This window comes from Thiohalorhabdus sp. (genome assembly GCF_036628635.1).
GTDB lineage: Bacteria > Pseudomonadota > Gammaproteobacteria > Thiohalorhabdales > Thiohalorhabdaceae > Thiohalorhabdus.
In genome coordinates this window covers 1-52068 of sequence record NZ_JAZKRM010000018.1, presented here as the reverse complement: position 1 = coordinate 52068, position 52068 = coordinate 1, and the positions used below count along the sequence as shown (strand labels likewise).

At 65.3% G+C, this 52068-nt stretch carries 45 protein-coding genes, 1 other RNA gene and 1 pseudogene; 18 read left to right on the top strand and 29 right to left on the bottom strand.

What is annotated here, in order from left to right:
* Positions 1 to 124: 124 nt before the first annotated feature.
* The 5 genes from glmM to V5A19_RS07805 all read right to left on the bottom strand — a co-directional run bounded on the left by glmM (position 125) and on the right by V5A19_RS07805 (position 5524).
* On the bottom strand, positions 125 to 1486 hold the full coding sequence (glmM, locus tag V5A19_RS07825) for a phosphoglucosamine mutase (RefSeq protein WP_332317409.1): 1362 nt from the start codon (positions 1484 to 1486) through the stop codon (positions 125 to 127).
* 89 nt (positions 1487 to 1575) lie between these two features.
* Positions 1576 to 2421 carry a dihydropteroate synthase gene (gene folP / locus V5A19_RS07820; protein ID WP_332317408.1) on the bottom strand — a complete coding sequence of 282 codons (846 nt, stop codon included), beginning with the start codon at positions 2419 to 2421 and terminating at the stop codon, positions 1576 to 1578.
* A 139-nt stretch (positions 2422 to 2560) separates the two neighbouring features.
* Complete coding sequence (gene ftsH, locus V5A19_RS07815; RefSeq protein ID WP_332317407.1) at positions 2561 to 4474, bottom strand: ATP-dependent zinc metalloprotease FtsH; 1914 nt, start codon at positions 4472 to 4474, stop codon at positions 2561 to 2563.
* A gap of 172 nt (positions 4475 to 4646) precedes the next feature.
* Positions 4647 to 5276 (bottom strand): RlmE family RNA methyltransferase, encoded by a 630-nt coding sequence (locus V5A19_RS07810; RefSeq protein WP_332317406.1) that lies wholly within the window; start codon positions 5274 to 5276, stop codon positions 4647 to 4649.
* A gap of 29 nt (positions 5277 to 5305) precedes the next feature.
* Complete coding sequence (locus V5A19_RS07805) at positions 5306 to 5524, bottom strand: hypothetical protein (protein WP_332317405.1); 219 nt, start codon at positions 5522 to 5524, stop codon at positions 5306 to 5308.
* A 16-nt stretch (positions 5525 to 5540) separates the two neighbouring features.
* On the opposite strand from V5A19_RS07805, the gene yhbY reads away from it, so the two are divergent.
* Positions 5541 to 5843: a ribosome assembly RNA-binding protein YhbY gene (yhbY, locus tag V5A19_RS07800; protein WP_332317404.1), complete on the top strand. Its 303-nt coding sequence runs from the start codon at positions 5541 to 5543 to the stop codon at positions 5841 to 5843.
* A 95-nt stretch (positions 5844 to 5938) separates the two neighbouring features.
* Here the strand turns inward: yhbY and greA are convergent, their stop codons facing one another.
* From greA to hrcA, 8 genes are all read right to left on the bottom strand, one after another.
* A complete protein-coding gene (gene greA, locus V5A19_RS07795) occupies positions 5939 to 6415 on the bottom strand; it encodes a transcription elongation factor GreA (protein WP_332317403.1) in 477 nt (158 codons plus the stop codon).
* Positions 6412 to 9654, bottom strand: a complete 3243-nt coding sequence (carB, locus tag V5A19_RS07790; RefSeq protein ID WP_332317402.1) for a carbamoyl-phosphate synthase large subunit — start codon at positions 9652 to 9654, stop codon at positions 6412 to 6414. Before carB ends, greA begins: the two co-directional genes overlap by 4 nt.
* A 389-nt stretch (positions 9655 to 10043) precedes the next feature.
* Positions 10044 to 11201, bottom strand: coding sequence for a glutamine-hydrolyzing carbamoyl-phosphate synthase small subunit (carA, locus tag V5A19_RS07785; RefSeq protein ID WP_332317401.1), 1158 nt, complete (start codon positions 11199 to 11201; stop codon positions 10044 to 10046).
* A gap of 242 nt (positions 11202 to 11443) precedes the next feature.
* A complete protein-coding gene (gene dapB / locus V5A19_RS07780; protein ID WP_332317400.1) occupies positions 11444 to 12247 on the bottom strand; it encodes a 4-hydroxy-tetrahydrodipicolinate reductase in 804 nt (267 codons plus the stop codon).
* Between the two features lie 155 nt (positions 12248 to 12402).
* Positions 12403 to 13548: a molecular chaperone DnaJ gene (gene dnaJ, locus V5A19_RS07775; RefSeq protein WP_332317399.1), complete on the bottom strand. Its 1146-nt coding sequence runs from the start codon at positions 13546 to 13548 to the stop codon at positions 12403 to 12405.
* A gap of 417 nt (positions 13549 to 13965) precedes the next feature.
* Positions 13966 to 15909 carry a molecular chaperone DnaK gene (gene dnaK, locus V5A19_RS07770; RefSeq protein WP_332317398.1) on the bottom strand — a complete coding sequence of 648 codons (1944 nt, stop codon included), beginning with the start codon at positions 15907 to 15909 and terminating at the stop codon, positions 13966 to 13968.
* Between the two features lie 59 nt (positions 15910 to 15968).
* On the bottom strand, positions 15969 to 16643 hold the full coding sequence (gene grpE / locus V5A19_RS07765) for a nucleotide exchange factor GrpE (RefSeq protein WP_332317397.1): 675 nt from the start codon (positions 16641 to 16643) through the stop codon (positions 15969 to 15971).
* Positions 16644 to 16830: 187 nt separating this feature from the next.
* Positions 16831 to 17883, bottom strand: coding sequence for a heat-inducible transcriptional repressor HrcA (hrcA, locus tag V5A19_RS07760; protein ID WP_332317396.1), 1053 nt, complete (start codon positions 17881 to 17883; stop codon positions 16831 to 16833).
* A gap of 222 nt (positions 17884 to 18105) precedes the next feature.
* Between hrcA and V5A19_RS07755 the strand changes: the two genes are divergently transcribed.
* The gene (locus tag V5A19_RS07755) at positions 18106 to 18987 is read left to right on the top strand and encodes an NAD(+) kinase (protein WP_332317395.1); all 882 of its coding nucleotides are present in this window, start codon (positions 18106 to 18108) and stop codon (positions 18985 to 18987) included.
* A gap of 27 nt (positions 18988 to 19014) precedes the next feature.
* Positions 19015 to 20691: a DNA repair protein RecN gene (gene recN, locus V5A19_RS07750; RefSeq protein ID WP_332317394.1), complete on the top strand. Its 1677-nt coding sequence runs from the start codon at positions 19015 to 19017 to the stop codon at positions 20689 to 20691.
* Here recN and fur read toward each other — a convergent pair.
* Positions 20688 to 21122, bottom strand: a complete 435-nt coding sequence (gene fur, locus V5A19_RS07745; RefSeq protein WP_332317393.1) for a ferric iron uptake transcriptional regulator — start codon at positions 21120 to 21122, stop codon at positions 20688 to 20690. The two genes, recN and fur, sit on opposite strands and share 4 nt — an antisense overlap.
* 120 nt (positions 21123 to 21242) lie before the next feature.
* On the opposite strand from fur, the gene V5A19_RS07740 reads away from it, so the two are divergent.
* Entirely contained in the window at positions 21243 to 21590 is a 348-nt protein-coding gene (locus V5A19_RS07740) for an outer membrane protein assembly factor BamE (protein ID WP_332317392.1), read from the top strand.
* On the opposite strand, the gene V5A19_RS07735 is transcribed toward V5A19_RS07740, so the two are convergent.
* The 3 genes from V5A19_RS07735 to V5A19_RS07725 form a co-directional block, all read right to left on the bottom strand.
* Positions 21569 to 21910: an RnfH family protein gene (locus V5A19_RS07735; RefSeq protein ID WP_332317391.1), complete on the bottom strand. Its 342-nt coding sequence runs from the start codon at positions 21908 to 21910 to the stop codon at positions 21569 to 21571. The two genes, V5A19_RS07740 and V5A19_RS07735, sit on opposite strands and share 22 nt — an antisense overlap.
* Before the next feature lie 23 nt (positions 21911 to 21933).
* Positions 21934 to 22371, bottom strand: coding sequence for a type II toxin-antitoxin system RatA family toxin (locus tag V5A19_RS07730; RefSeq protein ID WP_332317390.1), 438 nt, complete (start codon positions 22369 to 22371; stop codon positions 21934 to 21936).
* A gap of 169 nt (positions 22372 to 22540) precedes the next feature.
* Positions 22541 to 24211 (bottom strand): sodium-dependent transporter, encoded by a 1671-nt coding sequence (locus V5A19_RS07725; protein ID WP_332317389.1) that lies wholly within the window; start codon positions 24209 to 24211, stop codon positions 22541 to 22543.
* A gap of 265 nt (positions 24212 to 24476) precedes the next feature.
* Here V5A19_RS07725 and smpB point away from each other — a divergent pair, with 265 nt between their 5' ends.
* The gene (gene smpB / locus V5A19_RS07720) at positions 24477 to 24944 is read left to right on the top strand and encodes an SsrA-binding protein SmpB (RefSeq protein ID WP_332317388.1); all 468 of its coding nucleotides are present in this window, start codon (positions 24477 to 24479) and stop codon (positions 24942 to 24944) included.
* A gap of 215 nt (positions 24945 to 25159) precedes the next feature.
* Positions 25160 to 25516: a transfer-messenger RNA gene (gene ssrA / locus V5A19_RS07715) on the top strand.
* Between the two features lie 97 nt (positions 25517 to 25613).
* Here the strand turns inward: ssrA and V5A19_RS07710 are convergent.
* On the bottom strand, positions 25614 to 26657 hold the full coding sequence (locus tag V5A19_RS07710) for an AI-2E family transporter (RefSeq protein ID WP_332317387.1): 1044 nt from the start codon (positions 26655 to 26657) through the stop codon (positions 25614 to 25616).
* 298 nt (positions 26658 to 26955) lie between these two features.
* On the opposite strand from V5A19_RS07710, the gene V5A19_RS07705 reads away from it, so the two are divergent.
* The 11 genes and pseudogenes from V5A19_RS07705 to V5A19_RS07660 all read left to right on the top strand — a co-directional run bounded on the left by V5A19_RS07705 (position 26956) and on the right by V5A19_RS07660 (position 35928).
* Positions 26956 to 28143 (top strand): NAD(P)H-dependent flavin oxidoreductase, encoded by a 1188-nt coding sequence (locus V5A19_RS07705; protein ID WP_332317386.1) that lies wholly within the window; start codon positions 26956 to 26958, stop codon positions 28141 to 28143.
* Positions 28144 to 28304: 161 nt separating this feature from the next.
* A complete protein-coding gene (locus V5A19_RS07700; RefSeq protein WP_332317385.1) occupies positions 28305 to 28772 on the top strand; it encodes an SUF system Fe-S cluster assembly regulator in 468 nt (155 codons plus the stop codon).
* A gap of 69 nt (positions 28773 to 28841) precedes the next feature.
* Positions 28842 to 30290 carry a Fe-S cluster assembly protein SufB gene (gene sufB / locus V5A19_RS07695; RefSeq protein WP_332317384.1) on the top strand — a complete coding sequence of 483 codons (1449 nt, stop codon included), beginning with the start codon at positions 28842 to 28844 and terminating at the stop codon, positions 30288 to 30290.
* A 42-nt stretch (positions 30291 to 30332) separates the two neighbouring features.
* Positions 30333 to 31109 carry a Fe-S cluster assembly ATPase SufC gene (gene sufC, locus V5A19_RS07690; protein WP_332317383.1) on the top strand — a complete coding sequence of 259 codons (777 nt, stop codon included), beginning with the start codon at positions 30333 to 30335 and terminating at the stop codon, positions 31107 to 31109.
* A gap of 3 nt (positions 31110 to 31112) precedes the next feature.
* Complete coding sequence (gene sufD / locus V5A19_RS07685; RefSeq protein WP_332317382.1) at positions 31113 to 32450, top strand: Fe-S cluster assembly protein SufD; 1338 nt, start codon at positions 31113 to 31115, stop codon at positions 32448 to 32450.
* A 2-nt stretch (positions 32451 to 32452) separates the two neighbouring features.
* Positions 32453 to 33706: a cysteine desulfurase gene (locus V5A19_RS07680; RefSeq protein ID WP_332317381.1), complete on the top strand. Its 1254-nt coding sequence runs from the start codon at positions 32453 to 32455 to the stop codon at positions 33704 to 33706.
* Between the two features lie 39 nt (positions 33707 to 33745).
* Positions 33746 to 34204 (top strand): Fe-S cluster assembly sulfur transfer protein SufU, encoded by a 459-nt coding sequence (sufU, locus tag V5A19_RS07675; RefSeq protein ID WP_332317380.1) that lies wholly within the window; start codon positions 33746 to 33748, stop codon positions 34202 to 34204.
* Between the two features lie 106 nt (positions 34205 to 34310).
* Positions 34311 to 34550, top strand: a pseudogene (locus V5A19_RS14360) (gamma-butyrobetaine hydroxylase-like domain-containing protein); the annotation flags it as partial.
* 51 nt (positions 34551 to 34601) lie between these two features.
* Entirely contained in the window at positions 34602 to 34925 is a 324-nt protein-coding gene (locus V5A19_RS14355) for an SUF system Fe-S cluster assembly protein (RefSeq protein WP_443081391.1), read from the top strand.
* A 122-nt stretch (positions 34926 to 35047) separates the two neighbouring features.
* Positions 35048 to 35368 (top strand): Rieske (2Fe-2S) protein, encoded by a 321-nt coding sequence (locus V5A19_RS07665; RefSeq protein WP_332317378.1) that lies wholly within the window; start codon positions 35048 to 35050, stop codon positions 35366 to 35368.
* Positions 35369 to 35604: 236 nt separating this feature from the next.
* Positions 35605 to 35928: a Rieske (2Fe-2S) protein gene (locus V5A19_RS07660; RefSeq protein ID WP_332317377.1), complete on the top strand. Its 324-nt coding sequence runs from the start codon at positions 35605 to 35607 to the stop codon at positions 35926 to 35928.
* An 838-nt stretch (positions 35929 to 36766) separates the two neighbouring features.
* Here V5A19_RS07660 and V5A19_RS07655 read toward each other — a convergent pair.
* Both V5A19_RS07655 and V5A19_RS07650 read right to left on the bottom strand, forming a co-directional pair.
* Positions 36767 to 37774 (bottom strand): NAD-dependent epimerase, encoded by a 1008-nt coding sequence (locus V5A19_RS07655; protein ID WP_332317376.1) that lies wholly within the window; start codon positions 37772 to 37774, stop codon positions 36767 to 36769.
* 1 nt (position 37775) lies between these two features.
* A complete protein-coding gene (locus V5A19_RS07650) occupies positions 37776 to 39119 on the bottom strand; it encodes a UDP-glucose dehydrogenase family protein (protein ID WP_332317375.1) in 1344 nt (447 codons plus the stop codon).
* Between the two features lie 162 nt (positions 39120 to 39281).
* Here V5A19_RS07650 and V5A19_RS07645 point away from each other — a divergent pair, with 162 nt between their 5' ends.
* Complete coding sequence (locus V5A19_RS07645) at positions 39282 to 39809, top strand: hypothetical protein (RefSeq protein WP_332317374.1); 528 nt, start codon at positions 39282 to 39284, stop codon at positions 39807 to 39809.
* Positions 39810 to 39854: 45 nt separating this feature from the next.
* Here V5A19_RS07645 and V5A19_RS07640 read toward each other — a convergent pair whose 3' ends face one another.
* The 9 genes from V5A19_RS07640 to V5A19_RS07600 form a co-directional block, all read right to left on the bottom strand.
* Positions 39855 to 40430 (bottom strand): nucleotidyltransferase family protein, encoded by a 576-nt coding sequence (locus V5A19_RS07640; protein ID WP_332317373.1) that lies wholly within the window; start codon positions 40428 to 40430, stop codon positions 39855 to 39857.
* Positions 40427 to 41440 (bottom strand): XdhC family protein, encoded by a 1014-nt coding sequence (locus V5A19_RS07635; RefSeq protein ID WP_332317372.1) that lies wholly within the window; start codon positions 41438 to 41440, stop codon positions 40427 to 40429. The genes V5A19_RS07640 and V5A19_RS07635 overlap by 4 nt, the downstream gene beginning before the upstream one ends.
* A gap of 12 nt (positions 41441 to 41452) precedes the next feature.
* A complete protein-coding gene (locus V5A19_RS07630; protein ID WP_332317371.1) occupies positions 41453 to 43636 on the bottom strand; it encodes a xanthine dehydrogenase family protein molybdopterin-binding subunit in 2184 nt (727 codons plus the stop codon).
* On the bottom strand, positions 43636 to 44109 hold the full coding sequence (locus V5A19_RS07625; RefSeq protein WP_332317370.1) for a (2Fe-2S)-binding protein: 474 nt from the start codon (positions 44107 to 44109) through the stop codon (positions 43636 to 43638). Before V5A19_RS07625 ends, V5A19_RS07630 begins: the two co-directional genes overlap by 1 nt.
* 124 nt (positions 44110 to 44233) lie before the next feature.
* Complete coding sequence (locus V5A19_RS07620) at positions 44234 to 45649, bottom strand: SpoVR family protein (protein WP_332317369.1); 1416 nt, start codon at positions 45647 to 45649, stop codon at positions 44234 to 44236.
* Between the two features lie 17 nt (positions 45650 to 45666).
* Positions 45667 to 46869 (bottom strand): DUF444 family protein, encoded by a 1203-nt coding sequence (locus V5A19_RS07615; RefSeq protein WP_332317368.1) that lies wholly within the window; start codon positions 46867 to 46869, stop codon positions 45667 to 45669.
* A 180-nt stretch (positions 46870 to 47049) separates the two neighbouring features.
* A complete protein-coding gene (locus tag V5A19_RS07610) occupies positions 47050 to 49005 on the bottom strand; it encodes a PrkA family serine protein kinase (RefSeq protein WP_332317367.1) in 1956 nt (651 codons plus the stop codon).
* A 462-nt stretch (positions 49006 to 49467) separates the two neighbouring features.
* Positions 49468 to 51180 (bottom strand): bifunctional sulfate adenylyltransferase/adenylylsulfate kinase, encoded by a 1713-nt coding sequence (locus tag V5A19_RS07605; RefSeq protein ID WP_332317366.1) that lies wholly within the window; start codon positions 51178 to 51180, stop codon positions 49468 to 49470.
* Between the two features lie 30 nt (positions 51181 to 51210).
* A partial coding sequence (locus V5A19_RS07600; protein WP_332327750.1) for a UTP--glucose-1-phosphate uridylyltransferase occupies positions 51211 to 52068 on the bottom strand: 858 nt, incomplete at its 5' end.

Below are 52068 nucleotides of genomic sequence, written 5' to 3'. Positions count from 1 at the left end.
ACAGCGTTACTGGGATGAAACCCGTGGACAACCTATTTAAACCCCACAGCTAGCCGACGACGATTCCACCAGGTCCCGGCGACTAAACACCCCCACTGAACACTGAACACTTGCCTGCCGAAGCCTAAGCTTCAGCGGCGCCCATCTCGGCACGCACCACCTCGGCGATGCCCTCGGCCAGCTCCCGGGTGCGGGCCTCGTCGCGACCCTCCACCATGATGCGGACCTTGGGCTCGGTGCCGGAATTGCGCACCACCACCCGGCCGGCGCCGCCGAGCTCGGCCTCCACTTCCCGGATCGCGGCGGCCACTTCCGGCACCCCGCTGACATCGCGGCGCTCGCTGAGGCGGATGCCTACCTGGGTCTGGGGATAATAGGTCAGCCCGGCCACCGCTTCGGTCAGGGCCTGACCGGTGCGGGCCAGCTCGGCGAGCACCATGAGGGCGGTCACGATACCGTCACCGGTCGTGTTGCGGGTCAGACACATGACGTGGCCGGAAGGCTCGCCCCCGAGGATCCAGTTGTTGTCGGTGAGCATCTGGAATACGTGCCGGTCGCCCACCGCGGCACGGTGGAACGGGATGCCCGACTCCGCCAGGGCCTGCTCCAGGCCCAGGTTGGACATGACGGTCCCTACCACCCCGCCGTCAAGCTCGCCGCGCTTCTGCATCTCCAGGGCCGCCAGGTAGAGGGCACCATCGCCGTCGACGATATCCCCGTTGGCATCGGCGAATACGACCCGGTCGCCGTCGCCGTCGAAGGCCATACCCAAGTGGGCGCCACGCTCAACCACTTCGGCGGCCATGCCCTCCGGGTGGAGGGAGCCCACCTCGTCGTTGATGTTGAACCCGTCCGGGCGGGCCGCCATCTCGACCACCTCGGCGCCCAGCTCACGCAGCACCTGGGGCGCCACGCGGTAGGTGGCACCATGGGCGCAATCCACCACGACGGTCAGGCCTTCTAAGGTGAGATCCTTGGGGAAGGTGTGCTTGCAGAATTCGATGTAGCGCCCGCCGGCGTCGTCAATGCGGGTGGCCTTGCCCAGTCTGGCGGGCTCGGCCGTGGCTAGGGGCTCGCCCATCTGGACCTCGATGGCCGCCTCCACCTCGTCGGGGAGCTTGCGGCCGCCCGGACCGAACAGCTTGATGCCGTTGTCCTCGAAGGCGTTGTGCGACGCCGAAATCACCACCCCAGCGTCGGCCCGCAGGGCATGGGTAAGGTAGGCGATGCCGGGGGTAGGCATGGGCCCGAGCAGCAGAACATCCACGCCTGCGCCGGAGAGGCCTGCCTCCAGAGCCGACTCCAGCAGATAGCCGGAAACCCGGGTGTCCTTGCCGATCACCACTCGCGGGTGATCGCCATTGTCGGCGGTGAGGATGCGCCCGGCCGCCCAACCGAGCTGGAGGACCTGGTCCGGGGTAATGGGCCAGTCACCCACCCGCCCGCGCACCCCGTCAGTGCCGAAAAAACTGCGCGCTCCGCTCACGTCGCACCCCCTCCATTTGCTTAAAGGATCAAACCTTTTGCGCTACACCTGTCCACACGGCTCGGCAGGGGAAAGGGTTCCATCAAGATTCACTGCGGAATCCGCGCGGTGGCAAGGGCCTGCGTCATGCGGACCACATCCCGGGCCGCCGCGACGTCATGGACCCGGACTACGTCGGCACCGTGGCTCACCAACCAGCCGATCACGGCGGCATCGCCGAAGACTCGCTGCTCCACTTCGCGGTTCAAGAGCTTGCCCGCCAAGGACTTGCGGCTGGTGCCCACCACAAGGGGATAATTCAGATCGGCGAGATTTTCCAGATGATGCAGCAAAGCCAGGTTATGCGCCACCGTCTTGCCGAAGCCGATGCCCGGATCCAGAAGGAGATTGGCCGGGTCGATGCCGGCCGCCGCGCATTGCCGGGCCCTTTCGGCGAGATAGGTCCTGACCTCCGCCACCACGTCGCGGTAACGGGGATTGTCCTGCATGGTTTCCGGCGTGCCCTGCATGTGCATCAGGCACACGGGCATGCCCAGTTCGGCAACAGTCGCTTCCGCCTCGGGATCGTGCTCAAGGGCGGAGACATCGTTGATCATCGCCGCCCCTGCCGCTGCCGCGGCGCGCATGACGGCCGCCTTGCGCGTATCCACGGATATGGGCACCCCCAGCTCGGATACCGCCTCGATCACGGGAATCACCCGGTCAAGTTCCTCCTGAAGGGGGACCTCCACGGCCCCCGGTCGGGTGGATTCGCCGCCCACATCCAGGATATCGGCTCCAGCGGCCACCAGCTCCTGGGCATGAGCGGCGGCCGCCTCTCGATCGAAGAAGCGACCGCCGTCGCTGAACGAGTCCGGGGTGACGTTAAGAATGCCCATGATCCGGGGTTGGTCCAGCTCCAGGGTGCGTTCACCGAAGCTCAGAACCGCGCTCATCCTGACGCTCCTGTTCGCGTTGCTATCGCCTGCTGCGGGGCGGGACCGCAGGACCCGGGCCCGTCCGTCTTCCCAAGTAAAAGGCGCGGGCCGAATGCCATCGGCCCGCGCCGGGATACGCCCTGGAAACGGCGGGGTTCTAGGGCTGCTCCACCGGCCTCCCCCCGGTGGGCTCCACCTGGCCCCCGGGGTTGTCGTCGGAAGGCTCTGGTTGGGGACTGGGACCGCCGCCGTCGGAGTCCTTGGGCGGCCGCGGATCCCGACCTTCCATGATGTCATTGATCTGCTGGGCATCCAGGGTTTCCCACTCCAGCAGGCCTTGGGCCATCATCTCGAGGGTGTCGCGGCTACCCTCGATCAGCTGGCGGGCTCGCTTGTACTGCTCCTCGATAAGGGAGCGCACCTCGCTGTCGATCTCCTGGATGGTGGTTTCGGAGATATTCTTATGCTGAGTCACCTCGCGACCGAGGAAGACCTCCTCGTCCTTCTCACCGTAAGTGAGCGGGCCCAGCTTCTCGGACATGCCCCACTCAGTCACCATCTTCCGGGCCATCTCGGTAGCCCGCTCGATGTCGTTGCCGGCGCCGGTGGTCATCTGATCCAGAAAGACCTGCTCGGCGATGCGGCCGCCCATGAGAATGGCGATGTTATTGAGGATTTCCTGGCGCTCGTAATTGTACTTGTCCTCGTCGGGCAGCTGCATGGTGAGCCCCATGGCCTGGCCGCGGGGGATGATGGTGACCTTGTGCACCGGATCGGTGCCCGGGATCAGCTTGGCCACCAGGGCGTGACCCGACTCGTGATAGGCCGTAGTGGTCCGCTGCTCCTCGGTGAGGACCACCGACTTGCGTTCCAGGCCCATCAGGACCTTGTCCTTGGCCTGCTCGAAATCCTGCATCTCCACCAAGCGGGCACCGCGACGGGCGGCCATAAGCGCTGCTTCGTTAACCAGGTTCTCCAGATCTGCCCCGGAAAAGCCTGGGGTACCGCGGGCGATGGTGTGGGGATCGACGTCGTCCGCGAAGGGCACCTTTTTCATGTGCACATTGAGGATGAACTCCCGACCGCGCACGTCGGGCCGCGGCACCACCACCTGACGGTCGAATCGGCCCGGCCGCAGAAGGGCGGGGTCAAGCACGTCCGGGCGGTTGGTGGCGGCGACGACAATGACGCCCTCGTTACCCTCGAAGCCGTCCATCTCGGTGAGCAGCTGGTTAAGGGTCTGCTCACGCTCGTCGTGGCCGCCGCCCAGCCCGGCGCCGCGCTGACGGCCCACGGCGTCGATCTCGTCGATGAAGATGATGCAAGGGGCATGCTTCTTGGCCTGCTCGAACATATCCCGAACACGGGAGGCGCCCACTCCCACGAACATCTCCACGAAGTCGGAGCCGGAGATAGAGAAGAAGGGCACGCCGGCCTCACCGGCCACGGCCCGACCCAGCAGGGTCTTACCCGATCCGGGCGGACCGGTGAACAGGACCCCCTTAGGGATATGGCCGCCGAGCTTCTGGAACTTCTCGGGCTCCTTGAGGAAGTCCACCAGCTCCTCGACCTCCTCCTTAGCCTCGTCGATGCCGGCGACGTCCTCGAAGCGGACCTTGTTGCTGTCGTCGGTGAGCATCTTGGCCTTGCTCTTGCCGAACGACATGGCGCCCTTGCCGCCGGCGCCGCCTCCCTGCATCTGCCGCATGAAGAAGATCCAGACAGCGATCAGAAGCAGCATCGGGAACCAGGAGATAAGGATGGACGTCAGCATGGACGTCCCCTCCTCCGGCTTGGCGGTGATAGCCACGTCATTGGCCCGCAGCTCCTTGACCACACCCGAATCCTTGGGCGCGTAGGTCTTGAAGCGCTCGCCGCTGAGGTAGTTGCCGCGGATCTCCTCGCCCTTGATGGTCACCTCGGTGACGTTGCCCTGTTCCACCTGGTTCATGAACTCGGAAAAGCTCACGGAGGTGTCGGGCTGCTGCGGCTGGCTGAAGCTCTGAAAGACCATGACCAGCACTAGGCCGATCACGAGCCACAGGGCGATATTTTTCGTAAGGTTGTTCACAGTCGCTCCTCGTCCGATCGCCATAGACGGACTGGGTCCGCCCGAACCATCAGGCGCAAGACATGGTTTTACTCTAGAATCGAGACCGTCTCGTTGCAACGGTCACCGCCAGCTTTGACGGCAACCCGCACCCACCGACGGCCCTTGTTGCGTAGGACCGACGCAAAGGCACTCAGTTTCCCTCGCGACCGGAGCCCTTGTAACCCCGGGCCACCAGATACTGTTCGGCGCTCGCCCCGCGCGAGGCCTCCGGCTTGCGGGGCGCGACCGAGCGGTATTCGCCGCGCAGGCTCCGCAACAGCTCGTCGAACCCCTCCCCCTGAAAGGCCTTCATGACCAGCGTGCCGCCGGGTCGAAGGACCTCCCGGGCGAGCTCAACCGCCAGGTCGCAAAGCTCCATGGCCCGGGCCTGGTCGGCCACCTTGATGCCGGAAAGCTCCGGGGCCATGTCGGACAGGACCACATCCACCCGGCTGCCGTCCAGTACCCGGCGCAACTCGGCGAGGCCGGCATCCTCGGCGAAATCCGCCTGAATGATCGCCACCCCGGGCAGGGGGTCCATGGGCAGGCGATCGAGCCCAATTACCCGGCCGGATTCGCCCACACGCTGGGCCGCGACTTGGGACCAGCCGCCGGGCGCCGCGCCTAGATCGACCACCACCGACCCCGGCTTGAGGAAGTTGTCCCGATCGTCCAGCTGGATCAGCTTAAAGGGCGAACGGCTGCGGTAGCCCAGACGGCGGGCCTCCGCCACGTAGGGATCCTTGGCCTGGCGTTGCTGCCAGTTGCTGCGCTTGCCCACGAGGCCTCCCGCGTCATCGGCCTTCGATGCTATCCTTGCCGCCCGTTCTTCAAAACCCGCCGGCCGCGCCCGATCACCCAGAGGGCGGCGCCTACGCTATATAGGGCAAGTGCCAGCAGCCGCGCAGGCCCCGCAAGCATAACCATGACCACGAGCCCATAGAAAGGCGTGCCCAATACCAGGGCGGCCGCCTCCATCTTCACCGCCCCGGTGAGACGCCGGGCCTCGGCTTCCGAGATTCGTTCCATCAGGGGATCCCCGTCCATGTCCAGCGCCCTAACCAGCAAGCAACACCGGTTCCTCCGGAGCCGGGCCCATCACCTCCAACCAGTTGTACAGGTGGGCGATGCCGGGGTCAGCGAGGCCGTCATTGCCGCCGCCGACGAGGCCCTTGCCCACCACGAGCTGATCAAGGTCCGCTTTCAGCAGGGCGACAAGGCCGAGCGCCGCGTCATGACGGAATCCCTGTGCGCCGGCACCGCGGCCCACCTGGTACAGGAGGTGGGCCGTATCGCCATCCTCTACCGGCCCGCCGAAGACCCGGTCATTCAGCTCTCCGAGGCGTGACGCCGCCGGACTTGCGCCATTGGACCGCCAGCCCCGGGAGCCAACCGGGCCACCCACCGCGCGGGCCCGCATTGGGGGAGCCCTAAACGGACCGCCTATTTGTACTGGATCGCGACGATCTCGTAGCTGCGGTTACCGCCCGGGGCCTGGACCTCCGCCAACTCGCCCTCGCCGCGGCCGATGAGGGCGCGGGCAATGGGGGCGTTGATGCTGATCTTGTTCTGCTTGATATCGGCCTCGTCGTCGCCGACGATCTGGTAGGTAACCTCGTTGCCCGATTCCTCGTCCACCAGGGTCACGGTGGCACCGAAGGCGACCGTGTCCATGTCGATTTCGGCGGGATCGATCACCTGGGCGCGCGCGATCTTGTCCTCCAGCTCGCGGATGCGCGATTCGATGAAGGCCTGCTCCTCCTTGGCCGCATCGTATTCGGCGTTTTCGGACAAGTCGCCGTGCTCCCTGGCGGTGGCAATGGCATCCACCACACGCGGACGCTCCTCGTGCTTGAGCCGGTAGAGCTCGTCCTTGAGCTGTTGCGCGCCCTGTTTGGTCATGGGCACTTGATCGGTCATGCCGGTTTTTCCTCTCGCAGCTGAGCCAGTTCCTGAAGCTTACGTACCTGCATGGGGCCTTCCCGGAGGCGGGCAATGGCCGCTGCAGAAGCTTCGGCGCCGGCCAGCGTGGTGAAATAGGTTACGCCGTGCTGAAGGGCGGTGCGGCGGATGGAATAGGAATCCGCCACAGCGCTCTTGCCGGCCGCCGTGTTGAAGATCATGGCGATGTCGCCGTTTTTGATGCGGTCCACGATGTGGGGCCGGCCTTCCTTGACCTTGTTGACCACCGTGACCGCCATCCCCGCCTCCTGCAATACGGCAGCGGTGCCCCGGGTGGCTATGAACTCGAAGCCGAGCTCGGTCATGCGGCGCACGATGGGGACCACCCCTTCCTTGTCGGCGTCGCGAACCGAAACAAACACCCGGCCCTTCTCGGGCAGGCGCACCCCGGCGCCGCCCTGGGCCTTGGCGTAGGCGGCGCCGAAGGTCTTGCCCACCCCCATGACCTCGCCCGTAGACTTCATCTCCGGACCGAGCAGGGTATCCACACCCGGGAACTTGATGAAGGGGAATACCGATTCCTTGACCGAGTAAAACGGGGGCACCACCTCCCCCACCACGCCCTGCTCGGCCAGCGACCGACCGGCCATGGCACGCGCCGCGATCTTGGCCAAAGGCCGGGCGGTGGCCTTGGACACGAACGGCACGGTGCGAGCGGCGCGGGGGTTCACCTCCAGAACGTAAACCGCACCCTCTTGCACGGCAAACTGCACGTTGATCAGCCCCACCACGTGCAGGGCCTGGGCCAGGATCTTGGTCTGGCGCCGGACCTCTTCAAGGATCTCCGGGGCCATGTCGTACGGGGGCAGCGAGCACGCGGAGTCGCCGGAATGGACCCCGGCTTCCTCGATGTGCTCCATAACCCCGCCGATGACCACCTTGTCGCCATCGGCCACAGCGTCCACGTCGAGCTCGGCGGCCTCCATCAGGAAGCGGTCGAGAAGCACCGGGTGGTCCTCGGAGACCCGCACCGCCTCGGTCATGTAGCGGTCGAGGTCGGCCTCGGAGTAGACGATCTCCATGGCCCGGCCGCCGAGCACGTAGGAGGGCCGCACCAGCAGCGGGTAGCCCACTTCGCGCGCCGCCTCGCGGGCCTGGACCGGGGTTGTGGCGATGCGGTTGGGCGGCTGCTTGAGTCCCAGCCGGCCGATCAGATTTTGGAAGCGCTCACGGTCCTCGGCGAGATCGATGGCGTCGGGGGAAGTGCCGATGATGGGCACGCCGGCGGCCTCCAGGTCGTTCGCAAGCTTGAGCGGGGTCTGGCCGCCGAATTGCACGATCACGCCGTCGGGCTGCTCCAACTGGACGATAGCCAGCACGTCCTCCAGGGTCAGCGGCTCGAAGTAGAGGCGGTCTGAGGTATCGTAGTCGGTGGACACCGTCTCCGGGTTGCAATTGACCATGATGGTCTCGAACCCGTCCTCGGACAGCGACAGGCTGGCGTGGACGCAGCAGTAGTCGAACTCGATGCCCTGCCCGATGCGATTGGGCCCCGACCCCAGCACCATGATCTTAGGCCGGTCGGTGGGGTTGGCCTCGCAGGTGGCCTCGAAGGTGGAGTACAGATAGGGGGTGTACGAGGCGAGCTCGCCGGCGCAGGTGTCCACTCGCTTGAAAACCGGATGCACCCCGAGCTTGGTCCGCCGGGCGCGCACCGAGGCCTCGGGAGTACCGAGCAGGTCGGCCAGCCGGCGGTCGGCGAAGCCCAGGCGCTTGTAGCGGCGCAGGGCGGCGGCGTCCAGGTCCTCCAGGGTCAGCCCCGCCAGGGCCTTCTCGGCGGTGACGATGGCCTCCAACTGCGCGAGGAACCAGCGGTCGATCCAGGTGCGCTCGAACACTTCGTCCAGGGACAGGCCGTGGCGGAAGGCGTCGGCGATGTACCACAGCCGGGGGGCGCCGGGATTGCGCAGATAGTGGTCGAGGCGCTCGGGGATCTCGGTGTCATCGGTCACCTCCGAGGCGATGCGCTCCTCGAGGCCGTGGCTCCCCTGCTCCAGGCCGCGCAGGGCCTTCTGCAGAGACTCGGGGAAGGTCCGGCCGATGGCCATGACCTCCCCCACCGATTTCATCTGGGTGGTCAGGGTGCGGTCGGCCTGGGGGAACTTCTCGAAGGTGAACCGCGGGATCTTGGTGACCACGTAGTCGATGGTGGGCTCGAAGGAGGCCGGGGTTACCTTGGTAATGTCGTTTTGCAGCTCGTCGAGGGTGTAGCCTACCGCCAGCTTGGCGGCGATCTTGGCAATGGGGAAGCCGGTGGCCTTGGAGGCCAGCGCCGACGAGCGCGACACCCGCGGATTCATCTCGATGATGACCAGCCGGCCGTCGTCGGGGTTCACTGCGAACTGGACGTTGGAGCCGCCGGTCTCGACGCCGATTTCGCGCAGCACCGCGAGACTGGCGTCGCGCATGACCTGGTATTCCTTGTCGGTGAGCGTCTGCGACGGCGCCACGGTCACCGAGTCACCGGTGTGCACCCCCATGGGGTCTAGGTTCTCGATGGAGCAGATGATGATGCAGTTGTCCGCCTTGTCGCGGACCACCTCCATCTCGTATTCCTTCCAACCGATGATGGACTCTTCCAGGAGGATCTCGTTGGTGGGGCTGGCCTCCAGGCCAATCCCCACCATCTCCTCGAATTCCTCCCGATTGTAGGCGATGCCGCCGCCGGATCCGCCCAGGGTGAAGCAGGGCCGAATGATGGTGGGGAAGCCCACGTACTCCATCACCTCCTGGGCTTCCTCTACGGAGTGGGCGAAGGCGGAGCGCGGCAGGCCCAGGCCGATCTTCTCCATGGCCTGTTTAAAGGAATCCCGGTCCTCGGCCTTGTCGATGGCCTCCTTGGAGGCGCCGATGAGATCCACGCCATACTCGGCGAGAACCCCGTAGCGATCCAGATCCAGAGCGCAGTTGAGCCCGGTCTGGCCCCCCATGGTGGGCAGGACGGCGTCGGGGCGCTCGCGCTCGATGATCTTGGCCACCGATTCCCAGTCCAGTGGCTCGACGTAGGTGGCGTCGGCCATATCCGGGTCGGTCATGATGGTGGCCGGATTGGAGTTCACCAGGATGACCCGGTAGCCCTCCTCGCGCAGGGCCTTGCAAGCCTGGGCGCCGGAGTAGTCGAACTCGCAGGCCTGGCCGATGATGATCGGGCCGGAGCCGATGATCAGAACGGACTGGATATCGCTGCGCTTGGGCATTCTAGCTTGGCTCAACGTGGCGGTATGGCACGGCCCGCTTTGGGCCGCCATCACCGCTGGGTGTTTCGGTTCGCTAAGGCGGGCCGGGTGTCCCGGCAGGCCGGGCGCGCCTGGTCAAGGCTTCAGACCTGGTGACGACCGGCCAGTCCGGGCTCCCCCCGCGGTGTGCGCTTCGCGCCCCCGCGTAACCAGTTAGCTCGGCGAAACCGGGCTGCGGTGTGCGCTTCGCGCCCCCGCGTAACCAGTTACTAAAAGGAACAGAAGTAAAGTCCCGCCAAGCGCCCGGGGCTGGCGGCAATAAGCGACTGGGGGTGCCCGAAGGGCGGGGTCCCCCGGAGCGGTTTGCCGCCAGCCCCGGGCGAAGCACCCTGACAAAACTTCTATTCTCCTTAGTAGCTCGGCGAAACTGAGCCGCGGCGGTCGCGAATCCGCGCGAGAAACGCATCGAACAGGTATTGGGAATCGTGGGGACCGGGGCTCGCCTCCGGGTGGTACTGCACCGAGAAGGCAGGCTTGGTGGTATGCCGAACCCCTTCCAGGGTGCCATCGAACAGGGATATGTGGGTGACCTCCAGGGTCGCGGGCAGGGTGTCGGCATCCACGGCGAATCCGTGATTCTGGGCGGTGATCTCCACCACGCCGGTGGCATAATTCTTAACCGGGTGGTTGGCCCCGCGATGGCCGAACTTAAGCTTGCTCGAGCGTGCCCCTTCGGCCAGGCACAGCAGCTGGTGACCAAGGCAGATGCCGAAGATGGGAACATCCGAATCCAGCAGTGCACGCAGGGTATCGATGGCGTAGGTCACGGGCTCCGGGTCGCCCGGGCCATTGGACAGGAAGATGCCGTCGGGCTCGGCGGCCAGCACCTCATCGGCAGTGGCGGTGGCGGGCATGACCGTGACCCGACAGCCCCGGTCCACCAGCAGTCGCAGGATATTGCGCTTGCAGCCGTAATCCAGGGCGACCACATGGTATGTCAGCTGCTCGGCCGCCCTCGCCCCGGGAAGGCCGCCCTCCAGGGACCAGGTACCCCCGGTGAAGGGATAGCTCGACGGCGTTGTAACCTCACCTGCCAGGTCCATCCCGGTCAGACCGGGGAAGCCCCGGGCCTCGGCCACTAGGGCATCGGCATCCAGCGCCTCCCCGGCGGCGATGACGCCGCGCTGGGCACCGTGGTCCCGCAGGTGGGTAACCAGGTCGCGGGTATCGATCCCGGCCAGCGCCACCACCTCGCTGCGCTGTAAGTAGTCGGTCAGGCCTTCCTCGGCCCGCCAGCTACTAGCCTGCGGTGGCAGATCGCGGATCACCAGCCCGGAGGCGAACACCTGGCGGCTCTCATCGTCGGCGGCGTTGGTCCCGACGCTGCCGATGTGCGGATAGGTCAGGGTGACGATCTGTCGGGCATAGGAAGGATCGGTCAGGATCTCCTGGTACCCGGTCATGGCAGTGTTGAAGCACACCTCGCCGAGGCTTCGGCCGGGCACGCCAATGGAGTACCCCTCGAAGATGGTGCCGTCTTCCAGGGCCAGGATCGCCGATCCGCTCACAGCGGTCCCCCAAGCTTTGGGACGTCGGATGGGCCGCCGGTCCGGCGGCGCGGCATGCGTTCAGACACACAAAAGCGGGAGACAGTGCTCCCGCGTTACCTGCCGAGAACCGGCTGGGCCGGTCCGGGCCGCCCGCGGCTCGCGGGCGCTCACAGTGTCTGGTAAGACGGAGAGGCTAGCCCGCTGGCCGGCACCTGTCAACGAAACCAACCCGTCAAAGCGCCCCGGATCCGAGCGGGCTGTCAGCGCAGCCCCAGCACATCCTGCATGTCGTACCAGCCCGGGCTCTGACCGGTCACCCAGCGCGCCGCGCGCACCGCTCCGGAGGCGAAGGTCATGCGGCTCGAGGCCTTGTGGCCGATCTCCACCCGTTCGCCGGCCCCGGCGAACATGACGGTGTGCTCGCCGACGATGTCGCCGGCCCGGATGGTCTCGAAGCCAATGGTCTCGCGGTCGCGCACCCCGGTGCGGCCCTCGCGGCCGTAGACGGCGTTGGCGTCCAGGCTCCGGCCCAGAGCCCCGGCCACCACCTCGCCCATGCGCAGGGCGGTGCCCGAGGGGGCGTCCACCTTGTTGCGGTGGTGGGCCTCGATGATTTCCACGTCGTAGTCGTCGCCCAGGGCCCGAGCAACCGTATCCAGCACCTTGAAGGTCAGGTTGACGCCGATGCTCATGTTGGGCGCCACGACTAGGGGCACTTGCCCCGCAGCCCCTTCCAGGGCCTTGCGCTGCGCGGCATCGAACCCGGTGGTGCCCACCACCAGACCCACGCCGGCCTCGGCGCACTGCTGGGCGTAACGGGCGGTGGCCTCGGGGAGGGTGAAGTCGATCACGACGTCGGCCCCATCCAGGGCATCCGCCAGATCCTCGCCCACCGTCACACCCAGTGGGCCCGTACCGGCAAGCTCCCCGGCATCCCGGCCAACGGTCTCGGCTCCCGGGCGGTCGATGGCTCCGGTCAGCTCGGTGGCCTCGCCCTCGCTCACGGCTCGCAGCAGATTGGAACCCATGCGCCCGGAGGCACCGGTGATTACGATCCGGGTCACTGCTTCCCTCCTAAAAAGGCCGGTTATCCGCAAATGGCCGCAGATGTGAATAAGGAGGAAGGTGCTAGGCGTGAGGGGTAGCGGCGACGGCAACCGTTGTGGACGGCGAAGCCAACCTCACCACCTCGCCTCACTTCTCACCCATCACGTCTCAGTCAAGAGGCGAGCCGGTCCAGGAACTCGCGCACCTTCTCCCACCAGGACTTGCTGTGGGGATGGGACCCATCGCCCTGATCGGCCTCTTGCTCCAGCTCGCGCAGCAGCTCCTTCTGCCGCTCGCTGAGGTTGACCGGGGTCTCCACACGCACCGTGCACAGCAGATCGCCCGGCTTGGCCGAGCGCACCCCCTTGATACCCTTGCCGCGCAGCCGGAAGGTCTTGCCGGACTGGGTGCCCCCGGGGACCTTCATATTGGCCTCCCCTTCCAGGGTGGGCACCGTTATCGAGTCCCCCAGGGCGGCCTGGGTGATGCTGATGGGCACCTCGCAGCGCAGGTCATCGCCATCGCGCTCGAAGATGGGGTGCGGCTTGATACGAACCTCAACGAATAGGTCCCCGCGCGGGCCGCCGTGGTCCCCGGGCTCGCCCTCGCCGGAAAGACGGATGCGGTCGCCGGTATCGACACCGGACGGGACATTGACCTCCAGATTCTTCTCCTGGCGCTGGAAACCGGTGCCCCGGCAGTCCGGGCAGGGCTCCTCGATCTTCTCACCATCGCCGCCGCAGTCGGGGCAAGGCTGAGTGACCGAGAAGAAGCCTTGCTGCATGCGCACCTGGCCCATGCCGCCGCAAGTGGTGCACCGGGTCTTGGAGGTGCCGGGTTTGGCGCCGGAACCACTGCAGCTGTCGCATTCGGTGCGCGACGGCACGCGAATGGTCACCGTGGTGCCATTGGCGGCATCCTCCAAGGCCAGGTCCAGGGCGTAACGCAGATCCGCGCCCCGGTGGGCACGCTGGCCGCCCCGACCGCCGCCGAACATATCGCCGAAGATGTCGCCGAAGATGTCGCTGAAGCCACCGAAGCCGCCGAAGCCTTCGGCCCCAGCCCCGGCACCGGCGCCACCACCACCGGCCCCGGAAACCCCGGCGTGGCCGAATCGGTCATAGGCGGCGCGCTTCTCCGGGTCCGACAGGACCTCGTAGGCCTCCTTGGCCTCCTTGAAATTCTCCTCGGCGTCCGCCTCATCCGGATTGCGGTCCGGGTGGTACTGCATGGCCAGGCGCCGGTAGGCTTTCTTGAGGTCCTCGTCGGAGGCGTCCTTGGCGACTCCGAGGATCTCGTAATAGTCGCGCTGCGCCATGGGATCCCTTCCGTCCTTTTATCGCTTGTCCAGGGTGGCTACAGCCCATGCTGAAGGTATGGTCATGTCTCAGAGCCCCACAGCGTTTCGCCTGCAAGGCAGGCGAGCGCCGGCGTGGTCGCCGCTTACGCGCCGCCCCGTTGTCTATTCGATCGGCGAACCGGAGCCGGGGTGGGCCCACGTCAAGCGAGCCTAACGCCGCAGGCGGAGCGCTGGGGGCTCCCGCCGGGCTTGCCTGTCTGCGCCCGTGGCCGGCGTTGCGCTTCGCTCATGTAGCGTCACTACGCACCGCTCAGCCCGCCTTGCCACTAGCGCCGACAAACAAGCTGAGCCAGGACAATACCTTCAGCATGGGCTGTAATGGCAATCAGGCGCGGGGGCCCCGCGCCTGATCCACACCCTTAGGCGGCGACGACCTTACTGATTCTTGCTTTGGTCGTCATCACCCTCGGTGAATTCCGCGTCGATGACATCCTCGTCCTCGGATGAGGACTGCTCGCCACCGGCCTCGGCGCCCGTCTGCTCGGCGCCGGCCTGCTGGTAGGCCTGCTCGGCGAGCTTGTGGGAGGCCTGGGCCAGCTTCTCCATGGCCTGGTCGATGGCTTCCTTATCGTCACCGTCCATGACCTGCTCCAGCTCGCTGATGGCCGATTCGATGTTCTGCTTGTCTTCCTCGGTCACCTTGTCGCCGTAATCCTCAAGCGACTTGCGGGTGGAGTGGATGAGGGTATCGGCCTGATTCCGGGACTCCACCAGCTCGCGCTGGCGCTTGTCCTCTTCCTCGTGCTCCTCGGCGTCCCGGACCATCTGCTCCACCTCTTCATCGGACAGGCCGGAGCCGGCCCGGATCTGGATGGACTGCTCCTTGCCGGTGCCCTTGTCCTTGGCGGAGACGTTGAGGAGACCGTTGGCGTCGATGTCGAAGGTGACCTCGATCTGCGGTACCCCGCGGGGCGCCGGCGGGATGTCGCTCAGATCGAAGCGGCCCAGGGACTTGTTGCCGCTGGCCATCTCGCGCTCGCCCTGGAGCACGTGGATGGTCACCGCATTCTGGTTGTCCTCGGCCGTGGAGAACACCTGCGACGCGCTGGTCGGGATGGTCGTGTTCTTCTCGATGAGCTTGGTCATCACCCCGCCCAGGGTCTCGATGCCCAGTGAAAGCGGCGTCACGTCCATGAGCAGGACATCCTTGACGTCGCCGGCGAGCACGCCGCCCTGAATAGCGGCACCGATGGCCACCACCTCGTCCGGATTAACGTCCTTGCGCGGCTCCTTGCCGAAGAACGCCTTGACCTGCTCCTGGACCTGGGGCATGCGGGTCTGGCCCCCCACCAGGATGATGTCGTCGATCTCGCTGGCGGAGACGCCGGCATCCTTCATCGCGGTCTTGCAGGGCTCGATGCTGCGCTGCACCAAGTCCTCCACCAGGGACTCGAACTTGGCCCGGGTCACCTTGATCTCGAGGTGCTTGGGCCCATTCTGGTCGGCGGTGATGAACGGCAGGCTCACCGTGGTCTGCTGGCTCGAGGACAGCTCGATCTTGGCCTTCTCGGCGGCGTCCTTGAGTCGCTGCAGGGCCAGCCGGTCATTGCGCAGATCGATGCCCTCCTCGGACTTGAACTCGTCAGCCAGGTGGTCCACCAGGCGCAGATCGAAGTCTTCGCCGCCGAGGAAGGTGTCGCCGCTGGTGGCCATCACCTCGAAGGAAGACTCACCCTCGATGTCGGCGATGTCGATGAGAGAGATATCAAAGGTGCCGCCGCCGAGATCATAGACCGCCACCTTGCGGTCCTTGCCCTGGCCACTTTCCTTCTTATCCAGGCCGTAGGCCAACGACGCCGCGGTGGGCTCGTTGATGATGCGCTTGACCTCGAGACCGGCGATGCGGCCGGCGTCCTTGGTGGCCTGGCGCTGGGAGTCGTTGAAGTACGCCGGCACGGTGACCACCGCTTCGGTGACCTCCTCGCCCAGATAGTCCTCAGCCGTCTGCTTCATCTTCTGCAGCACCATGGCCGAGATCTCCGGCGGGGCGTACTTCTTGTCGTCCACCTGGACCCAGGCATCCCCGTTGTCGGCCTCGACGATCTGGAAGGGCACCTGCTCGATGTCCTTCTTGGTGGTGGGATCGTCGAAGCGACGCCCGATCAGGCGCTTGATGGCGTACAGCGTGCGGTCGGGATTGGTCACCGCCTGGCGCTTGGCGGCCTGGCCCACCAAGCGCTCACCGTCCTCAGTGAACGCCACCATGGACGGCGTGGTGCGGTCACCCTCGCTGTTCTCGATGACTCGCGTGCGATCGCCTTCCATGACAGCGACGCAGGAGTTGGTGGTACCTAGATCGATGCCGATGATCTTGCTCATGGCCCTATCCCCTTGCGGAATTAATACGGATGTTCGGTTACTCGTCGGCGGCGCCCGGCTCAGGCCCCACCCTCGGATTCGTCGCCTGCGGACGCGCCGGTGGCACTCGGGCTCACGGAGACCTCCACCATGGCCGGGCGGACCAAGCGCTCATTGAGGAGATACCCTTTCTGCATGACAGCGGTCACCCGGTTGGGCTCGCCCCCGGTCTCCACAGTGGTCATGGCCTGGTGGAAGTTGGGGTCGAATTTCTCCTCGTACGGGTCGATCTCGGTGACGCCGTACTTCTGCATCAGCTCATTGAGCATATTGAGGGTCATCTCGACACCCTTGTGGAGCTTCTGGGCGCTTTCGGCGCCCTCCTCCACCTCGACCCGAAGGGCCATCTCTAGGCTGTCCTTAACCGGGAGGAATTCCTTAAGAAACCCCTCCAGAGCATACTTGCGGGTGTTCTCGGCGTCCTTTTCGGCCCGGCGGCGCGCGTTTTCGCCCTCGGCCTTGGCGCGCAGCGCCTGTTCCTGGTAGCTGGTGACGGACGCCTCGAGCTCCTCGACCTTGCCGGCCATTTCCAAGGCCTTGCTCCGCAGGGTATCGAGATCGTGGGGAAGGTTTTCGACTTCCTGCTGAGCAGCACCTGCCTCCTGCCCAGAAGCCTCGGCCTCGCCGGGCTGGTGCTCGCTTGCCTGCTCGGTGGCCTCCTGGGCGCCCTGGGTGTCCTTGTTGGGGTCGCTCATGGCTCCCTCTTGGCTATTCCTGCGATTACCGGTCCGACCGATGTCGGATTGCGTTCGTCGGGTTCCTGCGTTTGACTTGTCCCTAAATGGGGCCCGCCTCTCCCGCTTTCAACCCACAACCGGTTTAGCTCGTAAAAAATTCCCGGAGCGGGACCCCGAGAGGTTTATAGGGAGCGGCAAACCAGGTCTAGGCCGAGGGCTGGCCGGTCGGGGGCCCGTTGAGGGACAGCACCGAAGACAGTTGCTGGGCGGTGCAATCAACAAAGGGGATGGTGGCGGCGTAATTCATGCGGGCCGGGCCGATGACAGCAACCGTACCCAGGCCGTCATCCTCGGTCCGGTAGTTGGCGGTGACCACGCTGCAGTCCTCCAGGGCGGCGTGGCCCATTTCTTCGCCAATTCGTAGCTGAACCCCGGCCTTGTCGGAAACATCGGCCAGGACGCGAGCGACCTCGTCGGGCTCCTCTAGTACCTCGAATAGCTCCCGCAACCGTTGGCTATGGGCGAACTCGGGATAGTCCAACAGGTTGCCCTGGCCTTCCACGAAGAGCTCTTCATCCGCCTCGAAATCCAGAGCGGACCAGCCGACATCCGCAGCCAGATCCTCCAGGACCTCGGCCTGTCCGCCTTTCTCCGCGCCCAGCCAGCGTTTGACGTCGGCCAGCGAACAACCGGCGAAGCGCTCGTTGAGGTAATTGGCCGACCGCTCCAGCTCGCTCTCCGACACCACCCGGTCCAACTCGACGATGCGGTTCTGGACGATACCCGTGGTGGTTACCAGGATGGCCAGAATGCGGTACTGGGCCAGGGTTAGAAAATCGATCTGGCGAAACCGCCCCTGCCCCAAGCGGGGTACCAAAACGATGCCCACATAGTGGGTATGCCCGGAAATGAGCCGGCCAGCCGCGTGGTAGAGCTGGTAGATGTCCGAGGCCTGCTGGTAGAGGCTTTCCCGGATCTGGGCCTGTTCCTCGGCTCCCAGCGGCCGCGTCTCCAGCATGATGGCGACGAAGAGCCGATAGCCTCGGCTGGTGGGCACGCGCCCGGCGCTGGTATGCGGCGAGCGCACCAAGCCCAGTTCCTCCAGATCGGCCACAATATTGCGGATGGTGGCCGGGCTAATCTCAAGCCCCGCTTCCCGGGCCAGAACCCGAGAGCCCACCGGCGCCCCGGCTTCGATATAGAGCCGGACCAGAGTCTTAAGGACCTGCTTGGCGCGATTGTCCAGCTCGGGTTGCAAAGGCCGTTACCTCTGGTTCGCGCGTGGGGGAGCTTTTTCAGCCCTCGGCCTGCTGCCGGCGGACGCTAGCAACGCCCCCAAGGGGTGTCAATTTGCGCCCTATCTCTTCAGGGCCTGAGCTGGCCTGCCTTGGCGGTCCTCGCGGGCCGTGCTAGGTTGAATCCCTGCAACGAGGGCGTTTCTCGCTTCGCCCCACCCTTCCCGTCCCATCGGATCCGCACCGTGCAGACGAGCGACTTCCAGACGGTTGCCCTCATCGGCAAATACGGCGACCCCGACGTCCGGCAGTCGGTGGCCCACTTGGTGGAAATGCTGAATGCCGCCGGCGTCGAGGTCCTGGTGGAGCGCGCCACCTCTGGCGAGCTGCCCACCGGGGCCAGACACGAACCTACCAGCCTGGCTGCCATAGGCAGCCGCTCCGACCTGGTTTTGGTAGTTGGCGGCGACGGCACCCTGCTCGGCGCGGCCCGCCACCTTTGCGAGTACGAGATTCCCCTGGTTGGGGTGAACCTGGGGCGGCTAGGCTTTCTCACCGAGACCAGCCTGACCAATGTCGAGGACAGCCTGGAGGCGCTTTTGGCCGGCGAGTACCAGGTGGAAGAGCGCATGATGCTCCACATCCGGGTACAGCGCGAGGCCGGCGACCTGGCCGTGGAGCGGGCCTTCAACGACGTGGTCATCCATCGGGGCAACATCGCCCGCATGGTGGAGATGGAGACCTACGTGGACGGCCAGTTCTTGTTCAGCCAGCGCTCCGATGGGCTAATCGCGGCCAGCCCCACCGGCTCCACCGCCTACGCGCTTTCCGCGGGCGGGCCCATTGTGCACCCAGCGATGCGAGCGTTCATTCTGGTCCCGGTATGCCCGCACACCCTCACCAACCGCCCCATCGCCCTGCCCGGCCACAGCCACATCGAGGTAGTCCTGGTGAACAATCCCGGGGAGATCCAGCTTACCCTCGACGGCCAGACCAACTTCGCGCTGGCCGACGGCGACCGCATCCACATCCAGCGCGACGAGCACAATGTTCACCTGCTGTCCGACCCACGCCGGAACTACTTTGACGTGCTGCGCGAAAAATTCAGCTGGGGCGAGCGCAATTGACGACAGCCAGCCAACGGACCCGCTGACATGTTGCGCCACCTCGCCATCCGCAACCTGGCGGTAATAGCCGCCTGCGACGTCGACCTAAGGGATGGTTTCACCGTGCTCACGGGCGAGACCGGTGCCGGCAAGTCGATCCTGGTGGACGCCCTGGGGCTGGTGCTGGGGGATCGCGCGGACCTGGACCAGATCCGCTCCGGCGCCGAACAGGCCGAAGTTACGGCGGAATTCGATCTGCCCGCCGACAGCCCCGCAGCCATCCTGCTGCGGGAGCAGGCCCTTACCGGCGAAGACGGCGAATGCTTGATCCGCCGCGTGCTTTCCCGGGAAGGGCGCTCCAAGGCTTTCGTCAACGGGCGGGCAGTACCGGTGCAGACCCTCAAGGATCTGGGCGAATGGCTGGTGGACATCCACGGCCAGGGGGAGCACCACACCCTGCTGCATGCTGCCACCCAGCGCGACCTGCTAGACGGCTTCGCGGGCGCGGCGGACCAGGCCCGCTGGGTGGCCCAGGCCTGGGCCACCTGGCAGCAGGCGGCGGCGGAGCTGGCCGAGCTGGAGCGCAGCCAGGATGAGCGAGAAGAGCGCGCCGAGCTGCTGCGCTACCAAGTCGCCGAGCTGGAGGAACTGGCCCTGGAGCCGGGTGAAACGGAACACCTGGAGGCGGAGCGGGCTCGATTAGGCTCGGTTCATCGCCTGATGGAGGGCGCCCAGGGCTTGGTACAGCTCCTCTACGAGCAGGAGGGGGCCACCTCCGAGCAGCTGGGCCAGGCGCAGTCGGAGCTGGCAGAGCTGTCCGATACAGATCCCGAGCTGGCCGAGGCCCGCGACCTGGTGGCCAACGCCCTGGCCCAGACCGAGGAAGCCGCGGAGGCGGTGCGGCATTACCTCAACCGCCTGGAGGCCGACCCCGAGCGTTTGGAAGCGGTCCAGGAGCGCCTCGACCGCGTCTATCAGCTGGCCCGCAAGCACCACTGCGAGCCCGGGGAGCTGCCCGACCTGGCCGTCCGCCTGCGGGTCGAGCTGGACCAGCTGGAGGAGCTGGGTCCCCGCCTGGAGGCCGCCCGGGCCGAGGTGGCGCGCACCGCTGACACCTACGCGGGGGCCGCGGCGGAGCTGACCCGCATCCGTCGCGCGGGGGCGGACAAGCTGGCCGAACGCGTAACCGAGGAGATCCAGGTCCTGGGCATGCCCGATGCAGCCCTGGAGGTGGCCGTGGAGACCGCCGACACCCCCGAAAACGGCGGTTCCCACGGCATGGACCGGGTCACTTACCAGGTCATCACCAACCCCGGGGAGCCGCCCCGGCCACTGAGCAAGATTGCCTCGGGCGGCGAGCTGTCACGGCTCTCGCTGGGGCTGCAGGTGGTTCTGGCGCGGCACACCGAGGTCCCTACCCTGATCTTCGACGAGGTAGACGTGGGGGTCTCCGGTGCGGTCGCGGAAATGGTGGGACGCAAGCTTCGCTCGGTGGGGGATCGCGGTCAGGCGCTGGCGGTGACTCACCTGGCCCAGGTAGCCGCCCAGGGCCACCACCACCTGCAGATCCGCAAGGAGACCGACAGCGGCGGCGCCTCTACCCGCATCGAGCCTCTGGAGGCGGACGAGCGGGTGGAGGCGATCGCCCGCATTCTGGGCAGCACCACCATAACCGAGTCCACCCGCGCCAACGCCCGGGAAATGCTGGCGGCCGCCGGGGGCTAGCCTTCCCCCTCTTCCTGGCTCCGGCAATCGGAGCAAAGGCCGTAGAGCTCCATGCGATGGCTGGTCAGCTTGAAGTCGTGGGCCTTGGCCACCTCCTGCTGGAGCCGCTCGATCTCATCGTTGACGAACTCCTCCACCCGGCCGCAGCGCATGCACACCATGTGGTCGTGGTGTTGGTCCTCGTCGAGTTCGAAAAAGGCCCGCTCGCCGTCGAAGTGGTGCCGCTTGACCAGACCGGCCTGCTCGAACTGGGTGAGAACCCGGTAGACCGTCGCCAGGCCCACTTCCTCCCCGGCGTCAAGCAGGCTGCGATAGACGCCTTCGGCGGTCAGGTGTCGCTCCTCGGCATCCTCGAGCAGCTGTAATATCATCAAGCGGGGCCGGGTAGCCTTCAGTCCCGCCTGCTTGAGCTCATCGGTTTCCCGGCTCATGCCTATCTCCTCGATGGGGACCCGATTTCGCCGAAACGACAATCAATCTCGTCTTTGCATTGTACAACCGGTCCGGTCATGGGGCGAATCGACCGGACCGACCCTGCTACGGAGTATTCCATGGCCAAACCGGCGCTGCGCCTGACCACCCTGACCCTGTTGCTCGCCATCTCGGTTGCCGGCTGCACCCGACCCGAGATCGAGCAGGGCAACTTCGTCACCCAATCCCAGGTGACCAAGCTCGGTGAGGGCATGGAGCGCTCCGCGGTCCGGCGCACCCTGGGCGACCCCTTGATCCAGGACCCCTTCCATCCGGACCGCTGGGACTACCTCTACCTCCATATCGCGGCGGACGGCGAGGAAACCCGTCATCGGCTGACCCTGTTCTTCGACGACAGCGGCGAGGTCGCCCGCATCGTCAAGGAAGGGGCACCCTTCCCCGAGGCCTACTCCCCCGACGAGTCCTGATCGGTGCCGGCTTCACCGCTGGCGGCACCCTCTCCTTCCGAATCCTCCGCATCACTGTGGTGACGCTTGCGGGTGCGGGCCTTCTTGGGATCGGCCTTCAGGGCACGGTAGATCTCGACACGGTCCCCTTCGCGCAGGGGGTGTTCGCGCTTGACCGGCTTGCCGAACACGCCCAGCTTCTTGTCGTTAATGTCGAGTTGGGGGAATTTGTCCAGAATCCCCGACATGGTCACCGCCTCCTCGGCGGTGATTCCCTCCGGGACCTCGAACTCGATCCATTCCTGGTGATCGGGCTCGGCATAGGCCACGCTGATCTGCATCCCTGGTTCTCCTTGTCGGGCCCTCAGGAGCGGCCGTAGACCGCCTCGGCGCGCTTGCGGAAGTCGGCCACCAGGGTGTCCACCGCGTGATGGAAGACCGGGCCGATCATCATGGACAGCATGCGATTGACGAACTCGAATTGGATGGACATGTGGACCCGCGTGCTGCCGTCCTCGCGGGGCTCGAAGGTCCAGACCCCTTCCAGGAAGCGGAAGGGCCCCTCCAGCAGGCGCATCTCTACCAGCTTGGGGTGCTGGAACCGGTTGCGCGTGGAGAAGGACTTACGCAGCCCCTTGTACTCCAGGGTGAGCTCGGCGGTAAGGCTGTCCTCCTCCCGATCCAGGATCCGGCCGCGGCTGCACCAGGACAAAAACTCCGGATAAGACTCGATATCCATCACCAAGTCGTACATCTGCGCGGGCGTAAACGGTACGACCTCGCTACGCTCCATTGAGGGCATGGCTGCGGAAAGCCTCCGAAAAAAACCAGTGTTAAGTGTTAAGTGTTAAGCAAAACCAATCAGCCCCTATCAGGCATTGGGCTATCGGGAAGGCGAGCCCAGCCTAAAGCCGCTTCTCGCCGTCCCTTAATACTTAAAACTTAACACTTAAAACTTGCTCAAATGGCCCTCACTTCTTCGGGGATTCCGCAGTCCGCCAGGAGTGCAGATCGATAACCACCGCCAGCAACAGGGTAGCCACCAGCCAGCCGGCCCCGATGCCCACCACGGCGGCAGCGGGGTAGCCGCCATAGGGTGCCGATAGCTCCTCCATCAGGGCCTGGTCGATCAGTACCAGCAGCACCACCGGAATGATGACCTTGAGGCTGTAGTCCAGCCACGACCGCTGCAGCCACACCCCGGCGATGGAAAGAAGCACGAAAAGCCTGGCCAGGAACGGCCCCAGACCGCTCTCGGCCTGTTGCAGGCCGAACCAGGTCAGGGCCAGGGCAGCGGTCATGAGCAGGCGCATGAAGGTGCTGTAGTGGGCGCTGAAACGGAACTCACCGGCCTCCTCGATGTGGGTGCCGAGGCGTTCCCCGCCGAACACCCAGCCCACGATCAGGGCCTCCAACAGACCCACCAGGACCAGACCGTAGCTGGTGAGGAAGTGGTCAACGATGTCTAGCCAGCTGACCCCGGCACCGGTAGTAAAGACCAGGCCCAACAGGAAACCGATGGTGCACAGGGTGCCCACGGTCTTGGCGCGATCGAGGTCGTATTTGTCGGACAGAGCGGAGACGAAGGCCTGGATCAGGGAGATGGAAGACGACAGGCCGGCGATGGCCAGGGCGGTGAAGAACAGCACCCCGAATACCGACGACAAATACGGCAGCTCGCTGATCGCCTGGGGATAGGAGACGAAGGCCAGGCCGATTCCCGAGGTTACCACCTCATCCACCCCGACACCCTGGGCCTGCGCCATGAAGCCCAGCGTGGCGAAAACCGCCACCCCGGCGAACACCGCGAAACCGGAGTCGGCCAGGGCCGTGATCAGGGCGTTGCGGGTGATGTGGGAGCGTTCGGGGAGGTAGGAGGCGTAGGCAATCATGATGCCGAAGCCCAGCGACAGGGTGAAGAAGATCTGGGAAATGGCGGCGACCCAGACCCGCCAGTCGCCTAGCTTGGTCCATTCGGGCTCCAGATACCACTTCAGCCCCTGGCCGGCCCCGGGCAGGAACAGGGACCACACCACCAGCCCGATCATGAGCACCACCAGAAGCGGGATGAACACCCGGATCACCGGCTCCACGCCGGCCCGCAGACCGCGACCGACGATGACGCCGTTGATAGCCCAGACCACGGCCAGCGATACCACCACCGTCAGCTGAGGGCCGGTTAGGTCGAAGGGTCCGCTTAAGGAATCCTCAGGGTGGCTCTTAGAGCCCAGAAATTCCCCAAAGAAGAAGAAATCCGCGCCGCCGGCCATGCCCACCCAGGGCTGATAGACCGCGAAGATTATGAAGTTCAGGCACCAGGCGATCACCACGCAGTAGTAGATCAGGATGCCGAACATGGTGAAGCCCACCGACCACCAGCCGAGCCACTGGAAACGGCGGTCGATGCGCAACATGGAAAGCGGTGCCGAGGCCTTCATGTAGTGGCCGATACCGAATTCCAGCAGCAACAGCGGGATACCCACGATGAACAGCGCCAACAGATAGGGCACCAAGAACGCGCCCCCGCCGTTTTCGTAGGTGACGTAGGAAAACCGCCAGATGTTACCGAGACCCACCGCCGAGCCGACGGCTGCCATAATGAAGCCGGCGGTGGTCTGCCACTGCTCCCGTTGTTCGCTCATGGCCTGCCTTTCCCCTCTATGGCTCGACAGGGCCGGCCGGGGCCGGGAAATGCTTGCCCGTTGGATAACGCCGCCGGATGACTTCGGCCCACCAACGTAGGAAACGACCGCCGAAGCGCCGAAAGCGGCGGACAGCCTATCAGACTTCCACTGCCCACGCTGCCCTCAACCGTGCACCGTTGCTGACGTGCTGTCCTTTCAATTGAGGGGAGCGCCCGGCCCGGGGTAGGATAGGCGCTTCCGCAACCGCCCGAAGGCCGCTCCCATGGCTGCACCGCCGCGTCAGATCGCCCAGAACAAAAAGGCCCGTTTCGATTACCACATCGAGGACGAATTCGAGGCCGGCATCGAGCTCGAGGGCTGGGAGGTCAAGGCGCTGCGCGCGGGGCGGGTGAACATCAAGGAAAGCCACGTCATCATCCACCACGGCGAGGCCTGGCTGATCGGGGCCCGCATCACCCCGCTGCCCGAGGTGTCCACCCACATCACCCCCGACCCCACCCGCACCCGGCGCTTACTGCTGCACAAGCACCAGCTGCGCACCCTGGTGGGCAAGACCCAGCAGAAGGGCTACACCATCGTGCCTTTGGACATGCACTGGTCCCGGGGCCGCGCCAAGGTCCAGATCGCCCTGGCCAAGGGCAAGAAGAAGGTGGACAAGCGCCACGACATCAAGGAAAAGGACTGGCAGCGCCAGAAGCAGCGGCTGATCAAGGAGAAGAACCAGGGGTGAGCGACTGCCTCAGGGGCCTGGGGGATGGCATGTCTGAACCCGGTGGCGGGCGCACTGACCAAGGGAAAAATCGGCATACCCGGGGATTCGCCCACAACGAATGGGTCTTGTCCGATCCGGGGAACTTCCCTGAACACCCACAGTCGGAGTGAGTGAATCCGGTTGCCGATAGCGCCGCAAGGCCCCATCTGGTACATTGGATGCCGATTAGCTACGGGGGCGATTTGGATTCGACGTGAGCCCGCAAGCTATTGGTGCATGCCGAGGTGCTGGGCACCCTCGAAAAACTCCCCAGCGGGCAAAGACAACTGCCGACAACGAAGAGTTTGCCGTAGCCGCATAGCCGGCTGCCCCTCGTCCCGAGTCGCCCGTAGCGAGGGACCACGAGGGTCGACCTATACGGGATCGCGGTGGCGCCCCGCCCGAGGCAACCCGCCGTTAAACCAAACCGGGCTAACCGGCTTCGACCCTGCCGCCCGGGCTCGTCGTCGGGACACGAAAGGGCGGATAAGCATGTAGATCCAATAGTGGACGGCTCGCGGACGCGGGTTCGAGTCCCGCCGCCTCCACCAACAGCGGTTCCGGAACGACCCGGATTACCCCGGAAGCCCGCCGAATGGCGGGCTTTTTTAGTGTCCGGTGAAGGCCTGATGCGGCCCGGATTTGACCTTAAGAACCGGTTTGGGAGGGTGCTTTCTCCAGCGCCCGCCACTCGGCCTTGATCCCCTGGGCGAGGGACTGGCCCACCACTACCAGGGGCATGGCGACGAACAGACCGATCATTCCCACCATGTTGCCGAGGACCAGAACACTGGCCAGGACCAAGGCCGGCGGCAGCGCGATGATCCGGCGATGGATATTGGGGGTGATGAACAACCCTTCCAGGTTCTGTAGGACGATAACCAAGCCCAGGGTGACCAGCATCTCGGGCATCCCCTGCGTCAGGGCGACGATCAGGGTGGGCACGCCGGCTATCACCGGCCCGAGGCTGGGGATGAAGGTCATCAGGCCGGTGAAGGCCCCGAACACCAGGGCGAAGGGGACGCCGATCAGCCACAACCCCAGGGTCATGGCGGTGAACAGGATGATGATGGAAATGGCCTGGCCCACGAACCACCAGCCCACCGTCCGGGCCGTCTCCGCCATGACCCGACGAGCTCCCGGATGCCAGCGGTCCGGGAGCAGGAACAGGATGCCTCGCTGATACATTCCCGGTTCCACGGCGATGTAGACGGCCACGGCGAACACGATCAGCAGTACGCCGAGGGCCCCCAGCCCGGAGGAGAGGATCCCCGCCACCTCGGAGAACAGCCGCTCGCTTTCGCCCACGAGCCCCGCGGGCAAATCGGCAGCAGTATCCGTCAAGCGCTCGGCCATCTCCCTCAGGGGCAGCCACTCCCGGTCCATGGACCGCAGGGTGGCGCTGGCCTGGCGCAGGTAGGCCGGCAGGTTGGCCATCAGATCTTGGAGCTGGCCCGCGACGCGCGGCACCATCAGCGCCAGCAGCCCTCCGGCCAGCACCAATAGGGCCAGCACCACCAGGGTCAGGGCCGCCTTGCGGGGAAGCCCTAGCCAGTGGCTCACGTTGCGGCTGGCGTCGGTCAAAAACACGCCGAACACGACGCCCACGAACAGCAAGGACAGAACCACCGGCATGAAGATGATCGTGATGACGGCCAGGGCCAGTAGGCCCAGCACGATCGGCTGTTTCATGGGGTTCGCCCCCCCTTTGGGGAATCGCTCCGGGCCGGATCCGGGATCCCGGGTTGCTGGATTGCTCGCTACCCACCTTACACCAGTTGGTGGCAACGGAAATCCGGGCTCCGCCCACCCTTGATATGGGTTCGGGTAATACCGAGAGCGATCCGTTCGGCCCCACACGGGCGGCCCTTGAATGCCCGCACATAAAGTGGGTAAATAAGGGGGCGCGCATTTCGCGCTTGACCCGCTGGGCATATGCTGGTCAAGTCGGACTCTCCGATCCCGACTATGCAACTAGGTTAATCCGCCTATGCTGACCCATAGCTTCCCGCCGTTGCACCTCAAGGGGCGCAGCCTTCTTCCCATCATTCAGGGCGGTATGGGCGTAGGCGTCTCCGCCCACAATCTGGCCGGCACCGTGGCCGCCCAGGGCGCCGTGGGTACCATCGCCAGCGTGGACCTGCGCCAGCTCCACCCCGACCTGCTGAAGGAGCACAAGCGCAGCCGGGATCCCGCCGACCACACCAGCGCCAACCTGGTGGCCATCAATCGCGAGATCCGGGCCGCCCGGGCCATTGCCGGCTCCGAAGGCTTCATTGCGGTGAACGTCATGCGGGCCCTGCGCGACTACGCCGAGCAGGTCCGCCAGGCCTGCGCCAGCGGCGCCAACGCCATTATCATGGGGGCGGGCCTGCCCCTGGAGCTGCCGACCCTAACGGCGGACTATCCGGACGTCGCCCTGATCCCCATCGTCTCCGACGGCCGGGCCCTGCGCATCACCCTCAAGCGCTGGAAGCGCCAGAACCGCCTGCCCGACGCCATTGTGGTGGAAAATCCCCGGTTGGCCGGCGGCCATCTGGGGATCGCCAACGTGGGCGACGAAACCGATCCCCGCTACGATTACCCCGCCGTGCTTCCCGAGGTACTTGCCACTCTGGCGGAGTTCGGCGAGGAGGCGGCTCGCGTCCCGATCATCGCCGCCGGCGGCATCAACGGGGTCGAGCGACTGACCGAGATAATGGACCTGGGCGCCTCCGGGGCCCAGGTGGGCACGCCTTTCGCCGTCTCCGAAGAAGGTGACGCCCATCCCCACTTCAAAGAGGTGCTTCGGGGCGCCGATCCCGACACCGACACCACCACCTTCATTAGCGCTGCGGGCCTGCCCGCTCGCGCCGTCCGCACACCCTGGCTAGACCGCTACCTAGGCCTGGAGGCGGACCTCGCCGAGCGGGCCCACCCGGATACCGCAACCTGTCCCACCTTCGTCGAGTGCCTTGCCCACTGCGGGTTCAAGGACGGCAAGCCCGCCGCCGGCCAATTCTGCATCGAGACCCGTCTGGCCGCCGCCCAGAAGGGCAAGGTTAGCCATGGCCTGTTCTTCCGCGGCGGTGCGCCGCTGCCCTTCGGGGATCAGGTCCGTCCGGTTGCCGATGTCCTCAAGATGCTGTTAACCGGCCTCGAAGCTGACTCCCCCCAACCCGCCGCCGTCTCCGGCTAACCCGCTACCGTCGGGATCCGGGCACACCTCCCCTGGTATCGCCGAATACCCGACCGAAAAAATTGGTCCATAAGTATTGCATTGGAAACTAAACAGGACTAGATTAGTCCTAGTTTTTAGACGGCAATGGACCCCGGTCCGCAGAGGGAGCCCCCTCAGCCATGCTGCGAATCAGCAAGATGACCGATTACGGCACCGTAGTGATGACCCAACTCGCCCAGAACCCCCAGCGGCGTTACAGCGCCCGGGAGCTGGCGGAAGAGGTCCATATCGGCGTGCCCACGGTGAGCAAGATCCTCAAGATCCTGGAACGGGGCGGGCTGCTTGACGCTCAACGGGGTAAGAACGGCGGCTACACCCTGGCCCGGGAGCCGCAGGGGATTACCGTGGCTCAGGTCATTCGGGCCATGGAGGGGCCCATTGCCCTGACCGAATGTGCCAGCGAGGACCTGCAATGCGACCAGGAGGACTCCTGCACTGTCCAGACCAATTGGCAGCGCCTCAATAAGGCCATAATGCGGGCGCTGGAGGAGGTCTCGCTGGCGGAGATGAACACCCCGATTTCCGTTGAAGGGGTGCAAAGCCACACCCTCGAGTTCTACCGCGAGCCCAAAAAGGCCGCGCTGTAGCAAATACGACCTAGCGAACCGGACCCGCAGCCGCGGGTTAACGCCAACTTAAGCGGGATGGAGGCAACCATGGCGTCTTCCCAGCTCGACGAAGTCCTGAATAAAGACTACGAGCCCGGGTTCTACACCGAGATCGAGGCGGACACCGTTCCGCCGGGGCTCAACGAGGACATCATCCGCATGATCTCCGAGAAGAAGGACGAACCGGCGTTCATGCTGGAATGGCGCCTCAAGGCCTTCCGCCATTGGCAGGAGATGACCGAGCCCCGCTGGGCGAACATCCGGCATCCCTATATCAACTACCAGGACATCGTCTACTACTCGGCTCCCAAGTCCATGAGCGAGGAGGACAAACCGCAGTCCCTGGACGAGGTCGATCCCAAGCTACTGGAAACCTACGAGAAGCTGGGCATCCCGCTGGACGAGCAAAAGCAGCTCGCCGGCGTGGCGGTGGACGCGGTGTTCGACTCCGTGTCGGTGGCCACCACCTACAAGGAAAAGCTGGCCGAGCAGGGCATCATCTTCTGCTCCTTCTCCGAGGCGCTGCAGGACTACCCCGAGCTGGTGGAGCGCTACCTGGGCACCGTGGTCCCGCCCGGAGATAACTTCTTCGCCGCGCTGAACGCGGCGGTTTTCTCCGACGGCTCCTTCGTCTACGTGCCCAAGGGCGTTCGGTGCCCCATGGAGCTGTCCACCTACTTCCGTATCAACGCCGCCGAGACGGGCCAGTTCGAGCGCACCCTGATCGTCGCCGACGAGGGCGCCGAGGTGAGCTACCTCGAGGGCTGCACCGCCCCCGCCCGCGCTGAGAACCAGCTGCATGCCGCGGTGGTGGAGCTGGTGGCCGAAAAAGACGCCAGCATCAAGTACTCCACGGTGCAGAACTGGTATCCCGGGGACGAAGAAGGCGTGGGCGGCATCTACAACCTGGTGACCAAGCGCGGCGAGTGCCGCGGCGATGATTCTAAGATCGCCTGGACCCAGGTGGAGACCGGCTCCGCCATCACCATGAAGTACCCCTCGGTGGTGCTGCGCGGCGACCGCTCAGTGGGCGAGTTCTATTCGGTGGCGGTGTCCAACAACTATCAGCAGGCCGATACCGGGACCAAGATGGTCCATCTCGGCGCCGACACCAAATCTACTATCATCGCCAAAGGCATCAGCGCCGGCTTCGGCCAGAACTCCTACCGGGGTCTGGTCCAGATCGGCAAGAACGCCGAGAACGCCCGCAACTATACCCAGTGCGACTCCATGCTCATGGGTGACAAGTGCGGCGCCCACACCTTCCCGTACATCGAGGCCAAGAACCCCACGGCCCAAGTGGAGCACGAGGCCTCGACGGCCAAGGTCGGCGAGGACCAGATCTTTTTCCTGAACCAGCGGGGCATCTCTTCCGAGGACGCCGTCTCCATGATCGTGTCCGGCTTCTGCAAGGAGGTCTTCCACGAGCTACCCATGGAGTTCGCCGTGGAGGCTCAGGCTCTGCTCGGCGTCAGCCTCGAGGGTAGCGTGGGCTAATAAGCCCCTGCCCGTTTAACCGAACAAACAAAGGACGGAATCGTGCTTAGCATCAAGAACCTGCACGCGAGCGTGGAAGACAGCGAAATCCTCCGGGGCATCAACCTGGAAGTTGGTGACGGTGAGGTCCACGCCGTCATGGGCCCCAACGGCTCCGGCAAATCCACTCTGGCCGGGGTGCTGGCCGGACGTGAGGGTTACACCATTGGCGAAGGCGAGGTTACTTTCGAGGGCAAGGACCTACTCGCCATGGAACCCCAAGAGCGCGCCTGCGAAGGGCTGTTCCTGGCGTTCCAGTACCCCGTTGAGATCCCCGGCGTGAGCAACGTGTACCTGCTCAAGTCAGCGGTCAACGCGATGCGCAAGTACCAGGGCGAGGAAGAGCTGGACGCCATGGACCTGGTGGGCCTGATCAAGGAGAAGATGAACCTCACCGGTATGGACGACAGCCTGCTCTACCGGTCGGTGAACGAGGGCTTCTCCGGCGGCGAGAAGAAACGCAACGAGATGCTCCAGATGGCTGTGCTCGAGCCCAAGCTGGCCATTCTGGACGAGACTGATTCGGGGCTGGACATCGACGCCCTCAAGATCGTTGCGGACGTCGTCAACCGGCTCCGGGACGCCAACCGCTCGTTCATCCTAATCACCCACTATCAGCGTCTGCTGGACTACATCGTTCCGGACCAGGTGCACGTGCTGCATAACGGCCACATCGCCAAATCCGGCGATGCCGACCTGCCGCGGGAGCTGGAAAAGACCGGCTACGGCTGGCTCACCGGCGCGGAGGAAGCCGCCGCGGAAGCCACTGGGGAGCAATGAGCCATGACCGAGATTAACGAGACCGTCGGCCATTTCAAGGGGCTGTACACCGAGGCCGAAGACCGGCTGCCCGGAGCCTCGGTGGCCTGGGTGGCTCGTCGCCGGCAGGCGGCCATTAACCGGTTCGCCGAGCAGGGCATGCCCGCGCCGCGGGACGAGGAGTGGAAGTACACCTCCCTCAGGCCCATCGAGAAGCGGGCCTTCGCCCTGCCCGAGCCGGACGCCCATGAGGTGTCGCTCACCGATATCGACCCCTACGTGTTCGACGAACCCACCGCCCACCGCTTGGTGTTCGTGGACGGCGCCTACAGCGAGCGGCTGTCCCAGGCTTCTGCCCTGCCCCAAGGGGTGACTGCTCACCCCCTATCTCAGGCCCTGGATGCCGGGGACGAGGCCCTATCGCACCACCTCGGACACTACGCCGATCCCGAGGGAACGCCTTTCGTGGCGCTCAACACCGCCTTGATGAGCGACGGCGTGTACCTCCACGTCCCCGCCGGTGTGACGGTGGCGACCCCCATCCATGTACTCTTTGTAGCCAGCGCCGGTGCCGAGGAACGGGTCCTGTCTTACCGCAACGTGCTGGTGGCCGGCGAAGGCGCGAGCGCCACGGTGCTGGAGTCCTACGTGGGCCTGGCTGAAGGGGCCTACCTGACCAACACCGTGACCGAGGCGGTGGCCCCCGAAGGCGCCCGGCTGGCGGTGTACAAGCTCCAGGAGGAGGCCACCAGCGGTTACCACATCGCCGCGTTCGAGGCCTACCAGGGCGGTGCCAGCGAGGTTTACCACCACAACATGTCCCTGGGAGCCCGCCTGGCGCGTAACGACATTAACGACGCCCTGGACCACGAAGGGGCCCACGTGGGCCTCAACGGCCTGTATCTGGGCGACGGCCGCCAGCATGTGGACAACCACACCCGCATCGATCACCTGCAGCCGCGCACCACCTCCCAGGAGTACTACAAGGGCATCCTGGACGGCCGCTCCCGGGGCGTGTTCAACGGCAAGGTAGTGGTCCAGCCCCAGGCCCAGGAAACCAGCTCCGACCAGCAGAACCGGAACCTGCTGCTGTCCCGTAATGCCGAGGTGGATCCCAAGCCGGAGCTGGAGATCTTCGCCGATGATGTCTCCTGCACCCACGGGGCCACCATCGGCCAGCTCGACGAAGACGCCCTGTTCTTTCTGCAGACCCGCGGCATGGCCTACGCCGAGGCCCGCAGCTTACTGATCTTCGGCTTCGCCAACGAGATCATCGAGGGCATCCCCATCGAGCAGGTGCGTTACCGCCTCGAGGACCGCCTGATGCGGCGCCTTCCCCATGCTGAAGCGATGGAGGAATAACATTGGCCGAGGAAGAGATTGCCTCCCGGGCCGTCACCGACGCCGAGGCCACGCGCTTCCAGCGGGACTTCCCGTGCCTCCAGCAGGAAGCCCACGGCAGCCCTCTGGTGTATCTGGACAGTGCCGCCACCAGCCAAAAGCCCCAGCCGGTGATCGACACCATCAAGCGGTTTTACGAGACCAGCTACTCCAACGTTCACCGGGGTGCCCACCTGCTCTCCGAGCGGGCTACCGACGCCTACGAGGGCGCGCGCTCGCGGGTAGCGCGCTACATCAACGCCGCCGATTCACGAGAAATCGTTTTCGTCCGCGGCGCCACCGAGGCCATCAATTTGGTGGCGGCCAGCTACGGCCGGGCCAACTTCGGCCCCGGCGACGAGATCCTGCTCACCGAGATGGAACATCACTCCAACATCGTGCCGTGGCAGCTGGTAGCCGAGCAGACCGGGGCCGAGCTCAAGGTGGTGCCCATCACCGACGACGGTGAGCTAATGATGGAGCGCGTCGACGAGCTCCTGGGCGAGCGCACCAAGATGGTGGGTGTCGCCCACGTATCCAATGCCCTGGGTACCGTCAACCCGCTCAAAGTCTTGGTGGAAAAGGCCCACGCCAATGGCACGCCGGTGATGGTGGACGGCTGCCAGGCGGCACCGCGGCTGGCCGTGGACGTCCAGGAGCTGGGCTGTGACTTCTATGCTTTCTCCGGGCACAAGCTCTACGGGCCCAGCGGCATCGGGGTGCTCTACGGGCGCCAAGACCTCCTCGAGGCCATGCCCCCCTACCAGGGCGGCGGCGAAATGATCCGGCGGGTAACCTTCGACCACACCACCTACGCCGGCGCGCCTGCCAAGTTTGAGGCGGGGACACCCAACATCGCGGGCCCGGTGGGCCTGCACGTAGCCATGGATTACGTGGCCGATATTGGTCTGGAGGCGATCTTCGCCCACGAGCGGGACCTGCTCGACTATGCCACCGAGGCCATCCAGCAGATCGACGGCGTACGGCTCATCGGTACCGCCGACGACAAGGCCGGCATCCTGTCCTTCGTGTTCGAGGGGGTTCACCCCCACGACATCGGCACCATCCTGGACAACCAGGGCATCGCCGTGCGCACCGGCCACCACTGCGCCCAACCGGTTATGGACCGCTTCCAGGTGTCGGCGACGACACGAGCCTCCTTCGGGCTGTACAACACCCGCGAGGACGTGGATGCCTTCATCAAGGGCCTACACGAAGTAAAAGCCATTCTGGGCTGAACCCGAGACCGGGCGGCCCGAGCAAGGAGAACGAGTCCCATGGCGGACGTGCGTGACCTCTACCAGGAAGTCATCTTCGAGCACAACAAAAACCCCCGTAACTTCGGGGTGCTCGAGAATCCTAACCGCTTCGCCACCGGCCACAACCCGCTTTGCGGGGACCAGCTCACGGTCTACCTGATCGTCGACGACGATGGCACGGTGTCCGACGTCAAGTTCGAGGGCTCAGGCTGCGCCATCTCCGTGGCTTCCGCCTCGCTTATGACCCAGATGATCAAGGGCAAACCTCAGGAAGAGGTCGAGCACATCTTCCAGGCGTTCCACGACGTGTGCATGAAGGAGCGGGACGTGGAGGAGACCCCCGAACTGGAGAAGCTGGCGGTGCTTGCCGGAGTTCGGGATTTCCCCAGCCGGGTGAAATGCGCCACGCTCGCCTGGCACACCATTCACGCCGCCCTGGAAAGGGGCGAGCAGGGCACCGAAGTAACGACCGAATAACCACCAGGATTCAGTTTTAAGTATTAAGTAGTTAAGCCACGGCAACGGCCTAAGCACTTAATTACTTAACTACTTGCATACTTAACTACTCCGCTGGAGTTCAGCCATGAGCGAACCACGCGTCCAGCCGCAGGAGATCCGGCCGCATACCAAATCCAAGCGCCTCGAGGTCGAATGGGGCGACGGCCACATCTCCGACTTCCCCTATAGCTTTCTCCGGGAGAACGCGCCAGCGCTACCGGACAAGGACGACGCTTCGGGCATCGATATCTCAGATTTCCAGCCCGTGGGCCACTACGCCATCAAGATGGTGTTCGACACCGGTGAGGAGGCCAGCTTTACCTGGGAGGCCCTGCGCAACCTGGATCCCACCGACGAGCCGGACGAAGAGCCGGAGGTGGACGTCTCCCAGCTACCGGAGATCCAAGAAGACGGCCTGATCCAGGCCCTGAAGCAGGTCCACGATCCGGAAATCCCGGTCAACATTTACGACCTGGGGCTCATCTATAACCTCGACATACATCCCGACCACACGGTAGACGTCAAGATGACCCTGACCACCCCGGGCTGCCCGGAAGCCGCTACCTTCCCCGGCAAGGTGGAGCAGGCGGTGAAGTCGGTGCCCGGGGTGGTCGATGCTCGGGTGGAGCTGGTCTGGGAGCCGCCGTGGACCAAAGAGACCATGTCCGAGGAAGCCAAGCTGGCGCTGGGGATATGGTAGAACGGCAGTATTAAGTAAAAAGGATTAAATAGTTAAGTCACGACAAACCTAGCCAGAGTGGCTTGGGTTTGGCTTAACTACTTAATTACTTAACTACTTTAAACTTGCTTCAGGAGACTTGCATGGCCGAATGGGTCGAGGTGGGAACTACCGAGGATCTGCCCGCCGGCAGCTACACTTCGGTGGATGTGGACGACGTCCAGATCGCGGTCTTCAACTGCGACGGCACCTATTACGCCATCGAAGACGTCTGCACCCACGACTACGGACAGCTCACCGGTGGCGAAATGGAGGGATGCCAGGTAGTGTGCCCCCGGCACGGCGCCAAGTTCGACATTACCAACGGCGAGGCCCTTACCCCCCCTGCCTACGAGCCGGTAGACACCTTCCCCATCAAGGTCATGGAAGGCAAGGTCTACGTCCAGGATGATCGCTGGGATTAAGCGGGAGATTGTTGCCAGCGAAGGCGATACGGCTATGGTTGGGATTGATCCGGGAGAGTTTGCCCAGCCATCCCAATCGAACCGGGCAGGGGCCTTTGCTGGTTTGAGCAACCCTTTCCGGGCCCTTGCCTGCCGTTAGTGAGGGGCTTACGGGTCTCTTGCACAGGCCTTTTCCGTGGGGAAAAGGCTTTTTTGTGGACCGTAATTGGCAATTTAAGCGTCCAAGGAGAGAAACCATGGCCGACTGGCTTCAGGTGGCACGGATCGAAGACCTGCCTCCCGGCACCATCGTCCGCGTCGAGGGCGACGATGGGCCCATTGCCGTGGCCAACCTGAACGGCGAATTCTACGCCGTCGCCAACATCTGCACCCATCAAGCGGCGGAGCTCCACGAGGGAGAGCTGGAAGCCGACGGCGAGCTGATTTGCCCCGCCCATGGTGCCCAGTTCGACATCCGCACCGGGGAAGCCATGACGCCACCCGCCTTCGAGAACCTGGCAACGTATTCCCTGCGAACCGACGACGGGGTGGTCTACGTCCACAGCCAAGCAGCCGAGTAAGGCCGCCATAGTCGGGGAAGGTATGTTCTTTACTAGATACAGCAGGCCCAGCGGGTAATGGATAACCCGGCATTGGCCTCCGCAGTGGCCCAGGCCAATGCCGCGCACCTGCCTGTGGTGGTCGAATTCGGCCTGGACAGCCCATTATCCGGGTGCCAAAACCCCGCACTATGCCTTTATGCTGGAAGGGATGGCGGAGGTGGCCACTCACTTGGGACAGGCCGGAATTGCCTTCCTTACGCCCTAAGCCGACCCGGCGAAGGTGGCCCTGGAACTGGCTGGCGAAGCGGCCTTGGTGGTCTGTGACCATGGCTACCCCCGACACCAGCGAGGCCTGGCGGGTCCGTGGGGCCAATGTCGCCTCCGTGACCGGTCACCGAAGTGGAGACCACGGCCATCCAGTCCCCGAGGATCGGCCCAGAAGCCCTCAAGCTACCAAGCTAAACAGCGATTTCGACCCCGCCCATCCCGATGAGGCCTTTGAGAGCCTGTCAATTGACGGGTCGGTGTCCCCGGTATCCGCCACCGGGGCGGCTATACCGAGGCCCGGCCGGGTGGGTCAGCTTCCTGAGGGAGGCCCTTCCGGGCTACACCAATGGCAGCACCGACCCCGGTCGAGAGGCCTTCTCCCATCTCTCCCCTACTTTCAGCGAGTCACGCGGAAAGGCGAATGACTCACCAGGTGGGGAAACCCTTGGGCCCGGGGATTTCCGGGCCCCCGGCCTGAACCCGAGCCCAACCCCGATAGCAGCTAAGGCTTGGTATCGGCCGCAGGTGCCCGGTAGAGGGCCCGCCCCGTTTCACCGGGGCGGGCCCTTTTGCGCCAATGTCGTCGGGCTCAGACCTGGTGGTAATCCCGGTACCACGCAACGAACTGCGCCAGGCCCTCGGCCAGGGGCGTATCCGGGGAAAAGCCCACATCCCGCTGCAGGTCGGCGACATCGGCGTAGGTGGCCGGCACGTCACCTGGCTGCATGGGCAGGTAACGCTTCTCCGCTGCCTGGCCCAGCTGCCGTTCCAGCTCGGCGATAAAATCCATTAGCGCCACCGGGGAGTGGTTGCCGATATTGTAAAGGTTATAGGGCACGTAGGAGCTGGAAGGATCGGGGGCGGCGCCGGACCAATCCGGGTTGGGCTCGGGGATGCGATCGACCACCCGCATGACCCCTTCCACAATGTCATCGATGTAGGTGAAATCGCGCTGCATCCGACCGTAGTTGTACACGTCGATGGGGCGGCCCTCGAGGATGGCCTCGGTGAACATGAAAAGGGCCATGTCCGGGCGGCCCCAGGGACCGTAGACGGTGAAAAAGCGCAGGCCGGTCATGGGGGTGCCATAGAGATGGCAGTAGGTGTGGGCCATCAGCTCGTTGGCCTTCTTGGTGGCCGCGTACAGGGACACCGGATGGTCCACATTGTGGTGCACCGAAAAGGGCATGGTGGTGTTGGCGCCGTAGACAGAGCTGGAGGAGGCGAACACCAAGTGCCCGACCCCGTTATGGCGGCAGCCCTCGAGGATATTCAAAAAGCCGGTTAGGTTGCTGTCGGCGTAGGCGTGCGGGTTCTCCAGGGAATAGCGCACACCCGCCTGGGCCGCCAGATGGATCACCCGTTCGGGCTGGAAGTCAGCGAAGGCGCGGGCCACGCCGTCGTTGTCGGCCAGGTCCAAGCGCGCCTCGGTGAATCCAGGGTGATCCTTGATGCGGGCGAGGCGGTCCTCCTTGAGCCGGACGTCGTAGTAGGCGTTGACGTTGTCCAGTCCCAGCACCTCGTCCCCGCGCTCCAACAGGCGGTGGGCGACGAAATTGCCGATGAATCCCGCCGTACCGGTAACCAGAGCGCGCATATCAGTATCCCCCGCTTTTGGCCGCCGACCGGCCGATGGGGATGTGGCCGATACCGTGGCCGGCCAGGTAAGCGGGATCAAAGATATTGCGGCCGTCGAAGATCACGGGATCCTTGAGTGCGGTCCGGATGCGGTCGAAGTCGGGGCTGCGGAAGGGCTTCCATTCGGTGATCAGGACCAGGGCATCGGCCCCTTCCATGGCTTCGTAAGGACCATCCGCCAGAACAAGGTCGCTGCGGTCGCCGTAGATGCGCCGGCACTCGGCCATGGCCTCCGGATCGAAGGCCTGAATCTGGGCTCCCCGGGCCCACAGCGCCTCCATCAGTACCCGGGCTGGGGCCTCGCGCATGTCGTCGGTATTGGGCTTGAAGGCCAGGCCCCACAGGGCGAAGGTGCGCCCCGAAAGATCGGCGCCGTAACGGGCTACGATCTTCTGGCTCAGAACGGATTTCTGGTCCTGATTAACCGCCTCCACCGCCTGGAGTATTCGCGCCTGATAATCGTGATCGCGAGCGGTTCGCTCCAGGGCGGCAACGTCCTTGGGGAAGCACGACCCCCCATAGCCGGCGCCGGGATAGATGAAGGCGAAGCCGATGCGCGGGTCCGAGCCTATCCCATTCCTCACCATTTCCACATCAGCCCCCACCCGCTCGCACAGATTGGCCACCTCGTTCATGAAGCTTATCTTGGTAGCCAGCATGGCGTTGGCGGCGTACTTGGTCATTTCTGCCGAGCGCACATCCATAGTCAAAACGCGCTCGTGGTTGCGGTTGAAGGGGGCATAGAGGCCCTTCATGAGCTCGGCTGTGCGCGGATTATCGCAGCCCACGATGACACGGTCGGGTTTCATGAAGTCTTCAACCGCCGCGCCCTCCTTTAGGAACTCGGGGTTGGAGACCACATCGAAATCGGTCGAGGCGCCACGCTCGGCGAGTTCTTCCCCCACGGCCGAACGCACCTTGTCGGCGGTGCCAACCGGCACCGTGGACTTGTCGATTACGACCCGGTAATCAGCCATGTGGCGGCCGATGGAGCGGGCTACGTCAAGGACGTAGCGCAGGTCCGCGGAGCCGTCCTCATCGGGTGGCGTGCCCACGGCGATGAACTGGAACAGGCCGTGATCGACGCACGCGGCCATGTCGGTGGTGAAGCTCAGGCGACCTGCGGCCACATTGTCGGCCACCAAGCCCTCAAGACCGGGCTCGTAGATGGGGACATCGCCGTTGTTGAGGGCCTCGACCTTGGCCTCATCCACGTCCATGCAGACCACGTCGTTGCCCACCTCGGCCAGACAGGCGCCTGTCACCAGGCCCACATAGCCGGTGCCCACCACGGAAACTTTCATCCCGTCCTCGCCTTTCCCTTCCGGCTCTTTCGCCCGCCGCTAACCAGGGCAAGGAAACCGGACAATGAAAAAATTTTATCACCCGACTCACGGGCTTGACTCAGTGCTACAGGGGGCGTAACTGCTGGAAAATGGCCTCATTTCTAAAAAAGGAGGCAAGCCATGACCATGCGTGAGCGAAAGCATCGACTATACTTTATATTACCGGACGTTCCAACGGCCCGCCAGGTAGTGGACGAGCTGCTGCTAGCCCGCATCGAAGAACGCCACATGCACGCCCTCGGACGCGAAGACATGGACCTGAAGGACCTGCCCGGGGCGGATCTTTTCCAGCGTAGCGACTTGGTCCACGGCGCCGAGCTTGGCTTGGTGGTGGGAGGCGCCACCGGCGCCCTAGCTGGTCTGGCGGCGGCTTGGCTTCAACCGGTGGGCCTAGGCGCTAGCGGTGGGCTTATTTTGGGAGTCGCTCTCCTGGGGGCCCTGGTAGGAACCTGGGCTTCGGGCATGATCGCCACCTCCGTACCCAACACCCGGCTCAAGGTGTTTCGGGATGACCTGGAGGCGGGCCGGGTACTACTCATGGTGGATGTTCCCGAAAAGCGCGAGGACGAAATCCGCCAGCTGGTCACGCGCCATCATCCCGAGGCCAGTGATTACGGCCCCGACTCGCAGATGCCAGCTTTCCCCTGAGTCCTGACCGCACCAGCCTTCGGAGGCCCACTCCGGGGGCGGCGCTTAGATCCGAGCAGGGATGTCCCCGGGCTCATCCACATCCCGGTGGATACCGGGATCGGTCACGGACACCCATGTCATGCGCTCGCGATGGACGGAGACCACCGACCGGGCTCCCATGTCACGGTCGAGCGCATGGAGCTCGGGGCCGAGGGCCGCAGCGAAGCCCACCGGGTGGCCGCCCCTTCCAGCATGGCAGGGGGCCGCCAGCAAGGCCCCGTCGCGAAGGGCCTGGGCCACGCCCGCGACCGTTGCGGGCGCGACCCATGGCATATCCCCCAGGGCAACCAACCAACCATCGGCCCGAGGAAGGGCAGCCACACCGGCGGCCAGACTCGCCCCCATGCCCCGCTCGCTCGCCGAGCAAGGCAGCACCTCCAGGCCGGCTTCCCGCAGGCTCCGGATCACCTGCCCTTCCCCCGGCCGGACGGTGGCCAAGCAGCGGTCAAGGCCCCCTTCCAGCAGAGTCTCGGCGGCGGCTCGGGCCACAGGGGTGCCGTCGGCCAATGGCGTCAGGAGCTTGTTGGCCCCGCCGAAACGCCGCCCTTGCCCGGCAGCTAGCAAGATACCGCCGATCACGGCTGCGTCAGATGGGCGTGGCTGGCACCGGCCATGCCCTCGGGACGGGGGTCGCGATCGTGGCGGACCGCTGTCATCTCCGCCAGCACTGACACCGCGATTTCCGCCGGGGTCCGACTGCCGATGGCAAGGCCCACCGGTCCGCGCAGCCGGGCCACGGTCTGCCCGGAAAGGCCGAGCTCGATCAAGCGCTGACGGCGCCGATGGTTGGTCTGCGCGGAGCCCAGGGCCCCCACATAGAAGGCGGCCGAGTCCAGCGCTTCAAGTAGAGCGAGATCGTCGAGCTTGGGGTCGTGGCAGGTGGCAACCACGGCGCCACGCGGGTCCGGGCCCCAGGCGGCGACAGCGTCATCGGGCATGCGCGTGTCCAGCTCAACACAGGGCTCGGCGAATCCGGCCCGATAGTCACCGCGGGGCTCGCAAACCGTCACCCGATAGTCCAGACGGCGGGCCATGGCCGCCAGATGGTGGCCCAGCTCGCCGCCCCCGACCACGAGCAGCCGCCAGGAAGGACCGAACCGCTTGACCACGGCCTCCCCGTCGGCCGCCAGGTCGGGTCCACCCTCGTCGGTCCCCAGGCGCACCCACCCGGTGGCCCGATCCACCCGGCGGCGGAGCGTCTCACCCCGGCTCAGGGCCTGGTAAACCGCGCCCACACCCCGTTCATCGCCGGGAAGCAGGGGCTCGGCCATAAGCTCCAGGGTTCCGCCGCAAGGCAGCCGATAGCGGCCAGATTCACCGCTTTCGCCCCCGAACACCAGCCGGGCCGGCGTCCCGCCCCACTCGGGCAGGCAATCCGGCAGGGCCTCCTCCACGCAGCCCCCGGATACCGAGCCCACCGTTGCGCCGTCGTCACGGCGGGCAAGCAGCGACCCGGGCGGCCGCGGCGATGACCCCCAGGTAGACACCACGGTCACCAGATGAAGCCCGTAACCGGCGTCCAGCCAGGCCTTTGCCTCGGCTATTACTGCCGGATCGGTGCCATCCGCGTAGGTTTCAAAAGGGCTCACGGCAATCCCCGCTCAGGCGGGCTGGAAGCCGGCCCGGGTCAGCGGGAGCCGGCGCACCGGCTCCCCGGTGGCGGCATGAACGGCGTTGGCCACCGCGGGAGCAATAGGCGGTGTTCCCGGCTCGCCGATGCCACCGGGGTCCTCACCGCTGTCCACGATGTGCACCCGGACCTCGGGCATCTGATCGATGGTCATGATGGGATAGTCGTCGAAGTTGGCCTGCTCCACTTGGCCGCGGCTTACCGTGATTGCCTCACCGAAGGCCGCCGAAAGACCGTAGACCACACCGCTCTCCATCTGCTCGGCAACGATCTCCGGATTGACCACGGCCCCGCAGTCGATGGCCACGTCCACCCGATGGACCCGGACCTCACGATTGGCCGAGACGGAGACCTCGGCCACCTCGGCGCAGTAGCTACCGAAGGACTTGACCACGGCGATGCCCCGAGCCCGCCCTTCGGGGAGGGAGGTACCCCAGCCAGCCTCGCGGGCCGCCCGTTCCAGGACCCCTCGGTGGCGATCCTCCTCGGGGACCAACCGGCGACGAAGCTCGTAGGGGTCCGCGTCCGCGGCGGCTGCCACCTCGTCGAAAAAGGCCTCGCGAATGAAACCATTCTGGGAGTTGCCAACCGAGCGCCACCACCACAGCGGCACGGGGGTATTGGCCATGACGTAGTCCACGTGGATATTGGCCAGGCCGTAGGGCAGCGCATCGGCAGCCTCCACCGAGGAAGGATCGATCTGCTGACCCTCCTGGAGCATGTCGTTGTAGGCCATGATGGAGGGCCCAACGATGCGGTGGCGCCAGGCGCTGACGCTACCGCCGCTGTCCACCGCGGCACTCAACCGGTTGTAGGTTGCCGGACGATAGCGGTCATGGCGGGTGGTGTCTTCCCGGGTCCAGATGACCTTTACCGGGGCCCCAGCCGCCTTGGCGCAGGCCACGGCATCGGCCGCGAAGTCGGTATGCGAGCGCCGCCCGAAGCCGCCCCCGAGGTAGGTGGTGTGCACTTGCACATTGTCCTTGGGCAGGCCGCTGATCTCGGCGGCCACCTCCTGGGTGGACGTCTGGTCTTGGGTGGGCGCCCACACTTCGCAGACATCGTCCTCGATCCGGGCGGTGCAGTTCATGGGCTCCATGCAGGCGTGGGCCAGGAAAGGCACCTCGTACTCGGCCTCCACCGTTGCGGCCGCCGCCTCCAGAGCGCCGGCGGCATCCCCCTCACTGTGGGCAATGGCAGCCTCGCCCTCGTCAGCGGCCTGGCGAAACTGCCCTTCGATACCCGCGGAGGACAGATCGGCGTGCTCGCCGTAGTCCCACGCCACGGAAAGGGCCTCGCGGCCCTTATGGGCGGGCCAGAAGCCTTCGGCGATCACGGCGATGCCGGAATCGATCTCAACGACCTGCTTCACCCCGGGTACCCGCTTGGCTTCGCTAGAGTCGAAGGACTGGACTTTGCCGCCTAGCACTGGGCAGCGCACCACCTGGGCGGTGAGCAGGCCATCAAGCTGGACGTCCATGCCGAACCGCGCCGAGCCGTCCACCTTGGCCGGGGCGTCCAGGCGATCCCGGGCCGTTCCCAGGAGCCGGAAGTTCCTGGGCTCCTTAAGGAAGACGGCTTCGGGAACGGGCCGTCCAGCGGCCGCCGCGGCGAGATCGCCGAAGGTGGCCGAGCGCCCGCTTCCGGGGTGGCTTACCACCTGATCGGCCACCTCACATTCCTGGGCCTCCACGCCCCAGCGGTCGGCGGCCGCGGCTACCAGCATCTCCTTGGCGGTGGCACCCGCCTCGCGCAGGGGCCGCCAGGCATTGCGGATAGCGGTGGAACCGCCAGTGGCCTGGCGACCTAGGAGGCTGTTGGTGTAAGCTGAATCGGCCGGGGCGAATTCTGTTTTGATGCGCTCCCAGTCCGCCTCCACCTCCTCGGCGACCAGCATGGGCAGGGCAGTCATGACCCCTTGGCCCATTTCTGACCGATCCACCAGCACGGTGACCTGGTCGTCGCCGGTAATCCGGACCCAGGCATTGGGAGCGAGCTCGGCATCGCCGTCGGGTCGGCTCGCCGCTGCCTGGGCATAACGGCCACCGGTGGGTAACCGCAGACCAAGGAGCAGACCGCCCCCGGCAACGGCGCTGGCCTTGAGGAATCCACGGCGGGTGGTGCGGGTCGGTCGATTTGTGGTACTGGCGCTCATCAGCCCTGCTCCTGCATGTCCCGAGCGGCGCGCCCGACAGCGCGGCGGATGCGTTGGTAGGTTCCACAGCGGCAGAGATTGCCGCGGAGGGCGGCATCAATGTCGGCATCGCCCGGATTGGGGTTGCGCGCCAGAAGGGCGGCCGCGCTCATGAGCTGCCCCGACTGACAGAAGCCGCACTGGGGCACGTTTTCAGCGATCCACGCGGCCTGCAGGGGATGGAGATCCGCATTGTCCGCCAAGCCCTCCACCGTGGTCACCGACCGCCCTTGGGCTTGGGAAACGGCCGTGGTGCAGGAGCGAACGGGCTGGCCGTCGAGGTGGACGGTACAGGCACCGCACTCGGCGATGCCGCAGCCGTATTTGGTCCCGGTGAGACCAAGGTTATCGCGCAGCACCCAAAGCAAGGGGGTATCCGAGGCCACATCGGCCTCGTAAGTCTCGCCGTTTACGGTTAGGGAAACCGCCGTCATCGCTTGCGTCTCCTACTCAGCAGATGGAAAGGGCCTGGCCGGTACGCCGCTTAGAGGAGGGGAAGCGCCTCAGGGCCTCTTTCCTTGATAAAGCAAAACCGAGCGGTCACGCAAGCGTTTTGGGTCATTCCTTGTCCAGAACCTTCACCCGCCCCTGGGGATCCGCGGTCTCCAGCCGCACCGGTCGCCGCCAGACCCGGTTGATGTAGTCCAGTACCTTGTCCGCTCTCTCCGCATCCAAGCCCCGGCCGTCGGTGCCATGGTCATGCTTCAGCACCAGACTGCCGTCGGTTCCCATCTCGGTTATGTAGACCCGCGGGGCACCGTAGTTGAACTTGGGGTGCAGAATAGATTCCCGGAGAGCGTGGATGTCACGCTCCTGGATGACGTATTGCTCTTCACCACCACGGCCCTGGCGGGTGGTGTAGGAGAACAGCTGCAGCTCGTCGGCCAGGCCCTCGTCCAACCAGTTGCGGATGAAGCTGAAATCGTCCTCTTCCATCCGCAGGCGCAGGGCGGTGTCCAGCCCATGCTCGGCGATGATCCGCTCCCACATGTGAAAGCCCACGTGGTACGGATTAATGGACAGGGCCACGGCGTTTTCCCCGGCGTAGGGCCGGACCACGTCGGAATGGGCCTTGATGGCGTCGAGGTAGAGCTGCTGCGGCAGGAAATCGGCCTCTCGCAGCAGCCGGGCATGCCAATAGGAGGCCCAACCCTCGTTCATGATCTGGCAGGCGAAAACGGGATAGAAGTAGAAGGACTCTTCGCGCACGGAAAGGAAGATGTCCCGCTCCCAACCCTCCATGTCGGGGGCATAGTGGGCGATGAACCACAACAGGTCGTATTCCGGCCACGGCGGAATGGGCGCCCGCCCGCCGCTTTGGGATTCGCGGCCGGCCTCGTCCCCTTGCCCGGGGAGCTTGCCGAACCGGCCCTGGAACCCTTGCCGCGCGCTCTGCCCCCTTGAGCCGCGGCGTTCCACGCGCTCGGGGTACTCGGGGCGGTTGATGGCGAAGTTGACGTCGATGTTCTGCTCCAGGGCCAGGGCGGCGTCGAGCACCGCCTCAACCCGCTTCTGGCCGTACTCGGCGATGGCCTCCTCGATGCGGTGGGCCCGCTCCGCCGCCTGCTCCACGATATGGTAGCCCACCTGGGACTGCATGCGGGCGAACAGGTCGTTGTTCTTGGAGAAGTCGGCATGGCCCAGGACGTGAGCGGTTACCAGGGTGTTCTCGGGCAGGGAGTTGTTATTCACCAGATAAGCCCGGTTGGGATTGCCCGGGAACACCACCTCGAAGATGCGCGAATGGCCCATCCGATGCTGGATGTACTGATAGATGTAGCGCACCCCGAAAGACCAGTGGGGCATGCGCACCGGCAGGCCGTAGACAGCCACCTCCATCATGAATGACGGCGGCACCACCTCGAAGTCGACGGGGTAGAAATCCAGCCCATGCTCCTGGGCCAGGGCTTCGAGCTTGGGGGTGTAGTCGGCTAGATCGGCGTTGCTCATGGGACTGTTGGGACCGAATGGCACGTGGGCTTCCTTTTTTGTCAGGCCACCTCCTCCGCCTGGTGCCGGAAGAACTCTCGGATGGCCTCCCAGATATCAACCTCCGCGTGGACAGTGTAGCTGCCCACTGGCTGGCTGCGGGCGGCCAGGGCCTTAAACAGCCGGCCCATCTCCGACTTGGAGGACTCCAACGGGTTCTGCGGCGTCTCCACGAAGCCCATGAAGTTCACCGACTGGCATAACTCCTCCAGCAGGGCTTCGGCACTGCGCCGGTCGTCACCGAAATTGTCGCCGTCGGAGGCATAGAACAAATACTGGTTGTACTGACCCGGATCAAACCGATCGGCGAATATGTCCCGAGCCAGGTGGAAACCGCTAGAAGCCACCGTTCCCCCGGTAGCCGAAACTTTGAAAAACTCCTCTTCGGAGAATTCCCAGGCTTGGTTGGTGTGGGCGATGAACACCGTCTCCACCTGGCCGTACTGCCGGCGCAGCCCCTGCAACGCCCAGAAGAAAAAGGACTTGGCCAGCTTTCGCCGGCTCTCGTCCATGGAGGCTGAGACGTCGAGCAGGAAGGCCACCACGGCATTGGTGGCCGGACGCCGCCGCCGGGCCAGCTGGCGGTAGCGCAGGTCCTCATTGGAAAAGGGGGTGGGCTCGGCTTCCTCGGCGGTGCGCTCCTGCACCGAGCGTCGCTTGATGGCCTCCTTGACCGTGCGCCGCCGGTCAAGCCGGGCCCGCGGGCCGCGCTTATCCCAGCCTTCCTGGATTAGGTCCTCGTCGGTAAGGGCATCGGTGGTCTTGGGCTGGAGATCGGGCAATTCGAGTTCCTCCCAGATCCAGTCCACGATGTCGTCCACCTTGAGCTCCAGGACGAAGCGCAGCTCGCCCTCCCCAGAGCCGCCCTCGGTACCGCCCTCGCCCTCTTCAGGCCGGGCCCGACGCAGCACGTCGCCGGGCTGACCATCGCCCTGACCGACACCGGTCTCGCCCTCCTGCGGATCATCGTGCAGACGAAAGCGGTAGTGCTCCAAAAAGCGCACCGGTACCTGTACCGTGCGATCGGAAGGCCGCGACAGCACGTCGGAGCCGGAAATCAGGTTGGGCAGTTCCTCGCGAACCGTCTCGCGCACCTTCTCGTTGTGCCGGAGCCAGTCGCGGGAGCCCCGGGAGAACAGGTCGTACCACCGATTATCCGTAGCCATGCGGGACGGGGTGCGGGTTTCGCCGCTGTCGGCAGTCATGACACTCCTCGCGCTGGTTGAGGCGGACCGGGGCAGAACCGGTCCACCCGGTTAGACACCGACGGCCTGGTTCCGATCACGCCTCCGGCGTGGCCCCACAGACCGCCGGGGTTCGAAAAAAGGCCGACCCTGGGGTCGGCCTTGGCAGGGGTGGCGCAGATAGCGGCTATCGTGCCTCCATCACTCCTGAGAGAGCAGGGTGGTCACGTAGTTGAGCGCCTCCCGCGCCGAGTGCTCATCGTAGCCGTACTCGGCCACCAGCCGGTCCTCCACCGCGGAGATCTTCTGCTGCGCCTCCTCGTCCGGCCGGGCGCTAGAGGTAACCAGCCGCAGCACGTCGCGGCGTTCCTCGAACAGGTACTGCTCGATGGCGTCATGCAGACGGGCATGACTATCCAGGGTGAAGCGCTCGCCGTGCTTGTAGGCGCCCATGGCCTTGCGCACCACCTCCTGGCGGAAGGACTGCTTGCCCGAGTCGGAGATGGCGATCTTTTCCTCCACCGACCGCAGGAAGCGCTCGTCGGGGTCGCGCTCGTCGCCGGTGATGGGATCGGTGACCTTGCGGTTGTCGAGTACCGCCTCCACTTCGTCGAGGTACTTGTCCAGCAACTCCTGGGCCTCATCCTCGAAGGACACGAACAGGGCCTTGTGGACGTCTTCCTTGACCCACCGGTTGTAGAAGTCCTTGCGCACGGTCACCAGAAAGTCTACCCAGTTCTTCTTCTCCTTGGAGTCCATGCGGGCGTCGGACTCGATGGTGTCCTTGAGGGCCAGCATGACGTCCATGGCTGTCAGGCTCTGCTTCTCCGAGCGGGAGATAGCCCCGGCCAGGGCGTTGATGACAAACCGGGGCGATACCCCCTCCAAGCCCTCCTCGGGATGCTCGGCCTTGACCCGCTCCACCTCGGTGGCGGCGATGCCCTCCACGTCCTCGCCGGCGTACAGGCGCACCTTCTTGGACAGATCCAGGTCCTCCCGCTCCGAGGGATGCAACCGGGTTAGCACGGCAAACACCGCCGCCACATTGAGGGCGTGCGGGTCTAGATGGACCTCCTTGAAGGTGGGGGTAGCCGAGATTAGCTTCTCGTAGATGCGGGATTCGTCGTGGTAGCGCAGGGTATAGGGGACCTGCACGATCACCATGCGATCGAGCAGGGCCTCATTCTCTTTCTCCTGCAGGAACTTGCGGAACTCGGCCAGGTTGGTGTGGGCGACGATGGTCTCGTCCAGATAGATCAGCGGGAAGCGAGAGACCTTGACGTTCTTCTCCTGGGTCAAAGTCAACAGCAGATAAAGGAACTCCCGCTTGACCTTGAGGATCTCGATCATCTCCAGCATGCCGCGGCTGGCGGCATACACCGCGCCGGACCAGGACCAGGCGCGCGGATCGCCCTCATCGCCGTAATCGGCCACCTTGGACAGGTCCACCGAGCCCACCAGATCGGCAATGTCGGCGGTGGTGGGATCGTGCGGGGCGTAGGTGCCGACGCCGGTGCGCCCGGCCTCGTTGATGAAGATGCGCTCCACCGGCATCTGCATGAAGTCGCCGTCGAACTCCTCCTCCAGGCGGGTACGGCAGTAGGGGCAGATGTCGCCGATGATGTCGACGCCGTAGGTGTCGCGGAACTCGGCGCGCTTGGTCTGGGGGATGAGGTGAAGGGGAGATTCGTGCACCGGGCAGCCCTTGATGGCATAAAGGGCCCCCTCGTCAGTGTGACTGTACTCCTCCAGCCCCCGCTTTAGCATGATCACCAGCGACGACTTGCCGCCGGAGGGCGGACCCAGCAACAGCAGCAGCCGCCGACCCACCTCGGAGCCCTCGCTGGCGGCCTTGAAATAATTGGCCACCCGCTCCAGGGACTCGTCGACGCCGAAAAGGTCGTTGGCGAACAGGTTGTAGCGGGTAACGTGATCGCCCTCTTCGGAGGGCTCGGAGCCGTACCACCGGATCATGTCCCACATGTACTCGTGGCTGGTGCGGGTTATCCCGTGGGGGTGCTCGGGTAGGACGTCCTGGAGGAATTCGGCGAGTGTTCCCTCCCAGTGGCGGGCCTTGTGCTCCCGGGTGAAGCTTTCCAGGGATTCGAGAAACTGGTTCTGCTTGTCATCGCCTTGGCTGCGGCCGTTTCCTGCCATGCGACCCTCCTTGGGCTCGACGAGGCCAGTTCATCTCACCCGTTTAGATTGCCCATAGCGGGCTTGGGTTCACAGTGAGGGGCAAGAAACGACATGGCCCCCCTGGCCGCAAAGCGGTCAGGGGGGCCATTCATGATTGACCGTATACTGGGAAAAACGGGGAAGGCGACGATCCCCGCTATCGGCCTCCATTGGCACAGGGGTCGACCCACCGCCGCAGGTACCCAGGTGGGCCCTGTTCTAACCGCAAACCCAAGACCGCTTCGGGTCAGACGATCCCCCCGAGAAGACCAAGCGACCAGACCAAGCATCGCCCTGGAGCGGCGCTCCGAGGCTCCTAACCGTGGGCAGGGAGTGGTGAGTGCCCCGTCAAGTCGGATTGGCCCTCCAGGCGTAAGATCGGAGACCCTTTGGTTTATCGCCGTGACTTGATACTTAACACTGAAAAATGAACACCTACTGTCACCGCAGATACCCCTCCTTCTCCAGGTGGAGCAGCACCTCCTGCGCCGCCTCCATGGGGGACAGATCGGTGGTGTCGATGGCCACCTCGGGATCGATGGGCTCCTCGTAGGGGTCGTCGATGCCGGTGAACTCGGTGATCTGGCCGGCCCGGGCCTTGGCGTACAGGCCCTTGCGGTCGCGGGACTCGCACACCTCGAGCGGGGTCTTGACATGGACCTCAACGAAGCCGCCGTAGCCCTCGATGAGCTCCCGGTTCTCGGCGCGCACCGCCCGGTAAGGCGCGATGGGCGCGCAGATGGCGATGCCGCCGTTTTTCGTGATCTCGGAAGCGACGAAGCCGATGCGGCGGACGTTCAGGTTGCGGTGCTCGCGCGTGAAGCCCAGCTCGCTGGACAGATTCTTGCGCACCACGTCGCCATCGAGCAGCGTCACCGGCCGGCCGCCCATCTCCCGGAAGCGCGCCAGCAGAACGTTGGCCACCGTGGATTTGCCCGAGCCGGACAGCCCCGTGAAGAAGATGGTCAGGCCCTGCTTGGGCTTGGGCGGATGGCTCTGGCGCAGCTCGGCCACCACGTTGGGATAGGCGTACCACTCCGGGATGCTCAGCCCCTCGTGCAGCCGGCGCCGCACCTCGGTGCCGGAAAGCCTTTTCACCGTGGCGCCCTCGGGGACCTCGTCTACGGGCATGTACTCGGCCCGGTCCTCCACAAAGGCCATCTCCTTGAACGGCACCATGCGCGCGCCGATCTCGGCCTCGAACTCGGCTACCAATTCCTGGGCGGCGTAAGGGTCGTAGAGGGCGTCGCCGTTGCTGTCGCTACCCGGGCCGGCGTGGTCCCGGCCGACGATGAAGTGGCTGCAACCGAAGTTCTTGCGGATCAGGGCGTGCCACAGGGCCTCCCGCGGACCACCCATGCGCATGGCCAGCGGCAGCAGCGACAGCATCATCATCTTGTCGGGATAGTGCTCGGCGATGGCCTGGTAGCACCGCACCCGGGTGTAGTGATCGATGTCGCCGGGCTTGGTCAGGCCCACCACGGGGTGGATGAGCAGCCCGGCCTCGGCCTCGGCAGCGGCGCGCAGGGTCAGCTCCTTGTGCGGCCGGTGCATAGGGTTGCGCGTCTGGAACGCCACCACCCGCCGCCAGCCCATGCGGTGAAAGCCCTCCCGGGTCTGGGCCGGTGTCAGCCGCAGCTCGGTGAAGTCGAAGTGCAGCGGCAGCTGGACCCCTTCCACCCGGCCGGCCAGATACACGTCGCCGGCCCGGTCTAACAGGTAGGCCACCCCAGGATGGGCCCGGTCGGCGGTGCCGAACGCCGCGTGGGCCTCCCGGGTCTTGTCGGGCCGATAGATCTCGTCGAGGTGGAGCACCGCCAGCATGAACCCCTCGGCGTCGCGCAGGGCCACGGCCTGACCCGGGGCCAGGCCCTCGGCGGTGGCCTCGCTCAGGTCCAGGGTGATGGGCATGGGCCAGACGGTGCCGTCACTCAGGCGGCACTTGGCCAGGACGGCCTGGTAGTCCTCCTGGCCCAGGAACCCGGTCAGCGGCGAGAAACCGCCGTTCAGCAGTAGCTCGAGGTCGCAGAGCTGGCGGTCGTTCAGATCAATGGAGGGGAACTCAACGGAGGCGGCATGCAGCTCTCGGGCCCGGGCGTCGTCGACGACGAGCTCGCGCAGGGTACCGCCGTGGGGCTCGATCAGGTGGTCCATCAGCTCGCTTGCGGCCTCGTTGGTAGGGGGTTAGCGCTGGGAGACGGGCTGGGCGCCGTTGTCGGCTGCGGTCTCGGTCAGCCGCTGCCGGAGGTAGTCGGCCAGCTCGGAACCGAACTCGCCGCGGCGCAGACCGAACTCGATCTGGGCCTTGAGGTAACCCAGCTTGGAGCCGCAGTCGAAGCGGGCCCCGGTGAAGGGATAGGCCTGGAGGGCCTCGCCGAAGTCGGTGATCAGGGCCTGCAGGGCGTCGGTGAGCTGGATCTCGCCACCGGCGCCGGCCCCACCCTTGCTCAGGGGATCGAACACCTTGGGCGACAGGATGTAGCGGCCGATCACCGACTGGTTGGACGGTGCCACCGCGGGGGCGGGCTTCTCCACCAGGCCCCGCACGGGGTAGGTCTCGCCATTGAAGGGGCCGGGATCGATGACGCCGTAGCTGCCCACATCGGCCGGATCCACTGGCTCCACGGCCAGCTGGCTGGCCCCGGAGGCCTCGTACGCCGCCTTCATGCGGCCGATGGCCCCGGGCTCGGCGTCCATCAGGTCGTCGGGCAGGATCACGGCGAAGGGCTCGTCACCCACCGCGTGGCGCGCGCACCACACGGCGTGACCCAGGCCCAGGGGCTGCTTCTGCCGCACGTAGATGACCTCGGCCATGTCCGAGACCTCGCGGTAGACCCGCGCCAGGTCGTCCTTGCCCTTGGCCAGCAACTGGCTTTCCAGGCCATCCTGGTGGTCGAAGTGGTCCTCGATGGAACGCTTGCCGCGCCCGGTGACGAAGATCACCTGCTCGATGCCGGCGGCCACCGCCTCCTCCACCGCGTACTGGATGAGCGGCTTGTCCACCACCGGCAGCATTTCCTTGGCCATGGCCTTGGTCGCCGG

Bases quoted from the DNA above. Each gene is read 5' to 3' on its own strand.
- V5A19_RS07655 (WP_332317376.1), bottom strand. From the start codon at position 37,774: ATGCGCGCTCTGGTTACCGGTACGGCGGGATTCATCGGCAATTTCGTC.
- V5A19_RS07740 (WP_332317392.1), top strand. From the start codon at position 21,243: ATGGCCAAACCGGCGCTGCGCCTGACCACCCTGACCCTGTTGCTCGCC.
- folP (WP_332317408.1), bottom strand. From the start codon at position 2,421: ATGAGCGCGGTTCTGAGCTTCGGTGAACGCACCCTGGAGCTGGACCAA.
- V5A19_RS07730 (WP_332317390.1), bottom strand. From the start codon at position 22,371: ATGCCCTCAATGGAGCGTAGCGAGGTCGTACCGTTTACGCCCGCGCAG.
- grpE (WP_332317397.1), bottom strand. From the start codon at position 16,643: ATGAGCGACCCCAACAAGGACACCCAGGGCGCCCAGGAGGCCACCGAG.
- V5A19_RS07650 (WP_332317375.1), bottom strand. From the start codon at position 39,119: ATGAAAGTTTCCGTGGTGGGCACCGGCTATGTGGGCCTGGTGACAGGC.
- V5A19_RS07805 (WP_332317405.1), bottom strand. From the start codon at position 5,524: ATGGAACGAATCTCGGAAGCCGAGGCCCGGCGTCTCACCGGGGCGGTG.
- V5A19_RS07725 (WP_332317389.1), bottom strand. From the start codon at position 24,211: ATGAGCGAACAACGGGAGCAGTGGCAGACCACCGCCGGCTTCATTATG.
- yhbY (WP_332317404.1), top strand. From the start codon at position 5,541: ATGTCCAGCGCCCTAACCAGCAAGCAACACCGGTTCCTCCGGAGCCGG.
- V5A19_RS07660 (WP_332317377.1), top strand. From the start codon at position 35,605: ATGGCCGACTGGCTTCAGGTGGCACGGATCGAAGACCTGCCTCCCGGC.
- sufB (WP_332317384.1), top strand. From the start codon at position 28,842: ATGGCGTCTTCCCAGCTCGACGAAGTCCTGAATAAAGACTACGAGCCC.
- V5A19_RS07605 (WP_332317366.1), bottom strand. From the start codon at position 51,180: ATGGACCACCTGATCGAGCCCCACGGCGGTACCCTGCGCGAGCTCGTC.
- smpB (WP_332317388.1), top strand. From the start codon at position 24,477: ATGGCTGCACCGCCGCGTCAGATCGCCCAGAACAAAAAGGCCCGTTTC.
- V5A19_RS07710 (WP_332317387.1), bottom strand. From the start codon at position 26,657: ATGAAACAGCCGATCGTGCTGGGCCTACTGGCCCTGGCCGTCATCACG.
- dnaK (WP_332317398.1), bottom strand. From the start codon at position 15,909: ATGAGCAAGATCATCGGCATCGATCTAGGTACCACCAACTCCTGCGTC.
- V5A19_RS07665 (WP_332317378.1), top strand. From the start codon at position 35,048: ATGGCCGAATGGGTCGAGGTGGGAACTACCGAGGATCTGCCCGCCGGC.
- V5A19_RS07630 (WP_332317371.1), bottom strand. From the start codon at position 43,636: ATGAGCGCCAGTACCACAAATCGACCGACCCGCACCACCCGCCGTGGA.
- recN (WP_332317394.1), top strand. From the start codon at position 19,015: ATGTTGCGCCACCTCGCCATCCGCAACCTGGCGGTAATAGCCGCCTGC.
- V5A19_RS07705 (WP_332317386.1), top strand. From the start codon at position 26,956: ATGCTGACCCATAGCTTCCCGCCGTTGCACCTCAAGGGGCGCAGCCTT.
- carB (WP_332317402.1), bottom strand. From the start codon at position 9,654: ATGCCCAAGCGCAGCGATATCCAGTCCGTTCTGATCATCGGCTCCGGC.
- sufU (WP_332317380.1), top strand. From the start codon at position 33,746: ATGGCGGACGTGCGTGACCTCTACCAGGAAGTCATCTTCGAGCACAAC.
- V5A19_RS07615 (WP_332317368.1), bottom strand. From the start codon at position 46,869: ATGACTGCCGACAGCGGCGAAACCCGCACCCCGTCCCGCATGGCTACG.
- V5A19_RS07610 (WP_332317367.1), bottom strand. From the start codon at position 49,005: ATGGCAGGAAACGGCCGCAGCCAAGGCGATGACAAGCAGAACCAGTTT.
- V5A19_RS07645 (WP_332317374.1), top strand. From the start codon at position 39,282: ATGACCATGCGTGAGCGAAAGCATCGACTATACTTTATATTACCGGAC.
- V5A19_RS07625 (WP_332317370.1), bottom strand. From the start codon at position 44,109: ATGACGGCGGTTTCCCTAACCGTAAACGGCGAGACTTACGAGGCCGAT.
- V5A19_RS07700 (WP_332317385.1), top strand. From the start codon at position 28,305: ATGCTGCGAATCAGCAAGATGACCGATTACGGCACCGTAGTGATGACC.
- greA (WP_332317403.1), bottom strand. From the start codon at position 6,415: ATGACCGATCAAGTGCCCATGACCAAACAGGGCGCGCAACAGCTCAAG.
- V5A19_RS07735 (WP_332317391.1), bottom strand. From the start codon at position 21,910: ATGCAGATCAGCGTGGCCTATGCCGAGCCCGATCACCAGGAATGGATC.
- fur (WP_332317393.1), bottom strand. From the start codon at position 21,122: ATGAGCCGGGAAACCGATGAGCTCAAGCAGGCGGGACTGAAGGCTACC.
- dnaJ (WP_332317399.1), bottom strand. From the start codon at position 13,548: ATGGCGCAGCGCGACTATTACGAGATCCTCGGAGTCGCCAAGGACGCC.
- sufD (WP_332317382.1), top strand. From the start codon at position 31,113: ATGACCGAGATTAACGAGACCGTCGGCCATTTCAAGGGGCTGTACACC.